General features: G+C 47.6%; 50 protein-coding genes and 1 pseudogene (1 of these 51 only partly in view). 22 read left to right on the top strand and 29 right to left on the bottom strand.

The features are described 5' to 3' along the window. The first annotated feature begins 136 nt into the window (after positions 1 to 136). Positions 137 to 718 carry a hypothetical protein gene (locus GWI56_RS14380; protein ID WP_198573262.1) on the top strand — a complete coding sequence of 194 codons (582 nt, stop codon included), beginning with the start codon at positions 137 to 139 and terminating at the stop codon, positions 716 to 718. Positions 719 to 888: 170 nt separating this feature from the next. On the opposite strand, the gene GWI56_RS14375 is transcribed toward GWI56_RS14380, so the two are convergent. From GWI56_RS14375 to ilvC, 7 genes are all read right to left on the bottom strand, one after another. Beyond that, positions 889 to 1149, bottom strand: coding sequence for a hypothetical protein (locus GWI56_RS14375; RefSeq protein WP_198573261.1), 261 nt, complete (start codon positions 1147 to 1149; stop codon positions 889 to 891). Position 1150: 1 nt separating this feature from the next. Then, positions 1151 to 2284 (bottom strand): alanine--glyoxylate aminotransferase family protein, encoded by a 1134-nt coding sequence (locus GWI56_RS14370; RefSeq protein ID WP_198573270.1) that lies wholly within the window; start codon positions 2282 to 2284, stop codon positions 1151 to 1153. Positions 2285 to 2491: 207 nt separating this feature from the next. Further along, positions 2492 to 4108, bottom strand: a complete 1617-nt coding sequence (gene ilvA / locus GWI56_RS14365) for a threonine ammonia-lyase, biosynthetic (RefSeq protein WP_198573260.1) — start codon at positions 4106 to 4108, stop codon at positions 2492 to 2494. A 2-nt stretch (positions 4109 to 4110) separates the two neighbouring features. Next, positions 4111 to 5970 (bottom strand): dihydroxy-acid dehydratase, encoded by a 1860-nt coding sequence (gene ilvD, locus GWI56_RS14360; protein ID WP_113941678.1) that lies wholly within the window; start codon positions 5968 to 5970, stop codon positions 4111 to 4113. 57 nt (positions 5971 to 6027) lie between these two features. Further along, positions 6028 to 6285 carry an acetolactate synthase 2 small subunit gene (gene ilvM / locus GWI56_RS14355; protein WP_006083459.1) on the bottom strand — a complete coding sequence of 86 codons (258 nt, stop codon included), beginning with the start codon at positions 6283 to 6285 and terminating at the stop codon, positions 6028 to 6030. Next, positions 6282 to 7955, bottom strand: a complete 1674-nt coding sequence (ilvG, locus tag GWI56_RS14350) for an acetolactate synthase 2 catalytic subunit (RefSeq protein WP_198573259.1) — start codon at positions 7953 to 7955, stop codon at positions 6282 to 6284. Before ilvG ends, ilvM begins: the two co-directional genes overlap by 4 nt. A gap of 673 nt (positions 7956 to 8628) precedes the next feature. Next, positions 8629 to 10107: a ketol-acid reductoisomerase gene (ilvC, locus tag GWI56_RS14345; protein ID WP_198573258.1), complete on the bottom strand. Its 1479-nt coding sequence runs from the start codon at positions 10105 to 10107 to the stop codon at positions 8629 to 8631. A 231-nt stretch (positions 10108 to 10338) separates the two neighbouring features. Here ilvC and ilvY point away from each other — a divergent pair, with 231 nt between their 5' ends. Further along, positions 10339 to 11211, top strand: a complete 873-nt coding sequence (ilvY, locus tag GWI56_RS14340; RefSeq protein ID WP_198573257.1) for an HTH-type transcriptional activator IlvY — start codon at positions 10339 to 10341, stop codon at positions 11209 to 11211. 193 nt (positions 11212 to 11404) lie between these two features. Here ilvY and GWI56_RS14335 read toward each other — a convergent pair whose 3' ends face one another. From GWI56_RS14335 to GWI56_RS14320, 4 genes are all read right to left on the bottom strand, one after another. Then, positions 11405 to 12721 (bottom strand): hemolysin family protein, encoded by a 1317-nt coding sequence (locus GWI56_RS14335; RefSeq protein ID WP_105250472.1) that lies wholly within the window; start codon positions 12719 to 12721, stop codon positions 11405 to 11407. Between the two features lie 755 nt (positions 12722 to 13476). Further along, complete coding sequence (locus GWI56_RS14330; protein ID WP_198573269.1) at positions 13477 to 15261, bottom strand: GGDEF domain-containing protein; 1785 nt, start codon at positions 15259 to 15261, stop codon at positions 13477 to 13479. A gap of 45 nt (positions 15262 to 15306) precedes the next feature. Next, positions 15307 to 16335, bottom strand: a complete 1029-nt coding sequence (locus GWI56_RS14325) for an ABC transporter substrate-binding protein (protein WP_198573256.1) — start codon at positions 16333 to 16335, stop codon at positions 15307 to 15309. A gap of 693 nt (positions 16336 to 17028) precedes the next feature. Continuing rightward, positions 17029 to 18174, bottom strand: a complete 1146-nt coding sequence (locus tag GWI56_RS14320) for a DUF1963 domain-containing protein (protein ID WP_198573255.1) — start codon at positions 18172 to 18174, stop codon at positions 17029 to 17031. Between the two features lie 216 nt (positions 18175 to 18390). On the opposite strand from GWI56_RS14320, the gene GWI56_RS14315 reads away from it, so the two are divergent. From GWI56_RS14315 to GWI56_RS14305, 3 genes are all read left to right on the top strand, one after another. Beyond that, positions 18391 to 19917, top strand: coding sequence for a YifB family Mg chelatase-like AAA ATPase (locus tag GWI56_RS14315; RefSeq protein ID WP_198573254.1), 1527 nt, complete (start codon positions 18391 to 18393; stop codon positions 19915 to 19917). Positions 19918 to 20029: 112 nt separating this feature from the next. After that, positions 20030 to 20926 (top strand): acyltransferase, encoded by an 897-nt coding sequence (locus GWI56_RS14310; protein WP_105250476.1) that lies wholly within the window; start codon positions 20030 to 20032, stop codon positions 20924 to 20926. 13 nt (positions 20927 to 20939) lie between these two features. After that, complete coding sequence (locus GWI56_RS14305; protein ID WP_173496165.1) at positions 20940 to 21884, top strand: acyltransferase; 945 nt, start codon at positions 20940 to 20942, stop codon at positions 21882 to 21884. 7 nt (positions 21885 to 21891) lie between these two features. Here GWI56_RS14305 and GWI56_RS14300 read toward each other — a convergent pair whose 3' ends face one another. Further along, the gene (locus GWI56_RS14300) at positions 21892 to 22386 is read right to left on the bottom strand and encodes a DUF523 domain-containing protein (RefSeq protein WP_173496164.1); all 495 of its coding nucleotides are present in this window, start codon (positions 22384 to 22386) and stop codon (positions 21892 to 21894) included. 300 nt (positions 22387 to 22686) lie between these two features. Between GWI56_RS14300 and GWI56_RS14295 the strand changes: the two genes are divergently transcribed. The 6 genes from GWI56_RS14295 (at position 22687) to GWI56_RS14270 (ending at position 34557) form a co-directional block, all read left to right on the top strand. Next, positions 22687 to 23454 carry a GntR family transcriptional regulator gene (locus GWI56_RS14295; RefSeq protein WP_173496163.1) on the top strand — a complete coding sequence of 256 codons (768 nt, stop codon included), beginning with the start codon at positions 22687 to 22689 and terminating at the stop codon, positions 23452 to 23454. 52 nt (positions 23455 to 23506) lie between these two features. Further along, the gene (gene prpB / locus GWI56_RS14290; protein ID WP_006084450.1) at positions 23507 to 24385 is read left to right on the top strand and encodes a methylisocitrate lyase; all 879 of its coding nucleotides are present in this window, start codon (positions 23507 to 23509) and stop codon (positions 24383 to 24385) included. A 167-nt stretch (positions 24386 to 24552) separates the two neighbouring features. Next, on the top strand, positions 24553 to 25680 hold the full coding sequence (gene prpC / locus GWI56_RS14285; protein WP_173496162.1) for a 2-methylcitrate synthase: 1128 nt from the start codon (positions 24553 to 24555) through the stop codon (positions 25678 to 25680). Between the two features lie 80 nt (positions 25681 to 25760). Next, positions 25761 to 28364 carry a Fe/S-dependent 2-methylisocitrate dehydratase AcnD gene (gene acnD / locus GWI56_RS14280; protein WP_198573253.1) on the top strand — a complete coding sequence of 868 codons (2604 nt, stop codon included), beginning with the start codon at positions 25761 to 25763 and terminating at the stop codon, positions 28362 to 28364. A gap of 93 nt (positions 28365 to 28457) precedes the next feature. Next, a complete protein-coding gene (gene prpF, locus GWI56_RS14275) occupies positions 28458 to 29660 on the top strand; it encodes a 2-methylaconitate cis-trans isomerase PrpF (protein WP_198573252.1) in 1203 nt (400 codons plus the stop codon). Between the two features lie 370 nt (positions 29661 to 30030). After that, positions 30031 to 34557: an EAL domain-containing protein gene (locus tag GWI56_RS14270; protein ID WP_198573267.1), complete on the top strand. Its 4527-nt coding sequence runs from the start codon at positions 30031 to 30033 to the stop codon at positions 34555 to 34557. Between the two features lie 72 nt (positions 34558 to 34629). Here the strand turns inward: GWI56_RS14270 and GWI56_RS14265 are convergent, their stop codons facing one another. Further along, entirely contained in the window at positions 34630 to 35721 is a 1092-nt protein-coding gene (locus GWI56_RS14265) for a branched-chain amino acid aminotransferase (RefSeq protein ID WP_131524942.1), read from the bottom strand. 218 nt (positions 35722 to 35939) lie between these two features. Here GWI56_RS14265 and GWI56_RS14260 point away from each other — a divergent pair, with 218 nt between their 5' ends. Together GWI56_RS14260 and GWI56_RS14255 are read left to right on the top strand one after the other, a co-directional pair. After that, entirely contained in the window at positions 35940 to 36206 is a 267-nt protein-coding gene (locus GWI56_RS14260) for a Rho-binding antiterminator (RefSeq protein ID WP_198573251.1), read from the top strand. Positions 36207 to 36225: 19 nt separating this feature from the next. Beyond that, positions 36226 to 36573 (top strand): hypothetical protein, encoded by a 348-nt coding sequence (locus GWI56_RS14255; RefSeq protein ID WP_198573250.1) that lies wholly within the window; start codon positions 36226 to 36228, stop codon positions 36571 to 36573. Positions 36574 to 36729: 156 nt separating this feature from the next. Here the strand turns inward: GWI56_RS14255 and GWI56_RS14250 are convergent, their stop codons facing one another. Together GWI56_RS14250 and GWI56_RS14245 are read right to left on the bottom strand one after the other, a co-directional pair. Continuing rightward, positions 36730 to 37083 carry a RidA family protein gene (locus GWI56_RS14250; protein WP_173248029.1) on the bottom strand — a complete coding sequence of 118 codons (354 nt, stop codon included), beginning with the start codon at positions 37081 to 37083 and terminating at the stop codon, positions 36730 to 36732. Between the two features lie 81 nt (positions 37084 to 37164). Next, positions 37165 to 38658: a Na+/H+ antiporter NhaC family protein gene (locus GWI56_RS14245; RefSeq protein ID WP_198573249.1), complete on the bottom strand. Its 1494-nt coding sequence runs from the start codon at positions 38656 to 38658 to the stop codon at positions 37165 to 37167. Between the two features lie 179 nt (positions 38659 to 38837). Here GWI56_RS14245 and GWI56_RS14240 point away from each other — a divergent pair, with 179 nt between their 5' ends. Continuing rightward, positions 38838 to 39059, top strand: a complete 222-nt coding sequence (locus GWI56_RS14240) for a cell division protein ZapB (RefSeq protein WP_006083484.1) — start codon at positions 38838 to 38840, stop codon at positions 39057 to 39059. Here the strand turns inward: GWI56_RS14240 and GWI56_RS14235 are convergent. The 7 genes from GWI56_RS14235 to GWI56_RS14205 form a co-directional block, all read right to left on the bottom strand. Continuing rightward, positions 39056 to 39268 (bottom strand): DUF1107 domain-containing protein, encoded by a 213-nt coding sequence (locus tag GWI56_RS14235; protein ID WP_006083486.1) that lies wholly within the window; start codon positions 39266 to 39268, stop codon positions 39056 to 39058. The genes GWI56_RS14240 and GWI56_RS14235 overlap by 4 nt on opposite strands. A 505-nt stretch (positions 39269 to 39773) precedes the next feature. Beyond that, positions 39774 to 40382, bottom strand: a complete 609-nt coding sequence (locus GWI56_RS14230; protein ID WP_173496156.1) for a thiol:disulfide interchange protein DsbA/DsbL — start codon at positions 40380 to 40382, stop codon at positions 39774 to 39776. 129 nt (positions 40383 to 40511) lie between these two features. After that, positions 40512 to 41534, bottom strand: a complete 1023-nt coding sequence (locus GWI56_RS14225; protein WP_198573248.1) for a serine/threonine protein kinase — start codon at positions 41532 to 41534, stop codon at positions 40512 to 40514. Between the two features lie 2 nt (positions 41535 to 41536). Then, positions 41537 to 41869: a DUF3630 family protein gene (locus GWI56_RS14220; protein ID WP_173913160.1), complete on the bottom strand. Its 333-nt coding sequence runs from the start codon at positions 41867 to 41869 to the stop codon at positions 41537 to 41539. 13 nt (positions 41870 to 41882) lie between these two features. Continuing rightward, on the bottom strand, positions 41883 to 43337 hold the full coding sequence (locus tag GWI56_RS14215) for a protein adenylyltransferase SelO (RefSeq protein ID WP_198573247.1): 1455 nt from the start codon (positions 43335 to 43337) through the stop codon (positions 41883 to 41885). A 9-nt stretch (positions 43338 to 43346) separates the two neighbouring features. Next, positions 43347 to 43658, bottom strand: a complete 312-nt coding sequence (locus GWI56_RS14210) for a hypothetical protein (RefSeq protein WP_113941607.1) — start codon at positions 43656 to 43658, stop codon at positions 43347 to 43349. A 143-nt stretch (positions 43659 to 43801) separates the two neighbouring features. Beyond that, the gene (locus tag GWI56_RS14205) at positions 43802 to 44638 is read right to left on the bottom strand and encodes a hypothetical protein (protein ID WP_198573246.1); all 837 of its coding nucleotides are present in this window, start codon (positions 44636 to 44638) and stop codon (positions 43802 to 43804) included. Positions 44639 to 44911: 273 nt separating this feature from the next. Here GWI56_RS14205 and GWI56_RS14200 point away from each other — a divergent pair, with 273 nt between their 5' ends. The 4 genes from GWI56_RS14200 (at position 44912) to GWI56_RS14185 (ending at position 47526) form a co-directional block, all read left to right on the top strand. Beyond that, complete coding sequence (locus GWI56_RS14200; RefSeq protein WP_006083495.1) at positions 44912 to 45271, top strand: DsrE family protein; 360 nt, start codon at positions 44912 to 44914, stop codon at positions 45269 to 45271. 147 nt (positions 45272 to 45418) lie between these two features. Next, a complete protein-coding gene (locus GWI56_RS14195; protein ID WP_071940633.1) occupies positions 45419 to 45817 on the top strand; it encodes a nitrous oxide-stimulated promoter family protein in 399 nt (132 codons plus the stop codon). A gap of 57 nt (positions 45818 to 45874) precedes the next feature. Next, positions 45875 to 46789: a hypothetical protein gene (locus GWI56_RS14190; protein WP_198573245.1), complete on the top strand. Its 915-nt coding sequence runs from the start codon at positions 45875 to 45877 to the stop codon at positions 46787 to 46789. A gap of 152 nt (positions 46790 to 46941) precedes the next feature. After that, entirely contained in the window at positions 46942 to 47526 is a 585-nt protein-coding gene (locus GWI56_RS14185; protein WP_105250489.1) for a YSC84-related protein, read from the top strand. A 147-nt stretch (positions 47527 to 47673) separates the two neighbouring features. Here GWI56_RS14185 and GWI56_RS14180 read toward each other — a convergent pair whose 3' ends face one another. The 7 genes from GWI56_RS14180 to GWI56_RS14150 all read right to left on the bottom strand — a co-directional run bounded on the left by GWI56_RS14180 (position 47674) and on the right by GWI56_RS14150 (position 54399). After that, on the bottom strand, positions 47674 to 48528 hold the full coding sequence (locus tag GWI56_RS14180; protein WP_198573244.1) for a universal stress protein: 855 nt from the start codon (positions 48526 to 48528) through the stop codon (positions 47674 to 47676). 32 nt (positions 48529 to 48560) lie between these two features. Beyond that, positions 48561 to 50051 carry a SulP family inorganic anion transporter gene (locus GWI56_RS14175; protein ID WP_198573243.1) on the bottom strand — a complete coding sequence of 497 codons (1491 nt, stop codon included), beginning with the start codon at positions 50049 to 50051 and terminating at the stop codon, positions 48561 to 48563. A gap of 455 nt (positions 50052 to 50506) precedes the next feature. Further along, positions 50507 to 51757: an organoarsenical effux MFS transporter ArsJ gene (gene arsJ, locus GWI56_RS14170; RefSeq protein WP_198573242.1), complete on the bottom strand. Its 1251-nt coding sequence runs from the start codon at positions 51755 to 51757 to the stop codon at positions 50507 to 50509. A gap of 5 nt (positions 51758 to 51762) precedes the next feature. Then, positions 51763 to 52773, bottom strand: a complete 1011-nt coding sequence (locus GWI56_RS14165) for an ArsJ-associated glyceraldehyde-3-phosphate dehydrogenase (RefSeq protein ID WP_198573241.1) — start codon at positions 52771 to 52773, stop codon at positions 51763 to 51765. Positions 52774 to 52837: 64 nt separating this feature from the next. Next, positions 52838 to 52951, bottom strand: a complete 114-nt coding sequence (locus GWI56_RS14160; RefSeq protein WP_242068408.1) for a thioredoxin family protein — start codon at positions 52949 to 52951, stop codon at positions 52838 to 52840. 11 nt (positions 52952 to 52962) lie between these two features. Then, the gene (locus tag GWI56_RS14155; protein ID WP_198573240.1) at positions 52963 to 53961 is read right to left on the bottom strand and encodes a permease; all 999 of its coding nucleotides are present in this window, start codon (positions 53959 to 53961) and stop codon (positions 52963 to 52965) included. 90 nt (positions 53962 to 54051) lie between these two features. Further along, a complete protein-coding gene (locus GWI56_RS14150) occupies positions 54052 to 54399 on the bottom strand; it encodes a metalloregulator ArsR/SmtB family transcription factor (protein ID WP_105250495.1) in 348 nt (115 codons plus the stop codon). A 348-nt stretch (positions 54400 to 54747) separates the two neighbouring features. Here GWI56_RS14150 and GWI56_RS14145 point away from each other — a divergent pair, with 348 nt between their 5' ends. The 4 genes and pseudogenes from GWI56_RS14145 to GWI56_RS14130 all read left to right on the top strand — a co-directional run. Continuing rightward, positions 54748 to 56031 (top strand): arsenic transporter, encoded by a 1284-nt coding sequence (locus tag GWI56_RS14145; RefSeq protein WP_198573239.1) that lies wholly within the window; start codon positions 54748 to 54750, stop codon positions 56029 to 56031. Between the two features lie 77 nt (positions 56032 to 56108). After that, complete coding sequence (gene arsC / locus GWI56_RS14140) at positions 56109 to 56543, top strand: glutaredoxin-dependent arsenate reductase (protein WP_198573266.1); 435 nt, start codon at positions 56109 to 56111, stop codon at positions 56541 to 56543. After that, entirely contained in the window at positions 56540 to 57262 is a 723-nt protein-coding gene (gene arsH / locus GWI56_RS14135; protein WP_347339139.1) for an arsenical resistance protein ArsH, read from the top strand. The genes arsC and arsH overlap by 4 nt, the downstream gene beginning before the upstream one ends. A 152-nt stretch (positions 57263 to 57414) precedes the next feature. Further along, positions 57415 to 57671: pseudogene (locus tag GWI56_RS14130) on the top strand (transposase) (it continues 284 nt past the right edge of the window).

Genomic DNA, 57671 nt, shown 5'->3' with positions numbered 1-57671 from the left:
GTAAAGCTCAGCACTGACACGCCATGAGATGGCTCCACCGGGATACATCGGATACAATTGTTAACAATACAGGGCGGCAGACGTTACCTAGCCCTTTAAACGGACGTTATTTTAACATTTACTATGGAGTATATACGTGAAAAAAGTGCTTTTATTAAGTGGTATTGTTGCGCTATCCGGTTGCGCCTCAAATCAATACTTACACCCCATGAAAGAAGGACCAAGCGCCAAATTGCGACTAGCCTCTGTGCCTAGCAATAATAATTTTATTAACGTCCCAAGCAGAAAAGATTGCATATCTACTGAATTCGACGCTAAAAGCGGGATTGCTACACTTGGTGTAAAAGCGAACTTAATTAGAAGCCTAAGTAGGCTTGATATGCCCGCGTATGATAAAACGCTGGGTGACTCCCATCAAAATGAAGTCTATATCCCCGCAGAAAAGCCTTTTGCCTTCCAATTTAATGGCGTTGGAATTTCGGGATTTGCCCCAGGGCAAACCGATTCAGGGGGAGCCTTGTATTCTTGGTGCCGCAAAATTATCAGCTTTGAACCCAAAATTAATGGCAATTATGAAGCCCTTTACGATTACGTAAAGCTAGCGAGCGGAAAGGAGACCTGTGGAGTAAAACTCTTTGAGATGGTGAAAACTTCAAGAAATGAATACACAAAAGTTGAAGTCGAAAAATATCAAGTAATTGAAAATTATTGTAAATAAACTTTAGTCATTCAAACTGCCCAGTGGAGAGATTAACACAGCGTATGTATGCAAACAGACTGTCAATTTACCGATAGTGTCATCCCTATTCGTGCAGCCCACCTTACCGCGGCTTTGATCATCATCCCCTCACAGCGGGGATGATGAACACTCAAAGATAACTCACAGCGTTACACGCATTTTCCATCCGATGAATCATCGGAAGAAAGTGCTCGACTGATGCCGCCGAAGATGACACTCAAGAAGCCGATACCGACATCTTTTTGTCGCTCATCGGCGCTGCCCATATCGTGGCCACTCGCCTCACGCATACTTTGATTATTGTTTGTTCCGCGCACAAAATCGCAGGACGCATTGCTGGTATTGTTCACCGAACAAGCACTGAGCAAAGCGATCATTAGGCCGCAAAGAGCAAGGCGTAATTTTGGCATATTAGTTCAACACTTCTTCTAATGCCTTGAGGCATAAAGAAACATTCTCACGGCGGGCACCAAAGCCCATTAGACCGATACGCCATGCTTTACCCGCAAGGGCGCCAAGGCCTGCACCGATTTCGAGGTTGTAATCCTTCAGCAAACGAGTGCGCACTGCGGCATCATCCACACCTGCGGGGATATAAACCGTATTCAGCTGCGGTAGGCGATAATCTTCGGCAACCACAAAATTAAGCCCTAACTTTTCCAGCCCAGCACGCAGCACTAAATGCATTTCGTGGTGGCGTTGCCATGCATTCTCTAAGCCTTCGGCCGCTAAAATACGCAGGGATTCATGCAGTGCATAAAGCGCATTCACTGGCGCAGTGTGATGGTAACTACGTTTGCCACCCGCGCTGGTCCAATAGGCCATCACTAAGCTTTGATCGAGGAACCAACTTTGCACTGGGGTCTTGCGATTCTTGAGTTTTTCGACGGCAGCAGGTGAGAAAGACACAGGTGATAAACCCGGTACACAGGAAAGGCACTTTTGACTGCCGGAATAAATAGCATCTATGCCCCATTCATCGACCCTTAACTCGACACCGCCAAGGGAAGTCACCGCATCAACTATGCTCAAGCAACCATAGGTTTTGGCTAATGCACACAGGGTTTTGGCATCGGACAAGGCGCCAGTTGAGGTTTCGGCGTGCACAAAGGCTAAAAATTTGGCATCGGGATTAGCTTTCAGCGCCGCTTCAACCGCAGCAGGGTCAACAGGTGTGCCCCACTCATTGTCCACCAGCACGGCAATAGCGCCCATACGCTCGACGTTTTGGCGCATACGCTCACCAAACACACCGTTACGACAGACAATTACCTTCTCACCCGGCTCGACTAAGTTAACGAAACAGGTTTCCATGCCCGCACTGCCCGGCGCTGATACCGCCATGGTCATTTCGTTTTTAGTTTGGAAGGCGTATTGGATCAGACTCTTAAGCTCATCCATCATGCCCACAAACAGCGGATCTAAGTGGCCAACCGTAGGTCTGGACTGCGCCGCAAGCACTTCGGGATAAACATCCGACGGGCCAGGGCCCATTAAAATACGGCGAGGAGGATTAAAAGCGGTAAAACGCGGTGCTGGTAACATCATGTCTCCTTAATGCGTGTAGGTGTAGGTCGAAGTCTAGTTATTATTCGTTAGCCAATCGTCAGCGGATTAAGTCAGCGACTTAACTGTGGCGCGCTAATCGGCGGCTAGAGTATTAAGTCTACAAAACTACCACAAAAAGGAGCGCCTGTGCGCTCCTCCTTTAGCCTTAGTTATGACTAACATAACTATCACGCGCATGGTGCGCTAAGGTTGTAACGCCTTGTTGCCGTTACCCGCATTTAAAAACAGCTGATAAGCAGGGCTTTGGGTTTCCTCTTGATAGACAAAACCCAACTCAGTTAAAAACTGTTGGAACGGCAAGGCATCACTCGCGGGCACTTCAAACCCCGCCAGCACTCGGCCAAAGGCCGCGCCGTGGTTGCGATAATGGAACAAGCTAATGTTCCATTTACTCTGCAATGTGGTCAAAAACTTCAGCAGCGCACCGGGATGCTCGGGGAACTCGAAGCTAAACAAACGCTCCTCTAAAGGCTCTGGTGGATGACCGCCGACCATATAACGCACATGCAATTTCGCAGTTTCATCGCCAGATAAATCCTGCACTTCAAAACCATTGGCCTCTAAGGTAGCAATGATTTGTTCTAGCTCACCTTGGCCTCGGCTTAAGCGAATGCCGGCAAACACGACGGCAAGATCGCGACTGCTGAAACGATAGTTGAACTCTGTCATCACCCGCTTATCGAGTAACTCACAGAATTTTAAGAAACTTCCCGGACGCTCAGGGACTTTCACCGCCAGTACCGCTTCTTTTTGCTCACCGAGTTCGCAGCGCTCCGACACATAACGCAGACTGTGAAAATTCACATTGGCACCACTTAAAATCGCGGCGACTTTCTCACCATTGCCGCAATCACCATTGGCATTAGCGCTGATATATTTTTTAAGCCCAGCTAAGGACAAAGCCCCTGCGGGTTCGGCGATCGCACGGGTGTCTTCGAAGATATCTTTCACCGCAGCGCAGATTTCATCTGAGGTGACAGTCACTACTTCATCGACATAAAGTTTCGCGACTCGAAACGGCTCAGTGCCGATACGCTTCACCGCCACACCGTCGGCAAATAAACCGACTTGCGCCAGCGTCACCGGCTCGCCCGCTTCCATCGCAGCCTTTAAACAGGCCGCATCTTCTGGCTCGACACCGACAATTTTCACCTGCGGCATCACCGCCTTGTAATAGGCAGCGATACCCGCAATGAGCCCGCCACCGCCTACGGGCACAAATACCACTTCGAGATCACGCTGCTGCTGCAACATCTCTTGGGCGATAGTGCCTTGGCCTGCGATCACCGCTTCATCATCGAAGGGCGCGATATAGACTCGGCCCTCTTCTTTAGCCATCGCCATCGCAAAGCCATTGGCTTGATCGAAGGCTTGGCCGTGCAATACCACGTTGCCACCTAAACGGCGCACCGCATCGACTTTAATATCGGGCGTCGTCTCAGGCATCACAATCACAGCATCCACACCGCGACTCGCCGCCGACATGGCTACACCCTGAGCATGATTGCCTGCCGAAGCACACACCACGCCGCGCTGGCATTCTTCTTTCGTCAGTTGGGCGATACGGTTATAGGCACCGCGTAACTTGAAGGAATGCACTGGCTGCATATCTTCGCGCTTCAAAAATACCTGACAACCTAAACGCGCCGATAACTTATTCATGCTGGAAAGCGGCGTCACTTTCGCTATGTCATACACAGATGACAACAGGATTTTTTGCAGATAGCTTTGTGCCAACTGAAAATGGGCTAAATCCGCCTGAGTTTGCGATGAGAGTGGCAATATAGATGCAGTAAACATAATTAGTCCTCCAGTTTACTGCGATCGCGCACCGCGCCCTTGTCGGCACTGGTGGCGAGCATGGCGTAGGCCTTAAGTGCGAGTGACACATAACGCTGGCGACCAATAGGTTTCCACGCCATTGGGCCAAGACTGTGCATTTTTTCACGGCGAGCATTGAGTTCGGCATCGCTTAACGCCAGCTTGATACTGCGCTTGGGGATATCAATTTCGATGCGATCGCCATTTTCAATCAAGGCGATTGTGCCGCCAGCGGCCGCTTCGGGTGAGACGTGGCCGATAGATAAACCTGAAGTACCACCGGAGAAACGACCATCGGTGATCAGCGCGCAGGCCTTGCCTAAACCACGTGATTTTAAGTAACTGGTTGGATACAACATTTCTTGCATACCTGGGCCACCTTTCGGGCCTTCGTAACGGATAACAACCACGTCGCCCGCCACCACTTCACCGCCTAAAATGCCCGCCACTGCATCATCTTGGCTTTCATAAACGCGCGCCGAGCCGATGAAGGTCAGATTAGATTCATCTACGCCCGCCGTTTTAACGATACAGCCGTTTTCGGCCACATTACCCGACAATACGGCAAGACCGCCCTCTTGGCTGAAGGCAAACTCGCGGCTACGGATACAGCCTTCTTGTCTGTCATTATCCAGTGACGGCCAGCGACAATCTTGGCTAAAGGCTTTAGTGGTCGGAATCCCCGCAGGTCCCGCCATAAAGAAATGTTTTACTTTTTCATCTTGCGTCTGCATCACATCGTATTTCGCCAATACAGACTTCAAATTGCCACCTTCATCGGCCGCCACATGGAACACATCGGTATGCAGTAATCCGGCTCTGTCTAGCTCACCTAAAATCCCCATCACGCCGCCCGCACGGTGCACGTCTTCCATATGGTATTTAGGCGTCGATGGCGCAACCTTACAAAGGTGCGGCACAAGGCGCGACATACGGTCAATATCCGCCATGGTAAAATCAACATCGGCTTCCTGCGCGGCGGCCAATAAATGCAATACAGTATTAGATGAACCGCCCATGGCGATATCTAAGGTCATGGCATTTTCGAAGGCTTTAAAGTTTGCGATATTACGTGGCAATGCTGATTCATCATCTTGATGATAATAACGTTTTGCCAGCGCCATCACGCGGCGACCCGCTTCTAAAAACAGCTCGCGACGATCGGCGTGGGTTGCCAACATAGAACCGTTACCCGGCAGCGATAATCCTAGAGCTTCGGTTAAACAGTTCATTGAGTTCGCGGTAAACATGCCAGAGCAAGAGCCACAAGTTGGGCACGCACTACGCTCGATTTTGGCACTGTCTTCATCGCTCACGTTCGAATCGGCGCCCGCCACCATAGCATCGACTAAGTCGAGCTTGATGAGTTTATCCGACAGCTTAGTTTTACCCGCTTCCATCGGTCCGCCAGACACAAACACGACGGGAATATTGAGGCGCAGCGCCGCCATCAACATGCCAGGTGTGATCTTGTCGCAGTTGGAGATACACACTAAAGCATCGGCGCAGTGGGCATTAACCATGTATTCCACACTGTCGGCGATAAGCTCGCGCGATGGCAGACTGTAAAGCATGCCGCCGTGGCCCATGGCGATACCGTCATCGACTGCGATCGTATTGAATTCTTTGGCGATACCGCCCGCTTCTTCGATGGCGCTCGCCACCAGTGAGCCCATGTCTTTTAAGTGCACATGACCCGGAACAAACTGAGTAAAGGAGTTAGCAATGGCGATAATTGGCTTACCAAAATCATTGTCTTTCACCCCTGTGGCGCGCCATAGCGCACGGGCACCCGCCATATTGCGGCCTTCGGTACTGGTAGCTGAACGTAACTTTGGCATTGACTGTATCCTTTATCTCAAATCGAAAATGGTATTCTTAATTCACATGGCGAATGCTTAAGCATTAGCCGTTTGTTGCAAGCTCAGCGGTAACAATACCTTACACTGGGTCACATCAATCAGTTTATTCAGCTGATTACTTAACAGTTCGATGGCACGTTCGCTATCGACCTCCATATCCAGCGACAGACTCGCATCGTCGTTCATACGCATCTGCATTTGGGTAATCGTAAAGCCACGGTGGCGAGTCACGCGCAAAACACGCTCAAGCACTTCGGGGCGTTGTTGAACCGTTAATTCCAGAGAGTGGATCATGTTTGTTTCTCCATTTCGTCCATCATATCGCTGTTTGATGCGCCGGGGGGCACCAGTGGCCAAACGTTAAAAGCATCGTCGATTGCAACGTGTAACAAATACGGGCCCTTAGCCGCTAACATTTCGGTTAAGGCTTCTTCCACTTCGTCGGAAGAAAAAATAGTGCGGCCGGGAATATCAAAGGCGGAGGCCAATAAGACAAAATCAGGGTTATCGGATAAATCCGTTTCGCTGTAGCGCTCTTCAAAAAATAGCTGCTGCCACTGCTTCACCATGCCAAGCTTTTGGTTATCAACCAGCACGATTTTCACCGGCAGCTTACGGCGTTTGATGGTGGTCAGCTCCTGCACATTCATCATAAAAGAACCATCGCCAGAGACAGTCACCACTGTCGCATCGGGACGGGCCACTTGCGCACCAATCGCGGCGGGCAAACCAAAGCCCATAGTGCCTAAACCCGCGCTGGACAGGTGATCCTCTGGGCGGCGGAACCACATATGTTGGGCCACCCACATTTGGTGCTGGCCCACATCGCAACAAACAACATTGTCTTCGGGTAACTTATTGGCTAAGCGACGCAGCAACGCAGGCGCATAGATCAAACTGCCGGGGTGTTGATAATCCCATTGATGCTTACGACATAAATGCTCCACCTCGGCCTGCCAAGGCGTGATGTTCATCGACATGGCTAAGGCAGGCAGGATTTGACGTAAGTCACCGGCTATCGCCACCTCTGGCATACGTAACTTGCCCAGCTCAGCGGCGTCTATGTCTAAATGGATCACTTTGGCCTTGTCGGCGAAGCTCGCTAAACGGCCGGTGACTCTGTCGTCGAAACGGGCGCCAACCACGATCAGCAAATCACAATCCTGTACCGCTAAGTTAGCCGCCTTGCCACCATGCATACCTAACATGCCTAAGTAGCCGGGTGTGCCATGGGCGATACTGCCCAGCCCTTTCAAGGTTGCGACCGAAGGTATGCCCGTCACTTTGATAAACTCACGCAGTTGATCGACCGCGCCCGCCATGCCCACACCGCCGCCGACATACAACATAGGTTGTTTAGCCTCAGCCAACAGCGCACGGGCGGCCTCGATATCACTCATCTCGGCTTGGGGTTCGTTGGTGACGGCCAGTAAAGGTGTACGGTATTCGAGGTAAGCGAGTTGGATATCCTTCGGGATATCGACCAACACAGGGCCAGGGCGGCCGGATGCGGCGATTTCGAAGGCTTGATACAAGGTTGGGATCAGGTCGTTGATATTTGTCACCATAAAGCTGTGCTTAGTACAGCTCAGTGACATGCCCAGCACATCGATTTCTTGAAACGCATCAGTGCCGATAACGGCGGTAGAGACTTGGCCCGTAATGGCCACGATAGGCACTGAATCTAACAGCGCGTCGGCTAAGGAAGTGATCAGGTTAGTCGCGCCTGGGCCTGAGGTCGCAAAGCACACGCCGGTTTTACCGCTGGCTCTTGCGTATCCTACGGCGGCAAAGGCGGCGCCTTGTTCGTGACGGCTTAAGAGATGTTCAACAGGGCTTCCATAGAGGGCATCGTATATTGGCATAATGGCACCACCTGGGTAACCAAACACTGTGGTGACTCCATGTGCTGCTAACACCTTGATTACCGCGTCTGCGCCTCTGATCATCTGCCCTGGTTCCATATTCTCTCTCGCTACGTTAGTCCTGAATTGCCGAAAATCGACGCTAATTTTTACTCTTTCGAAGCTTAGAACCTTACTCTAGGCCCTGAAACGAAGAACCCCCCGGTCCTTTCGGAGCGGGGGGTTCTTTCGAAACTTTTAACCTTTTAGGTCTATCAGTTCGCCATGCGCCGCCCCCGCTGTGATTTAATAATCACGACGGTAATAATCACGAGAATGAGCTTGGCAGCTTGGTTAAACATCAATATGGATTCCTAATCGGTGTTTCTAAAATTGGGATATTGCATGAAAGTTAGTATCGCTTTGGGCTTTGCCCTAGCGCGAGCTATTAGCTTTACCATAAAGCAACGGCCAAACACAATAAAAAATATCTTTTGTCAAAAAAATTCAGCTTCCCTGCCGAGACAATGCAAAACAACAAAGTAAAACGTTAACTGTTGAGCCTCAGTCGGCGCGATTCACCTACTGAACGATAGACTCACTAACTGTGTCGTTTTTGCCCGCTCGACAACCCACTGAACAGGAAAAAATTTGTTTCTCACTAACTGATTTATCACTAAGCAAGCTCAAGATGCGCGTTTCACTATCTTGAGCTTGCTTGGGAACTGAGCTGAGACCCAAGTCCTTTGAGTCTCAACCCTCTCCCCCAATGCTGGGCTTAACTAACGATCACTTAAGCCTCAACAATGCTCTTCATATCTGTCATGTAACCGCGAAGCTCAGCACCAACATATTCCACTGCCGTTTCACGAATCGCTTCGTTAACAGCGATGAGCGTTAGGTTGTCGACACCGGTTGCGCTGTCTTTCAGGCCAGCACCTAAATACTCAGATGACATGGCATTAACGTAGTCGCGCAGCATAGGTACGGCGGCGTGATTAAACAGGTAGCAACCGTATTCGGCTGTGTCTGAAATCACTACGTTCATTTCGTACAAACGCTTACGGGCAATCGTGTTAGCGATAAGTGGGGTTTCGTGCAGTGACTCGTAATAGGCCGACTCTTCCACAATACCTGCAGATACCATGGTATCGAACGCCAGTTCCACACCCGCTTTGATCATAGCGACAAGGAAAATACCTTTGTCGAAATAGGTTTGTTCGTCGATATGCTCGCTCGATACGGGCGCATTTTCGAAACCTGTTTCGCCAGTTTCGGCTCTCCAACGCAGTAAGTTCGCATCATCGTTTGCCCAGTCTTCCATCATAGTGCGTGAGAATTCGCCGCTGATGATGTCATCCATGTGCTTTTCAAATAATGGTTGCAGAATTTCTTTTAAATCTTCTGCAATTTCAAATGCTTTAATCTTGGCTGGATTAGACAAACGGTCCATCATGTTAGTGATGCCGCCGTGTTTCAGCGCTTCAGTGACCGTTTCCCAACCTTGCTGGATAAGCTTGGCCGCGTAGCCTGGCTCAACGCCATCGGCGATCATTTTCTCGTAACCTAAGATGGCACCCGTCTGCAACATACCGCACAGAATGGTCTGCTCGCCCATCAGATCCGACTTCACTTCTGCGATGAAAGACGACAGTAAAACACCGGCCCTGTCTCCACCCGTTGCGCTAGCGTAGGCTTTAGCAATCTCTAAGCCATCACCGTTTGGATCGTTTTCTGGGTGAACTGCGATAAGGGTAGGCACACCAAAACCACGTTTGTATTCTTCACGCACTTCAGTACCTGGGCACTTAGGAGCAACCATCACCACAGTGATGTCGGAACGAACTTGCATACCCTCTTCAACAATGTTGAAGCCGTGTGAGTAAGACAAGGTAGAGCCTTGCTTCATCAGTGGCATAACTGCGTTAACCACGTTTGAATGCTGTTTGTCCGGCGTCAGGTTAAGCACCAGATCCGCCGCAGGGATTAATTCTTCAAAGGTACCGACACGGAAACCGTTATCGGTTGCTTTTTGCCATGAGGCACGTTTCTGTTCAATCGCTTCAGGACGCAGGGCAAAAGAGATATTCAGACCCGAGTCACGCATGTTCAAGCCTTGGTTAAGACCTTGAGCACCACAACCTAAAATAACAATATTCCAATCTTTGATGTAGTTACAGCCGTCGCTAAACTCAGAACGTTCCATGAAACGACATTGGCCAAGCTGTGCTAATTGTTGACGTAAATTCAGAGAGTTAAAATAGTTAGCCATCTGATATACCACCTATAAGTCAGAAATTTTGGACGCAACCAAACTAACATAATGTTACGACTTGGTTGTGATTGAAATCACTATAACCCATGCTTATCATTGCTTAAAATGATATATTCGGAACTTCATATTGCATTATGCGCAACGTCAGCCGCAATAACGCTCAGTAACACTGGCAGCAACATCGGCGGCAATATGCAGCACTCAAGCTCAGGCTAAACAGGATAAGTTATGGATATTCGTACCCTCAAATTGTACCTGCACTTATGTGACAGTTTGCACTTCGCCAAGACCGCGGAGCAGATGCATGTGAGCCCATCGACCTTAAGCCGAGCACTGCAAAGATTAGAAGAAGAAGTGAACGCTAAACTGTTAGAGCGGGATAATCGCAGCGTGACCTTAACCCACGCGGGACACGAGTTTAAGCGATTCGCCGAGCAGACCTTGAACCATTGGAGCACACTCAAGCACAGTATCGATCTCAAGCAGGACGTACTGCGCGGTCGGTTAAATCTATATTGCTCGGTCACTGCTGCCTACAGTCATTTACCGGGTTTATTGGATCTATTCCGCCAAGAGCATCCCTTCGTCGAAATCGCCTTAACCACGGGAGATGCAGCCAACGCGCTAGCAGAAGTGCAGCAGAATCGCGCCGATATCGCCATCGCCGCCCTGCCCGATCCTTTCCCCAGCAGCTTACATTTTGCCAAAATCGACGATGTGCCACTGTCGATTATCGCACCGACGATCCGCTGTGCAGTACAGCAACAAGTGAGTCAAACGCCCATAGATTGGTCGAGCGTGCCCTTTATCATCCCAGATCACGGCCCAGGACGGCGCCGCGCCGATAACTGGTTCAAACAAATGGGCATCAGCCCTAATATTTACGCCCAAGTCTCGGGACAGGAAGCGATCGCCTCTATGGTAGCGTTAGGTTGCGGCGTGAGCATGAGCCCCGAAGTGGTGATCAATAATAGCCCAGTGCGAGATCGCATTCAGCTACTCTCGTCGCCGGTTGCTATTCCATCGTTCGAGTTAGGTTGCTGCTGCAAAGTGAAACGACTTGATGATCCCATCGTTAATGCGTTTTTGGATGTAATTTAAACGGGGAAAGTAATACAAAATAAAAGTGCGAGTGAAGAGTTTCAACGAGATAGAAAACCGAAACGGCTCTCAAAAAGCTAAAAACTTAGCTAAAAAGAACCGCTTCACTATCGAACAGTTGCTATCAAATTGGTGCTAACGAACTATTGCCACAGGATTTCTATCGCAAGGCAATCAACACAAGATGACAGGATTACACATCCGGCGAGTTGAGCTTATCAATAGGATCGATACGGGTCACCAATAGCTGATCGACCTTGTACGAATCGATATCGACCACCTCAAATTTATAGCCTGCATAGTTCACGAAATCCGTACGCTTAGGGATTTTACGCAGCATATACATCATAAAACCAGCAATGGTTTCGTAGTTCTGATTATGCGGAAACTCCTCAATACCAAAGGCGCGCATTACGTCGGTAATAGGCGTCACACCGTCGACTAACCAAGAGTTGCTATCACGGGCGATGATCTGCTCTTCGCTCTCGTGCAATGACCAAGCCCCCATTACGGCGCGCTGTAGATCGTTAGTCGTGACAATCCCCACCACTAAGGCGTATTCGTTCATTACCACGGCAAAATCGGCGCGACTATTTTTAAAGTATTCCATCGCTTCTGACAGGCTCAGCGTATCGGGAATGATCAGCGAAGTATGGATTAAGTTACTGCCTTTTAAGATGATATTCTCACCGTTGATCACACGGATCAGCAATTCTTTCGCATCCACGAAGCCTTTGATCATATCCAACTGACCATCGCAGACGAGGAACTTAGTATGGGGATCTTCAGAAATTTTACGCTTGATATCTTCTTCACTGTCTTGCAGTAAAAAGTACACTAAGCTTTCACGGGCCGTCATGGCCGAAGTCACAGAAACGGTTTGCATTTCAAACACATTTTCCATCATCTGTTGCTCACCGCGATCTAGCACCCCAGCTTCGGCGCCCGCATTCATGACGGCATAAATATCGTCGGAGGTGATGGCATCGTTACGCACGGTTGGGATCTGCAGCAGTTTAAAGATACCACTCGCCATGCCATTGAAAAACCACACTAATGGGCGTAATAGCACAATACAGAAAGACATAGGCCCGACAACAGCTAAAGCGACAGGCTCAGGCATCGCCATGGCAATGCGTTTTGGCATTAAATCGGCGACTAAAATAAAGGCGCTGGTTACCGTTATGAAGGATAAAACAAAGCTCAATTGGCTCAGCCAAGGCTCGGCAACTAAAGGGGAAAGCAACTGATAGAAGTAAGGCCGAAATGCCGACTCACCCACAATACCGCCCATGATGGCAACGGCATTAAGACCAATTTGTACTACCGTAAAAAAGCTACCGGGAACAGCTTGTAACTGCAGCACTTTTTCTGCCCGTGCATCGCCCTCATCGGCTAACTGACGTAAACGAATTTTACGTGAAGCGGCAAGTGCAATTTCTGACATAGAGAAAAAACAACTCGCGCCGATTAGACACAATATAATCATCACGTTATCAAAGAGACTCATGTAACACCTTTCATTTAACACTGGACTAACTAGGACCAACTCGCGCTTTATTGCTCGCGAGTCAGTTGAATTCATTGTATTTGAGCAAAGTTTGCTTTGTCTGGTCGCTGCACAACAAGATTGTATTGACCACTTTCACCCCTGAGATAAATGAGCGCTTAGATGACAATCCTTAGGGTGCACTCAGTATATCTGCAAATTCACGAGTTATGCGTGACTCCGCTCTCGCAGCCCACGCATAGCGCTAATGCACTTGCATCATTTAAGTAATTTTTTATGTCGAAACGACTGAATATACAGCATTTAATTATTTTACTCGACTCGATGGCATTAGACATCCGAGCGCGATGGCTTTGATATTGAGCTGCTAGAACGTACATTTAAACCAACAGAATTGACTATGCAGTCGTGGCTTTGCTTAATTGCGTTACGTAAAATACGTCCAGAATGGCAGCATGGATGTCACTCAGAGTGCATCGCTAAATCGACAATAGGCGACAGATTATATCTCATCTGCCGCCTAATATTACCTCACCTTGAGTAATTTTTATCTTAGCGACTTATCTACAGCTGTGTTTCACATAAATGTTATCAATTAGTTAGCATGATTGAGGACGTCTGTGGCGTGGTGATGCTAACCGAATATGTCTCCAATTTTGCAGCATAGAGCCTAGACACTTGAAGCTCAGTAGCCAATCCAGCAACGCGTTGGGATATCTTGGCGAAAGAGTAACGTCACCTGCAACCGGCTCCCATTAAATCACTTCAACCTCGACTCTATTGCGACCTTTATCCTTAGCGCGATAGAGGCAAACATCGGCGCGGCGTAATACGTCGGCCATCTTAAACCCCGAGATCTTATCTAATGGCAAAAACACGCTGCCAATACTGATCGTCACCACAGCCAACGGAGATACTTGATGGGGAATATTGAGTTGCTCAACGAGATAACACAGTTGCGTAGCAATAGCCGTTAACTGTGCTGGCGTGACCTGCTCGACGACCAAAGCAAACTCTTCACCACCAATGCGAGCCAATAGAGCATTGTGCGGCAGGATATCGCACTGTGCTAAGGCATCAGCCACCTGCTTGAGCACAGTATCGCCTTCAAGATGACCATAAGTATCGTTGTAGGATTTGAAATAATCGATATCCAACATTAACAATCCCGCTGGAGTGTTAGCTTGTAGCACAGTAGCTAATCTTTCGGTAAAGGGTCGTCTATTAGCTAAGCCAGTTAACTCATCGGTTTCAGCCATCACCTTTAATTGGCTATTCGCGGCAACCAGCGCTTGTTGTAGCACTATCATCTGACGCTCTTTCTGTTCGCGTAGCAGTAACTCGTTCAATGCGGAGGCGAATTGGGTCAACATATTCTTTTTCTGGGCGTTCCAATTTAATGGCCGCGACACAGTCGACAGCGAGAGCAATCCCAATAACTCCCCAGCATTTTTAATCGCAAAGGCGGCAATCGAACATATCCCCACGGATTTCATTACCTCATATTCCTGTGGTGAAAAAGCCTTTAACGCCTCAAGATCCTCAATCACTAAGGTCGATTCCGTCTCGAATTTTTTAGCCAGTTGAGCAATATTATCTACCGAAATCACTTGGACCTTATTTGCGTGTAAGTCACTGGTCCAAAAGCTGCGGTAATAGGCATGCTGCTGATTGAATTCGAGAAGACTCACCCTTTCAACATCAAATAACTGACCTATTTTGTGGCATACCTCAGTTAAGGTTTTATCCACATTGCAGGTATCTATGCTCAAAAATTGCAATGAAATCTCGGCCAACAATTGATTCGACTGCGACTGCCAATCTAATTCTTTAGTTCGTTCTTTGACTAAGTCAGACAATAAATGCTGCTGTTGTTGCAGTGCACGTTGCTGACGTTTATTGATGGCTAAATCATTACGTATCCTTTGATACATACCTTTAAGTGACAATGCCACATGGGCTATTTCATCGGGTCTTGCGGTTACCGTCTCGGGCACAGATAACTTTTTTAACGAGTTAAGATTGATTTTATTAGTGAAATCTTCCAGTGCCGACAATCTATCTGTCACCATGAGTCGCACTAAGGTCAAAATCAAATAAATCATCAATAAGGTCTTTAACCCATTACCAAGCACGATAAAAATCAACTGCCGCCACAGCTCGTAGTAAAGCCGATTGGTATCTAACCCTACGGTCAAAGTCGCTATCGACTGCTCTTGATAGGTCACAGGATAGTGAAATAGAGTTTGCGACTCGTCATCGGTTAACAAAGGTTTACCCAGATGCATAGTGACGCCATCGATACTGTCTAAATGTACACTCGACACTAATGGCATCATCCCCAGTCCAGAGAGCAAATCCGATAACAAGCTACGGTCGACGTCCCACAGTGACTTAGCCACGCTTGGCAAAATAGATTCTGAATACTCGCGGATATCCGAAGTCGCATTATCGATACTATCCTGATAGTTCCAAATCAACTGTACCAGCATAGTTAACACAGCAAAAAACGAGCTCACCCCAATAATAATCAGCGTCATCTTGTGGCTAATAGAATGATTACGATGCTTCATGTACACCTGTTATTACGCCTTGAGGGGCAACTTATTCAAAATCTGAGACTGGAAAATCTGTGGCCAATCTCGAGCAACTAACATTTGATAAAATGCCGAATCTGGTTGCAAAACACCGAACAAGGCAACATTGTCATAGGGGAGATATTTTTTATGCTGCTGATAATATTGCAATTCGACCAAACCTAAAGCGCCAACCAAAAAATGCCCGCCACCAATAACACTCACAGAGTGCTGGCGACAAAGCTGTAAAATCTCAGGTGAAGTATTGATCGTACCGACAAATACATCTTTACCAGACACCAAACCTGTTTCCTTCAATGCCTTAAGCACCCCAATCGCCATACGATCACTGGCGGTCCAAATCACATTCAGATCAGGATAACGATTCAGCAGGGTTAACGCTTGCCCATAAGCCACAGCCTCACTCCATTGGCCATAAACCGTTTGAGTCAGAGTGGCATTGGACTGCATAAAGAAATAGTCGCTGGCGCCTTGGGTACGTAACACTGAAGCAGGTGTCGATTTATCGCCCGAAATCAACAGAACTTTAGCCGCCTTTCCCTCTAAGTCGTCCATTAAGGCCTTAGCGGTCGCCGAACCAATAGCGTAATTATCGGGAATAATGGCGGGTAACAGATATTCTTGCCAATGGGGATCTTGCAGCAGGGCATCACGCTCGCCAGGGGAAATATCATTTAAAATCAATTGCACATAGACAGGGTGAGGATAAAGCGCCTGCAACATTTTTATCGCGGATTGTTTTTCATTAACCAGAATAACATAATTAGGTAACGCCTTTGCAGAAGCTAACAACTCATCGAGTTGGGTGATCATCTTGAAGTGATTGCGATCGGAATGAATGATATCGAGTTTAATATCGAGTGTCGTCGATGCCGCCAACATCAATTGGTCGACATCTCCCCAAAAACTGTCATCGACAGCCCCAGGATTAAAAAAAACCACATCGAGTTTTGCCCATGCTGCCCCACCAAAACCCGCAGTACAGATAAACACACACGCTAACATCCACGAACGCATAGGCGAGTTCTCCTCGACCATGTTCCCTCAAATGTCATCCTTCACAAGAGGTCACTTTATTATTATCGATTCACAACCTTGTTACCGCATCGCCGCCCAAAATGTTGCTAAAATCGGCAGCAGATGTTTCGATTAAACCACAAAATGATACAAAGTATACTTTATATGCTGACTATTTATTCCGACACCCTGTCGGTATAGGGGGTTCGAGTGGCTCAGTAGCAGAATGTTTATGGGGATGTAAGTGGCGGCCTTATGGTCAGTCTTGCGACCTAACCACGGAGAAAATGACGGGGACTTAAAAGGAATACAAGTTAGAACTCAGACGTTAATGCAGCCTAGCGGTCAAGTTGAATCAAGGTCGTGGGGAGTGGAACCATGATTTTCAGTGGAGGGTAAACCAAATGAGACTGCTCATCGATGCCCTCATATAATCGCATAGGTTGACTAAACTCTATTAACTGATTGAAATAATTAAATATAACTATCAATCACTTAATCTATTCAGTCGTAATCATTTCTCCCAGAATCAATCCTTTATAACTCATATTCATTCAAAGGCACTAAATTGTGCTTGCGACTCTTCTTCTAATCCGTCGCAACATACACCTTCAATCGTCTCGGTGTACTCCAATTGCTGTGTAGCCCGCATCGCCAAACAAAAAGGTTGGCAGTAGCCAACCTTTCAATGAACTAATAATCATATATGCAGTAAATGCGATCGAATTCTCCTAACGCTAAATCGTCCCGGTGAATAATAAAATTCAATTGCATAGAATGCTCACTGTAGACGACTTTGAACAGTACTAGATAATCTTCGGCATTGCCGCCTAATTCAGCTGCGGCGCGGAGTTCGGGTGCTTTATAGCGGCTATCACCATGGCCATTAATGCAGGCTATCCCATCGTAATAGGGCAGCGGCTGCTCGGGGACGAGCAATTCCTGCAGGTTGGATGACTGCCAGTCGGTATTAGCCCATTGCGATTGAGTGAGAATCTGACCAGGGATAAATCCGTGCTCATTCAATTGTATCAGCTCATAGCCCTTGAGCTGATCTTGCCACTCTGGTGCCAATTCATCATCCACAACCGCTAGGGCCTCCAGCACCATAGCTTGTTGCGGTTCTGGTAGCGCTTGTAAACGTGCCTTGGCTAACTTTACTAAATGCGGGTTGTCACTATTAATCATGTCAGGGGCTATCATCTTAATGCTGGCAATTCCCTGAAGTTGATAAGCCTCTTCATACTCATAGTTTGCACATACCGCATCGTCGAACTTAGGTTCGGCAATCGCTTTTCCAGAGTTCAGTTGCTGATCCTCAGCGACATAATAGACATGGCCGCGAAGCATTTCCGAGAATCGCCAGCGCTCCAAAAAGAACAACAATCGCCCTTCTCGAGGCAAATAAGATTGAAACGCCTTCAGGTCGCTGCAGTTGAGCTGTGCGATAAATTGCATGGGCACACGGAAGGCTTGCGCCGCCTCGTCCCAATCCCAATTATGCTCCTCATCAGTCTCCCAATCGTCCTGCCAGTCCTCCCGCCAATGCTCATTAATAAACTCGCGGGTATGGCCAAAGCTCTCAACATAGCCATCCAACATCTCCTCCCTTCCGACCAAAGTCACCGGATAATCCATGCCAACAGGCAAATCCGGCAATCCACCCAGCCGGCTGTTACCTAACTGAGCATAATCTTCGATTGCACAGGGATAGAGATCGACACTATTGCGAATAAATGCCGAAAGCGTATGGGCAAGATGCGGGTCTTTAAACTGCGCCAACTTTTGCTCTAGCAGCTGCTGACGAATGGGGGAATTTTCTGCTAACAACATATCCATATTTACCTCACGACTCCAATGTTTGTTTTTTATCATTTCTATCAACTATTTGCCATCTTCAAATAAGGCAAATTGCCAAGCCTATCACACGATTAGCAAAGCCGGAGTCAACGGCTTGCTAATGAGAAGAGCAACGATCTAGGCGATAGGAAACCCCTCCCATTAATTACTGCTACACTCAAATTCAGCGAAAAAGATCAACAAAAGGATTTGTTTATGGCGATAGCCTGTGTCAATACCCGAGCCAGTTGTGGGGTCGAAGCTCCACAAGTCACAGTTGAAGTGCATCTCAGCAACGGCTTACCAGCATTTAATCTTGTAGGCTTACCCGAAGCTTCGGTAAAAGAAGCCCGTGAGCGAGTACGCAGTGCCTTGATCAATGCGGGATTCGAGTTTCCGATGCGGCGGATAACCGTCAATCTCGCGCCAGCTGATTTACCTAAACAAGGTGGCCGCTACGACTTACCCATCGCCGTGGGCATATTGGCCGCTTCGGAACAGATTCCCATTAACAGTTTAAAAAATATCGAGTTTGTCGGCGAGCTGGCACTGTCAGGGCACATACGTTACTGCCAAGGATTATTGCCCGCAATTATCGCTGCAAAGCGCCAAGACCATACCTTGGTCTTACCGCTAGATAACCGCCACGATGCCGAGCTAGTCGGCTATCCCAATGTGTTGTTTGGTTCGCATCTGCAAAGTCTAGCCGCGTATTTACAAGGGCAAAATCAACTGCCCACACTGGCGCCACAGTTAGAATGGGTAAGCCAAGAGACACCCGAGTCCCATACTTGCCTGAGCGATGTGATTGGCCAATATCAGGCCAAGCAAGCACTCGAAATTGCCGCTGCGGGTAACCACAACCTCTTGATGCTAGGCCCGCCGGGTACTGGCAAGACCATGCTTGCCAGCCGCATGATGGCACTATTGCCTGCACTCAATTATGAGGAAGCGTTAGAAGTGGCGGCAATTCATTCCGTTGCTGGACTCGACATTAAACCGCAGCATTTTTTACAGCGACCATTTAGGGCGCCGCACCACACGAGTTCTTCGATTTCCCTCGTTGGTGGTGGCAGTATCCCAAAACCAGGGGAGATCTCCCTCGCCCATCGCGGTGTATTATTCTTGGATGAAGTGGCTGAATTTCCTCGTAAAGTCTTAGATTGCCTGCGTGAACCGATGGAAACCGGCGAAGTAGTGATTTCCCGCGCCGCCGCTAAGCTGACATTTTTGAGTCGATTCCAATTAATCGCAGCGATGAATCCTAGCCCTAGTGGCGACTTGGATAGCCATCATAGATCCAGCCCTGAACAAATCCAACGTTACCTTTCACGGCTTTCAGGTCCGTTTCTCGATCGTTTCGATTTAACCATTGAAGTCCCCAAACTCCCCGCGGGCACCTTGACTCAAGCCGCGCCGCAGACAGAAACCAGCCAAGATATCGCCAAACGAGTTAAGCTAGCACGTGAGCTACAACTCGCCCGTGCTGGTGTGCTCAATAGCGAACTTACAGGGAAACAATTGAAACACTTCAGTGGGCTCAGTGATGCTGATTTAGTGTTTTTGGAGCAAAGCGTGGTGAAGCTTGGCCTTTCGGTTCGCAGTTTTCATCGTATACAAAGAGTCGCCCGCACTATCGCCGATCTTGAACAAGCCCCTAACACCGAACGCCGCCATCTTGCCCAAGCACTGGGTTATCGTGCTATGGATAGGTTGCTAGCACGACTATCCCAGCAATATTGAGTCAGCCGCTTTACAGTGAAGATGAACAAATGCACCGACCAGCAGTGCCTAAGATTGAGCCAAACGCCTACACCGAGTAACATAGGCCTCCAATTTTTGTCAGGGGGCTCGGATGGGAATGCTGTTTTCACAGATAAAAGGCTGTATTGCATTTTTAGGTTACGTTATAAATACCGTCTTTTGGACTATCCCAATCGTGTTAATCAGTTTTATAAAACTGATACCTATCAGTCCATTAAGGACTGCGACTAGTCATGTGCTCGATTTTTGTGCCAGCGCTTGGATCAGCGTCAATGGCGTGATTGAGCGTTGCTTACATCCCGTTAAAATAGAACTGAGTGGTGACACCGACTTTTCCACTAAAGAGTGGTATATGGTGATTGCCAACCACCAGTCTTGGGTCGATATCCTGATCCTGCAGCGGATTTTTAACCGAAAAATCCCTTTCTTAAAGTTTTTCCTCAAGCAAGAGCTGATTTTTGTGCCTGTATTAGGCCTAGCTTGGTGGGCACTCGATTTTCCTTTTATGCGTCGTTATAGCACAGCGCAGTTGCGTAAGAATCCTAAGTTAAAGGGCAAAGACATTGAAATTACACGTAAAGCCTGTGCTAAGTTTAAGGCTAAGCCTGTGAGTGTGATGAACTTTGTCGAAGGCACGCGCTTCAGCAAGGCTAAGCATCAAAAACAAAACTCACAGTTCCAACATTTGCTAAAACCTAAAGCGGGCGGTATGGCCTTCGCGCTATCAGCCATGGGTGAACAGATCCACAAGCTAGTCGATGTCTCCATTTACTACCCAGACGCAGTACCGAGCTATTGGGACTACCTGACAGGCAAGTTGCCAAGCGTTAAAGTACACATCAAGGTCTCCGATATTGATCCTGCAATGCGCGGCGATTATATGAATGACCGCGATTTTAAAATTGGCTTCCAAGAACAACTGAATCAACTCTGGCTCACTAAGGATCAAGTGTTAAGCCAACTCGCTAGCCAAGCGAATAAAGAATAAAGGTAACGCCACTATGTTGAATTTCCTGCCTGGTTCAGTATTGTTTATTCTGAGCTTAAGCTTGCTGATCATTAATACCGCCGTTTGGGGCTCGCTTATCAGCATTGGCGGATTAGTGAAACTTGTGATGCCAGCACAAAATGCGCGCAATGCGGTGACTACGGTCATGAACCGTTTTATGTGGGCTTGGGCCTGCTGCAACGGTGGCATCTTGTATTTGATCGCTAAAATTGAGTGGGATGTCAAAGGGCTCGAAGGACTCGATAAAAACAGCTGGTATTTGCTGATCAGCAACCACCTCAGTGGATTCGATATCGCCGCGCAAACTTACGTGTTACGTAACCACATCCCTATGCTGAAGTTCTTCCTCAAAAAAGAACTCATCTATGTGCCCATCATGGGCCTAGGATGTTGGGCGCTGGATATGCCATTTATGAATAGAACCAGCCCAGCAAAACTTAAAAAGAATCCAAAGCTTAAGGGCAAAGATTTAGCGACCACACGCCGCGCCTGTGCCAAGTTTAGCAATATGCCCACGTCAATCATTAACTATGTTGAAGGCAGCCGTTTTACCCAAGATAAACATCAGCGCCAAAACTCGCCTTATCAACATTTGTTACGTCCTAAAGCGGGTGGTATCGCCTTTACCTTATCAGCCATGGGCGAACAATTTACTAACCTGCTGGATATGACAATCGTCTACCCAGATGCGCCTGAAGATATTCTGTTTGGGGTAATGAATGGTAAGGTCAGTAAGATTATTGTGCGAATTAACGCCCTGCCCGTACCTCAGGTAGATGCGGCGCGTTATTTCTCTGAGTCTGAGTACCGCGTCGAATTCCAACGCTGGTTAAACCAAGTGTGGGCGGAAAAAGATCAACAAATTCATGCTTTACTCCAAACACATCAAAGTGTGAATAATAAGGCCACCAGCCCAAATCACACTCAAGCAAGCTAGCTCGCCTCTAGCTTTGCTCTAGTTCAGCAACACATGCCGCTGCAGCGGATAACTCCAATTCATTGAATACGGTTATTCCTGCGGCACTGAGTTTTTCAGCTGTTAATCCTTGTCCCGCAATTAACTGTTTTACAAATTGACCATCGTAAATCTGCCTATTACCACAGGATGGACTACGGGCTTTTAAAATCGCCACTTTAATCCCGTGTTGCAGCGCCAGCTTAAGCGCGAGATCAGCTCCCAGACTAAAAGCGTGGGTCACATCCTCACCTTGGGCAGTTAAGATGCGCTGTCCAATCCGCTCCGCTGGCGGTCTAGGTGTTGGCAAACCGCCTGCACATTCGGGACAAATCGCCACAATCCGCCCTTGCTCGAGCCACGTTTGCACCAGCTCGCTCTCCATCAAGTTATGGCCACCGTCGTAGCGCACCGCTTGTCCGAGTAAACAACTACTCACTAACACTTTTTCCACTGTCATCCCCAAATGTCTCATTCCGCCCATAGCATAACGTGAAGGATAAACATGCCAAATGCATTTGGATGATTTTCCCCAAAACCATCAACATCCGCAACAAGGTTGGAAGGTTAAAACCACTCCATTGTTGACAATTTAATATTTAAATATTCATAACATAAAATATTAATAACGAGATAATAAAAATAAAATGATAAAAATCAACAATAAAAACAGAAATTCATTGAAATATAGACTTACGTCTAAGTAAACACATTGTTGACAATCTGCCAAGGGAGGGCTATTTTTTACCCATTGTCGACAATCCTATTAATAGTGATGCGTTCTATGTTGAAGCAAGACACGACGTTCGTTTCTGATGACACTCAAGTTCCCCACCTGCACAAGGTCAAATCGACCTCGGCAGATAAGACGTCAACCACATTAGCCGATCAAATTTTGGTGCAGATCCAAACCAGCATCATCAAGGGCGAACTGCCTGCAGGCAGCAAGATTAACGAGCAAGCACTGGCCGAAAAATACGGCATCAGCCGCGGCCCTACCCGCGAAGCACTGCAAACCTTAGAAAGACAACGTTTAGTGGTGCGTGCGCCCCATGTTGGTGCCCGCGTCGCCCAACTGACGGTGATTGAACTTAACGATTTATATCAACTACGTAGCGTACTTGAAGGCATGGCCTGCGAACTCGCCGCCAGCCGTATTACCCCAGAACAATTAGCCAAGCTAGAAGATCTGCTCGCAACGCAAGAAGCGGCGCTCGCCAAGGGCGATACTTACTTCCAAGAGGAAGGCGATGTCGACTTCCACTACCAAATTATTCAAGCCAGCGGTAACAAGCATCTGCAGGAAACCTTAGTCGGTGGTCTGTATCACTTGCTACGTATGTATCGCTACCAGTGCACTAATAAAAATCGCCCCGTGAAAGCGATTGCCGAACACAGACGCATAGTCGAAGCCATTGCCCAGCGCGATGGTGAGTTGGCCAGTTTGCTGATGCGCCGCCATATCGAACAGGGGCGTAAAAATACCGAATTACGCTTAATTGAATTGCAAGCCAATGCAGCCGCAAAAGAAACCTTAGCCAACATTAGCTAAGTTCTTACGGCTCAATATGCCCACTTCCCATAAAATGGAAAAGGATAAAACCATGACTCAAAGCGCAGGATTACGTTTTCGCCAAGCTCTTGCTAAGGCCAAACCGTTACAAATCGTTGGTACCACCAATGCCTATTTTGCCTTAATGGCAGAGCAAACTGGCTTCCAAGCCTTGTATCTTTCGGGCGCTGGCGTTGCCAATGCTTCCTACGGTTTGCCAGATTTAGGCATGACCTCAATGAACGACGTGCTGATTGATGCAGGTCGCATCACCTCCGCCACGCAGGTGCCTTTATTGGTCGATATCGATACTGGCTGGGGCGGCGCATTCAACATTGCTCGTACCATCAAAGAATTCGAAAAAATCGGCGTCGCCGCTGTGCACATGGAAGACCAAGTGTCGCAAAAGCGTTGCGGCCATAGACCCAACAAAGCAGTCGTGAGCATTGAAGAAATGGTCGATCGCATTAAAGCGGCCGTCGATGCCCGTACCGATCCTAACTTTGTGATCATGGCGCGTACCGATGCGGTCGCCGTGGAAGGTTTAGAAGCGGGTATTGAACGTGCTCAAGCGTATATCGCCGCCGGCGCCGACATGATCTTCGCCGAAGCCTTAACTGAGCTAGACCAATATCGCCATTTTAAAGCACAGGTAAAAGCACCGATTTTGGCGAACATGACTGAATTTGGTCAAACCCAATTGTTCAATAAAGAAGAACTCGCCGAGGCGGGTGCCGACATGGTGCTTTATCCACTCGGTACTTTCCGTGCAGCCAACCAAGCCGCACTGAACGTCATGCAAGCGCTGATGAATGATGGTCATCAACGCAACGTACTAGACACTATGCAGACCCGTAAAGACTTGTATAAATACTTGGGCTACCACGCCTTTGAAGACAAGTTAGATCAACTGTTCAGCCAAGATAAATAACCGAAAAGCTGCAACCCTACAGGGTTTGGCGTTAAAACAGATTTAGCGTTAAACAAATTAAATAAAAAGTGCAGCCTTAACCAATAAATGTCGGCGAATAAGTGCTCTGAAACGAGCACTGAAATCCGCCAGCAATAACCAAACAGAGTTAACGGAAGGGAAGGATTATGTCAGAAGCTAAAAAACTAAGCGGTGCAGGATTACGTGGCCAGAGCGCAGGCGAAACCGCATTGAGCACAGTGGGCGTGTCAGGCAGCGGCCTAACGTACCGCGGTTATGATGTGAAAGATCTCGGTGAAAATGCCACCTTCGAAGAAGTAGCCTACCTTATTCTTTACGGCGAGCTGCCCACTCAAGCCCAACTTGATGCCTACAAAACCAAACTCAAAGGCCTTCGCGGTCTGCCACAAGCATTAAAAGAAGTATTAGAGCGCATTCCTGCTGAAACTCATCCTATGGATGTGATGCGTACTGGCTGCTCTATGCTAGGTAACTTAGAAGCAGAGCACAGCTTTGCCGAACAGAGTGAAATCACCGACCGTTTACTCGCCGCATTCCCATCGATCATCTGTTACTGGTATCGCTTTAGCCACGATGGCGTGCGTATCGATACTGAAACCGATGACGATCAAATTGGCGCACACTTCCTCCACTTATTACATGGCAAAGCGCCGTCGGTACTGCATGCTAAAGTGATGGACGTATCGTTAATTCTTTATGCAGAACATGAATTTAACGCATCAACCTTTACCGCTCGCGTCTGTGCTTCCACCCTGTCAGATATGCATTCATGCGTCACAGGGGCGATTGGTTCACTGCGCGGTCCGCTGCATGGCGGCGCGAACGAAGCGGCGATGGAACTGATCCAAGACATGAAAGATGAAGCCGATGCGCGCGACATCTTAATGGGCAAACTCGAGCGTAAAGATAAGATCATGGGCTTCGGCCACGCAATTTACCGCGACAGCGATCCACGTAATGCCATCATCAAAGAATGGTCAGAAAAACTGGCTGCCGCCAACGGTGACGACCGTCTATACCGGGTATCGGTTGCCTGTGAAGCCCTGATGTGGGAACAGAAAAAACTCTTCTGTAATGCTGACTTCTTCCACGCCAGCGCGTACCACTACATGGATATTCCGACTAAGTTGTTTACGCCAATCTTCGTGTGTTCACGCGTCACTGGCTGGGCGGCGCACGTGATGGAGCAACGCTCTAACAACCGCATCATCCGCCCGAGTGCCGATTATGTGGGCGTGGCGCCGCGCAAAGTGGTACCAATTGCCAACCGTTAAGCAAAATTGACCACACTTGGCGCGAGATTTCACTCAATGTAAGTCTCGCGCCAACTTCATTTTCCGAAATGGATGATGTTATGAGCACTGCTATGAATACCCAATATCGCAAGCCCTTACCCGGCACTCAACTCGATTACTTCGATACCCGCGAAGCCGTAGAAGCCATTCAAGCTGGCTCGTATGCCAAGCTACCTTACACCTCGCGCGTTTTAGCTGAAAACTTAGTCCGTCGCTGCGATCCGGCCGTTTTGACCGACTCGCTAAAACAGATTATCGAATCTAAGCAAGAACTGGATTTTCCTTGGTTTCCTGCCCGCGTGGTGTGCCATGATATTTTGGGGCAAACCGCTTTAGTTGACCTTGCAGGTCTGCGTGACGCTATTGCCGCTAAAGGTGGCGATCCCGCCAAAGTGAACCCAGTTGTGCCAACCCAGCTGATTGTGGATCACTCACTCGCTGTCGAATTTGGTGGTTTTGATAAAGACGCCTTTGCCAAAAACCGCGCCATCGAAGACAGACGCAACGAAGACAGATTCCACTTTATTGATTGGACGCAAAAAGCTTTTAAAAACATTGATGTTATCCCCCAGGGTAACGGCATCATGCACCAAATTAACTTAGAGCGTATGTCGCCGGTGGTGCATTCACGCAATGGCGTGGCCTTCCCCGATACCTTAGTCGGCACCGATAGCCACACGCCGCACGTTGATGCGCTCGGCGTTATCGCCATAGGTGTCGGCGGCTTAGAAGCCGAAAGCGTGATGCTGGGCCGCGCATCCTATATGCGTCTACCGGACATTATCGGCGTGAAGCTCACGGGCAGGCCGCAAGCTGGCATCACAGCGACCGATATCGTACTGGCGCTGACCGAATTTTTACGCGCACAAAAAGTTGTGTCTTCTTACTTAGAGTTCTTCGGCGAAGGCGCCGCGGCGCTGACACTGGGCGATCGCGCCACCATTTCGAACATGACGCCTGAATTTGGTGCCACCGCCGCCATGTTCTATATCGATCAACAAACTCTGGATTATTTGACCTTAACTGGCCGCGAAGCCGAGCAAGTCAAACTGGTTGAAACCTATGCAAAAACTGCAGGTTTGTGGGCCGACAGCTTGACCGAAGTGCACTATCCACGCGTACTGCATTTTGATTTATCTTCGGTGGTGCGCACCATTGCAGGGCCATCAAACCCACATGCACGGGTGCCAACATCAGAATTGGCTGAGCGCGGAATTAGCGGCGTAGTCGAAAACGAGCCCGGCTTAATGCCCGATGGGGCTGTGATTATTGCGGCGATTACCAGCTGTACTAATACTAGTAACCCACGCAACGTGATTGCTGCAGGTCTCATTGCCCGCAACGCCAATGCTAAAGGCTTAAGCCGCAAACCTTGGGTCAAAACCTCACTGGCACCCGGTTCTAAAGCGGTGCAATTATATTTAGAAGAAGCCAAGCTATTACCTGAGCTTGAACAACTCGGTTTTGGCATTGTTGGGTTTGCCTGCACGACGTGTAACGGCATGAGCGGCGCGCTGGATCCTGTGATTCAAAAAGAAGTGATCGACCGCGACTTGTACGCCACCGCTGTGTTATCGGGTAACCGTAACTTCGATGGCCGTATTCATCCCTATGCTAAACAAGCTTTCTTAGCATCGCCGCCATTGGTCGTCGCCTACGCAATTGCCGGCACCATACGTTTCGATATCGAAAAGGATGTGTTGGGATTAGATAAAGACGGCAACCCCGTCAAACTTATCGACATTTGGCCATCGGATGAAGAAATCGATGCCGTGATTGCGACCAGTGTTAAACCTGAGCAGTTCCGTAAAGTGTACGAGCCCATGTTCGATTTAGCCGTCGATTACGGCGAAAAAATCAGCCCGCTGTACGATTGGCGTCCGCAATCTACTTATATTCGTCGCCCACCTTACTGGGAAGGCGCATTGGCCGGAGAGCGCACGTTAAAAGGCATGCGACCACTGGCGGTGCTGGGTGACAACATCACCACGGACCATTTATCGCCTTCTAACGCCATTATGATGGACAGCGCCGCAGGCGAATATCTGCACAAAATGGGCTTGCCGGAGGAAGACTTTAACTCCTACGCCACCCACAGGGGGGATCACTTAACCGCCCAACGCGCAACCTTTGCCAATCCTAAGCTTAAAAACGAAATGGCGCTGGTTGATGGCAAAGTGCAACAAGGCTCACTGACGCGTATCGAGCCAGAAGGCCAAGTGACCCGTATGTGGGAAGCGATTGAAACCTATATGGAACGTAAGCAGCCGCTGATCATCATAGCGGGCGCAGATTACGGCCAAGGTTCGTCCCGCGACTGGGCTGCCAAAGGCGTGCGTTTAGCGGGCGTTGAGGCCATTGTTGCCGAAGGTTTCGAGCGCATTCATCGCACTAACTTAGTCGGTATGGGCGTGTTGCCACTTGAATTTAAAGCGGGCGACAATCGTGCAACTTATGGAATAGATGGCACAGAAGTGTTCGATGTCCTCGGCACGCCAGCGCCAAGAGCGGATTTGACTGTCGTCATCACCCGTAAAAACGGGGAGCGCATCGAAGTGCCGGTGACGTGTCGTCTCGATACCGCCGAAGAAGTGTCTATCTACGAGGCGGGCGGCGTATTGCAGCGTTTTGCTCAGGACTTTTTAGAGTCGAATCTGAAGTAAAACTCGCTTTCAACAGGTGGCGACTCCACACGTGAATCGCCACCTTTGATAGCAACGCTAACCTGTATCGCTATTCCCCTTGGAGTTAATAGCATGAGTAAGAATTTTTTCCCGCCACAAATCAAAGTCGCCGCGACTTATATGCGCGGCGGCACCAGCAAGGGCGTGTTTTTCCGTCTGCAGGATTTACCTAAGGCCGCACAAGTTGCAGGTGCCGCCCGTGATGCCTTGTTACTGCGAGTGATAGGCAGCCCAGACGCTTACGGTAAACAAATCGATGGCATGGGCGGAGCCACCTCGAGCACCAGCAAAACCGTGATCCTCTCCCCTAGCACCCAAACCGATCACGATGTCGATTACCTCTTCGGCCAAGTGGCGATCGATAAACCTTTTGTCGATTGGAGCGGTAACTGTGGCAACTTGACCGCCGCTGTCGGTGCCTTTGCCATCAGCAATGGCTTAATTGATACGGCCCGCATTCCACAGAATGGCATCTGCACAGTCCGAATATGGCAAGCCAACATAGGCAAAACGATTATCGCCCATGTGCCAATCACCAAGGGTGAAGTGCAAGAAACCGGTGATTTTGAGCTCGATGGTGTGACCTTTCCCGCCGCCGAAGTGCAAATCGAATTTATGAATCCGGCTGCTGACGAGGATGGCGGCGGTGGCAGCATGTTCCCTACGGGTAATATTGTAGATGTGCTAGAAGTGCCTGGCATTGGCAACTTTAACGCTACTATGATCAACGCGGGCATTCCCACCATTTTTATCAACGCAGAAGACTTAGGCTACACAGGCACTGAGCTACAGGATGATATTAATAGTGACAATGCCGCCCTTGCCAAATTTGAAACCATTCGCGCCTATGGCGCCGTGCGTATGGGCTTGATTTCGCATATTGATGAAGCAGTTGCACGCCAACACACGCCTAAGATCGCCTTTGTCGCTAAGCCTAAAGCCTATGTGTCATCGAGCGGTAAAACCGTCAATGCAGATGAAATTGACCTACTGGTACGCGCCTTGTCTATGGGCAAACTGCACCACGCTATGATGGGCACGGCTGCCGTTGCGATTGGTACAGCGGCGGCAATTCCCGGCACTTTAGTCAACTTAGCCGCAGGCGGAGACACTAAGGATAAAATTGATGCGGTACGTTTTGGCCATCCCTCTGGCACCTTGCGCGTTGGCGCTGAGGCGTCAATGGTCAACGGTGAATGGACAGTCGTCAAAGCCATTATGAGCCGCAGCGCTCGCGTACTGATGGAAGGTTTTGTGCGGGTGCCCGCTGCGTAATTTTATCTAAGTAAACAGTTCAACCAAAGACCTTGCTTCTCCCCCTTCCGGCAAGGTCTTTTTTCTATTCTCACCCATCATTTTAATCTGCTTCGCCCGTATTTGTCTTAGCATGATATGTTGACATACCTGAAACAATGCTAAGATCCTTTAGCAAAAACGCCAGAATACAAACTCGTCATAAAAAGAATATTGGCAGTGAAACGGTACAGTTAATATATTGCATGATCTATTACAGAATCGCGCCCATCGATTTTGGTTATTTTTAAACCAAGTCAGCAATTTAAGTCGCATTTTTACAGCAAAATGGCATGTAAGGTCTAGGCTAAGAACTAAACTAAATAGAAACCTAATCAGGATGGGTCCGTTTTTGGTAGGGGAAAATTTGAGTCAACTAATCCACAAGCTAATATTTAGTACGCTTTTTATCCTAAGTTTGTGGGGGATCTCGTGCAATGGATTAGCTCAACCATTGAGCGCGGCTTCCACACAGCTCAAATTTGAACATATTCGCAGTGAAGATGGCCTTACCCAAAATACGATTACCAGCCTGTTTATGGACAATGCAGGTATGTTATGGATTGGCACTCAAGATGGTTTGCATGCTTATAACGGTCACAGCTTCAATATTTTCCCCCATTCACCCAATGATCCGAGGAGTATTTCTGAGAGCTATGTCTCTGACATTATTCAAGACTCAGAAGGTAATATCTGGGTTTCGACTTTCAGCCAAGGGGTAAATCGACTCGATTTGAGCACAGGGACCTTTGAACACTTTGGCCAAGAACAAGGGCTTACCGATCCACGCACAACCAAACTCAGCGTTGTAGGCAATACACTCTGGATTGGTACTAAAGCAGGACTATTTTCCCTATCGACCAAAACCAAACGCATTACCCAAGTGAACTTAGGTAATAGTGTTCAACCCCACATCACCAGCTTAGCCAATGTTGAAGACACTTATCTGCTGGCAGGAACACAAGATAGCGGCACCTTTGCTGTCAGTGCCAATACTATTACTCGCTTAAATGTCCCGCAGAATCTCACTGCACATCAAATTAGGGCACATTCCGCTAATGCGATCACTTTAGCTCTGGGTGGGCAATTATGGCATTACAACTTGGCGTCACAACAGGGCGAAATCCTCTGGCAGACAGACGATAATGTGCCTTACATTAAAGATTTTATCCAAACTGAGCAGGGTGACTTTTGGGTTGTTGGGCCAGAAGCCGGTCTTATTCAACTCGAGAGAAACGATAAGGCATTTACTGCGACCTACCACAGGTATGATCCTAAGCGTACCAACAGTATCAGTGAAAATAACATGCTGAGCTTACTGCAAGATCCCTTTGGCAATTTATGGTTAGGTGCCAGTTATTCTGGTCTAGATAAAATTAATACCCGTCGTCAGTATTTTCAGCATATTTACGAATCCACCCCTAACCTGTCGCAACAAAGTAACAACATTCGCACCTTGTTCCGCAGCCAAGATAATGCGCTATGGATAGGAACCGAAGGTGCTGGGCTTAAACGCATGTTGGCCAATGGAAAATATGAACACTACACGGAGCTCTTTGCTAACGCCTTAGGGATGCATCAACGCAACTTGAATCTTATCCTGCGAGATATAGACCAAGACAAAAATGGCGTGCTTTGGTTTGCCACTAACTATGGGCTAGGTCGACTGGCGCTAGATGGCCACTTCCAGTTACTCAAGGTGACAGAACGCACTGATCAAGGCGCAGAAACCAATTATATCCGTAGTTTAGATATTGATGAGCAAGGTCACCTCTGGGTGGCAACAACCAATGCCCTCTACCGTAAGGCGATAGATACCGATGAATTTACTTTTATCTCATTGGCACATATTGATAATTTCTATCCGGCACAAAATCAGTTTTTAATCCTCAGAACACACAAAGATACGCTATGGATAGGTACACTCGATGGCCTGCTTAAGCTGGATATGAAAACAGGCACAGGTAAATCCTACTTCCATCAATCCTCAGACAAAAACAGCCTGATCAACAACCGTGTCCGCGATATTTTAGTCACAAAATCGGGCGAGGTATGGTTTGCCACCCATGGTGGGATCAGCAAGTTACCGTCTCAAGAGACTGATGCAGGTTTTAGCCACTATACCCGCAATCAGGGATTACCAAGTGATACCATCTATGCCTTACTCGAGGATCAAGAACACAACATTTGGTTTAGTAGTAATGCGGGGATAGGAAAGCTCAATCCTAAAACCAATCGTGTCATCATATTTAATGAGCAAGAAGGGCTACAAGCACTGGAGTTTAACGGTGGCGTAAAACTTGAAGACAGCGATGGCGATCTCTGGTTTGGTGGCATTAATGGCATAAATCGTTTCAATCCAAAGTCAATTCCAGATCAACGACCCGATGTTAAAGTCGCACTCACTGGCTATAGTATTGCGGGTAAAGGGCACACTATTCTCGATTTGAGCCATCCACCTAGCATAGTAATGGACTATAGCGATCAGCTGATCAGTTTTGAGGTGACCTCATTGGATTTCAGCTATACGGGTAAAAACCGCTTCAGCTATTTTCTTGAGGGATTTGATAACGAGTGGCATGAGCTCCCCACAGGTAATGAAATCACCTTCACCAATATTAATCCTGGTCACTACCAACTGCATGTTCGCCATGGGCTGCAATACAACACTCAAGGTGACTACGCCCTTTCTGTCGATCTTCATGTACAAGCGCCCTTCTATCGAACTCAGTTCGCCTACGCCCTCTATAGCTTGCTCTCTCTATGGCTGTTGGCTTGGATCATTATCTGGCGTAAAAGAAAACGCCAGCAACAGCGCGAATTTGAAACCAGTATCCGCGCCTCAGAGGAGCGACTCAAACTTGCACTTTGGGCCTCTGGCGATGGCATGTGGGACTGGAACATACCAGAAAATCGCGTCTATCGTACCAATATGGATTCTTCAGTCCCCCATTGGAATAGCAGCAATATAGCCCATGAGAGCATGCACTCAGAGGATAGGGAAAGATTCAAATTTGAGCTTAACGAACACCTTCAAGGTCGTTCGCCTTTCTTCGAAGCAGAGTACCGAGTCGAACGCTCCCCCGGTAATTGGGTATGGATTTTAGACCGCGGTAAAGTGGTGGAAAAAGATAGCCTAGATAATCCGATCCGCATGACAGGGACCAACCGTAACATTACCTCGCGCAAACTGATTGAAAACGAGTTGGTACTGTCATCACAAGTGCTCAACAGTATGAACGAAGCCGTTGTAGTGGGAGGATTAAACTATCGAATTCGTTCGGTCAACCCTGCATTTTGTGCCATTACAGGGTACACAGAACGCCAAATAACCGACAGGCATTTCATTCACTTAGCCTTTAGTCGCCAACAGCGGGAGTTGTTCAATACGATTGAACAACAGCTACTGCGTCACAAACATTGGGTCGGAGAACTTTGGATCCGCAATAAACAACGTCAGGCCATTTTAGTCTGGCTTGAAATCAACCAAGTGATCGATATCAAAGGCGAAACCAGTCACTTCGTTGCAGTATTTACCGACATCACAGAGCGGAAAAAAGCCGAAGAAGATCTGCGTTTCCTCGCCAGCTTCGACACATTAACTGGCTTACCGAACCGAACCTTATTTCAAGACAGGCTCAATCACGCGATTACTCAAGCGCACAGAGCGAATAATATCGTTGCCTTGCTGTTCTTAGACCTCGACCGCTTTAAACATATCAACGACTCTATGGGTCATCATGTCGGAGATTTATTACTGAAAGCCGTGGCAAGACGACTGCAAAATGCAGTGCGTGATGGCGATACTGTCGCACGCTTAGGTGGCGATGAATTTACTATTATTTTAGAAGGTGTTGCGAAAACAAAAGCCGCAACCCTGATCTCAGAAAAAGTGCTCAGAGCATTCCAAACACCCTTCCTATTGGACGATAAAACGCTAACCATCTCGACCTCAATTGGTATCAGCTTATACCCTAACGATGCGGACAATGCCGACTCACTGATTAAATTTGCCGATACCGCCATGTACCACGCAAAATCATCAGGTCGAAATAACTTCCAGTTTTATACCTCTAAGTTGAATGAAATCGCCACCCGTCATGTACAACTCGAAAGTGGTTTAAAGGAAGCTATCCAACGCAAAGAACTAAGCTTGGTTTATCAACCTAAATTCTGTTTACGAGATGGTTCACTCACAGGACTGGAAGCACTTTTACGTTGGTATCACACTGAACTTGGTCCTATTTCACCTGTGGAATTTATTCCACTGGCGGAAGAAACGGGTATCATCACTCAAATTGGCCACTGGGTGATCAACCACGCCTGCCAGCAATTAGCCGAATGGAATAGCCTAGGATTTAACGGGATCACTATTGCCGTCAACCTATCGGCTCGCCAACTGAAGGCGGACATTATCTCCACCATCGAAGTCGCTTTAGCCGTATCAGGTCTCCCGGCTCAATCCCTTGAGCTTGAGCTTACTGAATCAATGATCATGGGCAATCCGCAGGAGTCGGTCAGCATCCTATCTAAACTCAAGGCCCTAGGATTGACCATAGCCGTGGATGATTTTGGTACGGGTTATTCGAGCCTAAGCTATCTCAAACGTTTCCCGATAGACACACTCAAAATCGATCGAGAATTTGTCAGAGACATCACCAACGATCCCGACGATGCCGCCATCACCAGCGCCATTATTGCCCTCGCTCACAGCTTAGAACTGAATGTCGTCGCCGAAGGCGTAGAGACCCAAGAACAGCTCAACTTCTTGGCTATGCAGGGTTGCGATCAAGTACAAGGTTTTTTACTGAGTAAACCCTTAAATGCCGAAGATTGTTTAACCTTACTCAAAAATCAATCTAAGCCACAGCCACTTTGATTTAAGGCATTATCGACAAAAACAGCCAATAAAAAAGGCTCCTAGGAGCCTTTAAACGTCACCACAAATTCCTTACTTTGCTAAACGTTCAACACGCTTAACCCAGCCTTCAGGACCTTTAATATGGCCCTTTTGGATTTCGGTATACAGTTTATAGATGCGCTGAACATGCTCGCCCACTTCACCATTACCGACAGTGACAACATGGCCATCTTCAAAAATGTAGGAGCCCACAGCAGAAACCACGGCCGCCGTCCCAAAACCACCCGCCTCGATAATTTCACCTGATTCAATATCAGCGATAAATTTATCAAGCATGACAGTCTCTTGGCGCACTTCACAACCGAGCATCTCACCCAATTCCATAATGGATTGCGAGGTGATCGACTTCAAAATAGTATCTGTGAAGGTTGGAATAATCACAGTGCCATCTTTCAGAATGTGGAAATGGTTCATCGCGCCCGCTTCTTCAATCTGTTGATTGGTCGAATCGAGATATAACACTTGCGATGCACCAAAGGCTGCCGCCGCTTTACCCGCACGCAACGAAGCCGCATAGTTACCCGCGGCTTTTGAGGCGCCAGTGCCACCCGATACTGCACGATGGAAAGTTTTGCTGATCAGTAAGCGTATGCCTTTGTTCACGCCAGCCGCGTAATAAGCGCCACTTGGGCTTAACACGACACAGAAGGTATAACGCGAACTTGGGCTCACAGAGAGGCGGTCTTCGGTCGCAAAAATAAAAGGACGAATATACAGACACGCGCCTTCTTGCATCGGGAACCACAGGCGATCGACATCGATCAACGCATTGATCGCATCCATCTGCATTTGTTCATCGATATTGGGAATACAGACGATATCGGCGGAGCGATTCATCCGCTCGGCATTCTTATTAATACGGAAAGTATAAATCTCGCCGTCTTCATGCATAAAGGCTTTAGCGCCTTCGAAGATCGACTGGCCATAATGCAACGCCATTGCACCCGGTGCCATTTCAAATGGTCCATAAGGGACGATGCGCGGATCGCACCATTGTCCATCATGATAATCCATCAAAAACATATGATCGGTTCTGAGGCTACCAAAGCCCACATTCCCCTCGGGCTTGAATTGCTCAGTACGGCGCTCGGACGCAGGTTTTAAATTGTAAGTTATTTCCATCGCATACCACCTTGATTACTGAACAAGCAGACTAGGGAGCGACAGGAATAAAGTCAAGAGGGGCGCGCATATCTAAAGGTCTAAGCAAATAAAAAACTCGCTAACACGCTTGGTTCAACTTTTCACACGGCCTCAGAGACAGGATAAAACAATCCACAATAATGCCAATGGCAAGTATTTTTGCCACAATAGGGTCGAACTCCCAATGAGATGATCCTATGTCAGATTATAAAATGATCCCCTGCGCTCACTACGACTATCTCGAACTCGCCTGCCTGCGTGGTTATCAACTCAACATTGAGCTTATTGATGGCACCCAGTGCCAAGGTAAAGCCATCACCACGCAGACAAGAGCCGACAAAACTGAGTGGCTTATCATCCAACTGCAACAAACTAAACAATCCCTTAGACTCGACCATATCGCCGCCATCACGCCCCTCGAGCCAAATGCTGAATTTAGCCGAGTACTCATTGCGGCCAAGTAACCCTAGCAAAGGATATAACATGGCAACTATGATTTTATCGGTTGAAATCGGTCACTGGATCGGTGGGCATAACGGCCAATACCCCCATCTCATTGAATTTGATATGGCACATTTAGATAGACCCTTTCAAGTCAGCGAAGGTTGGGGGCATGGTTTAGGAGGCTCCGCTTACGCACTCGCACAATTTGTCGAAACGCCTTATTTCCTCAAACTCAAAACCGAGGCTCCTTGGGCGTTTGCCATTATCGAACAAGGCTTAGCCCAACAAGATATTGAGACTATCGCCAGCGCACTCTCAGAACAATATGGGGATCATCCGCCGCTTGTCCCTGCACATTTAATGGAATACTTATTAGGTTTAAGCTAAAGGGTTTTGTTAGAAGAGAGTGGACCTGCTGAACAATACAGGTTTAGTTAACGAGGTGTATTGCGGAAAAGCTTCACCGAGTCATGACACTCGGTGACAGGATTCGAAATAGGGATCGAAACAGGCTTCTAAACGGTACGAAAAATAGCTTAGCGCTTAAACCGCAACCGCCGCAATCACAGAAACTTCAACCAAATATTCTGGCTCGGCAATAGCGGCTTGCACACAAGCGCGGGCTGGCGCATGGCCTTTAGGCACCCAAGCATCCCATACCGCATTCATCGCATCATAATCCCCCATATCTTTCAGATAAATAGTCGCTGACAGTAAATGCTCACGCGAACTTCCCGCCTGCGCTAACAAGGTATCGACCTCCTCAAGCATAGTGACAGTTTGCTCGGTGATGCCTTGATACTTGTCCTTCGCCACTTGGCCACACAGATACACAGTACCTTGGTGGATCACTATACTGCTCATACGGGTACCTACATCTAAACGGGTAATACTCATATTGATAATCTCTTAAATCAGATGCACTTAAATAAATGGCTCAGCAAGAACCGAATCGGCCATTTTAGCGATAAACTGGCTTTATGTCTGCGCCACGAATCTAGGCAAAGGTGAATAAAAACGTGCCATCAAGGCAAATAATCCTAGGCTACAGCTCACCACGGCCAGCCACACTAACGGTGTCACCACGGCTAAATTGACTAATTGAAATCCGACTAAGGCTGCGCATGCCGCGATCAAAGCAAAGGGCAACTGAGTCACCACATGGTCATGGGGAGCGCAACCAGAACTGGTCGCACTGAGCACGCTGGTATCTGAAATGGGCGAGCAGTGGTCGCCAAAAACCGACCCAGCCATCACAGCGCTCAGTACAGGTAACAACAAATGAGGATCCAAGCTATGGGCAATCTCTGCGCCAATAGGGATCATAATTGCAAATGTTCCCCAGCTTGAACCCGTCGCAAAAGCCATTATCGCGCAGAGTAAAAACATTCCCGCTACCAGCAGGTGCGGAGAAAGATAAGCCTTAGCCCAAGCAGCCAACAATTTAGCGACGCCAAGATCTTGGATCACAGCGCCAATCATCCAAGTGCAGAGTAAAATCGCAATGGCGAAGGCGATCATGCGAACTCCGTGGCTCAAATCCCCCACTAATGCCGTTAAACGTCGCCCAGACAAGCCTAACATGGCAAGAGTGACTAAGGTTGCCAACAAACAAGCATCGCGCATAGAAGCGCCAATATCAGCCTTAGCAAGCCAGAGTGACACATCCCAAGAAGAGACCTGCTGAGCCCCAGACCACAAAGTTAATCCCACTGAAGCAGACAGCAGAGTCAGCATAGGGATTGCGAGCAGCCAAGGATTTCCCTTAACCTCGACCGTATTGGAGGATTCCACAGCAGTAACAGCAACAAAAGAGTGAAAACCTACGCCATACCAAGCGACGAGTACGGACAAGCCTAAGGTCACGATGGCGTAAAAGTTAAATAAGGCCACCTCAATAAAGGCTTCCAGCGGCGACACGGGCAAAAAGCTGATCCCCGCGATAAGCGCCATCACATAGGGGCCCCAACTGGAGAAAGGCAATAGCGCGCATAAAGGCGAAGCATTGGAATCAACTAAATAGGCGAGCTGCTCATGGCGAATACCATAACGCTGGCTGAGCGGCTGACACACATGGCCGACAGCAAGACAACTGAAAATCCCATCGATAAACACTAACCAACCAAGAAATACGACCCCAAGACGCGCCTGACGTTCAGTACGAATACGGCTATACAGCCAATCACCAAACTGACCCACGGCACCACCACGTGCTAACAATTGCGTCATGCTACCGAGCAGTAACATGGCCAATAGCACATTGAGATGCCACGCTTGCCAAGCACCTTGGGCATAAAATTGTTTTACACCGGTATCAAGCAAATACAACCCCGTTTGCAGAGGATCAAATTGGGCGATTAATAGGGCACCAGAGACAATACCTACACCTAACGCCACCAGTGTGCGGCGTAAAAATAGGGCTAAGGTTAAGGTCAACAGTAGCGGGAGTATGGCGAGCAAACTAGGCGACATGGACCATTCCGATAAAAAATAAAACCAAGAATACTAACGAGTTAATAACAAATGCAAAAAAACTTAATTTAGAACCCAGTAATAGGGTGTTTTTTAACCAAACGGCAAGAATCGCTATTCCTTAAGTTCTAGGCACTGCTAGAATCACAGTCCCATCCAGAAACCATAGGACTCTCCAGATGAGCCTTGAATTACTGTCCAAACTGGAAACCAAAATCCAGGCTGCACTCGAAACTATCGAGCTTCTAAAAATGGAGCTTGAAGAAGAGAAGCAAAAAGCGTCTACGCTGAGTGAGCACAATCAACAATTGAATGCGCAAAACCAGCAACTACAAGAAGAACTCACTTCTTGGAACGAAAAAGTGACTGGCCTTGTTGGCTTGTTAAACAGCGAAATCTAAACTGCATTAGTTTGATGATGCTGCGCTTCGATCAGTTCGTTCAATTCTAAAATAGCCTGCTTCACTTTTGGCAGGCTTTTTCTTGGCAGTAAAAACCGTCCCTTCTCAAATTCCAATCGTCCTAAATCTTTAACCCAAATAACACCAGTGAGAAAAATACGCGCGTGCTTAACGATAAGCTTAGGTGCGTAGACAGGAAAAACTCTCATATGACCACCTACAAGCATTCTTGTTGTTATTGATTACAGTTGTTTGACAGAAGCTTTGCCACTTGAGTTTCATCGTTAGAGTGGTATTTTTCATCTTTTATCGCCAAAAATACTTAATCGTTTGATTTAGTTAAACTATGAATATGTCACCCTGTGAGTAAAAAAGAAGAACGCCATAATAATGTCACTTGCCAATTTTTTGACACTCTGCTAAATTATTAGCGTTACTCAGGGTAAAAATGAGTCCTCTGGCTCAAGTCCGTACTTTCTTTTACAAGAAGTACGGTTTTTTTTGCCCATTTTTTGCCTCGTCTTTATTCCATAAGTTCAAACGACTAGCCTACAGAGGCCTAACTCAGTACGTTAAACTCCCTATCAAAGCGCTATTTGCCTTGTTGTTGCCAACCGCCCCAATAAAAAAGAGCCCTTAGGCTCTCTTTAACATGCAATCGATACAGCATTATCATCCGCTCATATGACAGCAGTGCGGGTAACGCCTATCGAACTATTTTTTTGCTAGGTAGAAAGCAATTTCTAACAGCTCGTCGTAGGATTTGATTGCCCCTGTTTCAACACGGTACTTACCGTTAACAACCAGAGCAGGTACACCCGTCAGCTTAGCATTTTCAGTATCACGCTTCATCTTTGCCATTTGCGCCTTTACCATGAAAGACTCTGCAGCCGCATCGAAGGTTTTACCATCGACACCGTTAGCAATAAACACAGCACGAACATCATCGCGATTAGTAAAATGCTGTTTCTTCTCATGAATAGCAGAGAATAACGCCGCATCCATTTTCTCATCGACGTTTAACTGATGTGCGACTGCAAATGCGCGTGACATTTCAACCCCCATCTCTTTGCCGATAAAATCAACGTGTGCTTGGTTAAACGCAACGCCTTCTGGCTTCTCGGTGAGAATTTTTGGCACTACGGTTTTAGAGAAAGTAAAACAATGCGGACAATAGAAAGAGAAAAACTCAGTAATCTCAGGCTTCGCAGTTGCTGGGCCATCGTTAATCACTGTGTAATGCACACCTTCTTGGTATTCCACAGCCGATACTGCCAGTGGCGCCAGTAACAGAGCCGCGGCCATGAGTAATACTTTTTTCATGAAAATTCCTTAAATCGTTTTGATAAATTGGCTGGAGACTAACATATTCCATTTTTTGAGTGTAACTCAAGCTTAAGAGTTCAATCTAATGTCACAAGATACGTCTGTGAAATCATATTTTGCTCAATGCTAATACGGCACTAGGCTCAGTGGTGGTTCGCTAAGGGCAAATAATTGCTCTTTGAACGCCAAAATCTGCTGTTCCCAATACTTTTCATCCCCAAACCAAGGGAAGTTCATCGGGAAGGCCGGATCGTCCCAGCGACGGCCAATCCACGCGTTGTAATGCACCATACGCAGCGCCCGCAGCGGTTCAATCAAGGCTAACAGTCTTGTATCAAACTCACAAAATTCTTCATAGGCTTCGAGTAAGATCTCAAGCTGCATCAGTTGCTGCGCTCTATCCCCGGTGAGCATCATCCATAAATCTTGAATCGCCGGCCCCATGCGAGCATCGTCTAAATCGACGAATCCGGGACCGTCTGGCGTCCACAAAATATTGCCTGGGTGTAAATCGCCGTGCAAACGAATGGCCGTAAAATCTTGGCGATCCCAAATCGCATTCGCCTTAGCCAGCACCTGCTCTACTACGGTAAAGAACGGCAAGCGTAGGCTATTAGGCACCAAATTAGATTGCTTTAACCACGCGAGCGGCTCAGCGCCTAAAATCTGCGGATTCAGCGGTTCACGTTCAGCAAATACCGTTTGCGCCGCGTACTGGTGTATCCGACCGATGAACCGACCCACTAATTCCAGCTGCTCTAAATTATCGACTTCGAAGGCGCGACCACCCAAGGAAGGAAACAGGGTAAATCGATAACCTTGGTACTTGTGTAACGTATGGCCTTCGATAATTACAGGTACGGCAATCGGGATATCTTCTGCCGCGAGTGCGAGCGCATAATCATGTTCCTCTTGGATCTGCGCATCGCTCCAACGGTCTGGGCGATAGAACTTCACCACATAACGCAGCCCTTCATCGCTACGGAACTGATACACGCGGTTCTCGTAACTGTTCAGCGCGAGTAAGCCCGTTTCTGGGTACACGCCCAGACTTTCGATCGCATCTAAGATCAAATCCGGTGTTAGGGCTTGAAAATGGAACTCTGCGCCGCTAGAACTCGTGGTTGGTGGCGTCATATTCTGACTCATATTCAGTTCACTCTTAGGTGAGGTTGCAGCAAAGTGGCTAAGTATTCCAGCACCTCAAAATCGGCTTCTCGTTCGGTCGAGAGCCAGCAAATGTTGCCGTAAAACTCATAATTGAGCCATAACTGGCTGCCTTCAAATTCTAATAACCATTGATGCCTGTCGGCGCCCCACTGACGCTCGCGCACAGTGCAATCGAGCGCCGCAGCTAAAGGTTCGGCAAAGTCGGCGAAACGATCAAAATCGATATCCGCACTGACCGCTAAACTTAAGGCGCTTTTATCTAAGCTAATGGTATCTAAACTCATGGCTTTTAAATGTGTGCTTGGTAATTTCATGCTTGTTATCCCATCAACTACTACATGACATGATCAAACCTTGGCCCCAGTCCGGTGGACGCTTGGCTAAGTCTTCATGCTCTGCGTGTTCGGCAAAGGGCTGAGTTAAGATTTTTTGCAGCAAATGCAGCGGCGCAAGATTACCCTCTTCCACCGCGATTATCGCCTCTTGGGCTAAATAGTTACGCAAAATATATTTGGGATTCACACTATTGCGCTCAGTTTGCCACGCAGGGATATCCGCTACTGCGCCCAATCGCTGTTGGTAAACTTGATACCAAACATCAAACTGGCTGACATCAATAAAGTCATCCCGCAGCGCACTGTGTTTGCTGGTCGGATCTAACTTGCCTAATTGACGCCAAGTTTGAGTGTAATCGAGTTGATTTTTCTCCATCAGCACAGTAAATCGACCTATAAGTTCGAGATCCTGTTTGTCTTGCTCCACCGACGAAACATCAACTGCAGATAGACCTAGTTTTGCCCGCATCAAGCGCAAATAAGGCTGCACTAGCGCCTCTTGGTATTGATTAAGAATGGCAATTAAGTCATCGGATGGGATCACTGGTGTGAGCGCCTGCGCTAAACGTTGCAAGTTCCACAAACCGACTCCCGGCTGCTGACCAAAGGCATAGCGACCTTCGGGATCAGAATGATTACAGATAAAGTCTTCTTGGAATGTATCGAGGAACGCAAAGGGACCGAAGTCAAAACTGTCACCTAGAATCGACATATTGTCTGTGTTCATCACGCCATGGGCAAAACCGACCGCCTGCCAGTGGGCAATCATCTTAGCGGTATCTTGCACTACCTGTAAAAACCACGCTTTATAACCTGCGGCATCACAACTCAAATGGGGATAATGCTGAGTAATAGTGAAGTTGAGTAATTGAGTCAGCTTATCGGCACGACCGCGCTCACTGTGGCAGAAAAACTCGAAATGACCGAAACGAATGTGGCTGCGAGCTAAACGTACGGTAATGGCTGCGGTTTCTTGGCTCTCACGCCATACGGGCAAGTCAGAGCCAATCACAGCCAAGGCGCGGGTCGTCGGCACATGCAGATGATGCAGCGCCTCAGAGACTAAAAACTCGCGCACCGCGGAGCGCATCACAGCACGGCCATCACCACGGCGCGAATAAGGCGTCGGACCGCCGCCTTTAAGGGCGACATCCCATGCGCCATTTGGACCAATCGCTTCACCTAAAATGATCGAGCGTCCATCCCCTAAGCGCGGCGTGTAACCGCCAAATTGGTGGCCGCTATACACTTGGGCATAGTAGGTCGCGCCATCGACGGCCGCATTGCCAGATAAGCCCAATAACAACTCATCGGTGGGTTGGCTCAAGCCAATCAATTGCGCGGCGTCATTACTCCATGCCAGCCATTCAGGCTTAGTTATCCCTTGTGGATATACTTGCGAGTAAAACTCAGGCAGCTGAGTAAAAAAATCCTGTTTAAACTTCATCTTGTCCACCTATTGGCTCATGGTCTTGCAAACCAGCACCGACTTATCGTCGAACTCACATAGGTGCCCACATTGATAAGATCCAAGGCCAAAACCACTCACGCCAGAACGACTTAGACGTTGCATACCATGAGCCTTGCTCTGGCATTGCTCTAGAGTATCGTAGTAACCATTAATATCTTCGGCCTGCAAAGGTGTCACCGGAATGGCACTCACATCGGGATAATAAAATAGGGTCCATTCTGGGGTTTTAGTACAGCCACTGAGTAGCAATAATCCAAGCCCGAATAAGACATTCGGTAAGGCATAGCTTAGTTTCATTTTTCCCCTATTAAGCCCATAAAAAAAGCGAACCTTAGTTCGCCTTTTGCGCATTCAGTTAGCAGGGATTCTACACTGCTTAGACGAGGGAAATAACCGCTTTTCGACTAAGGGTTTACCCGCTAAGCGCTCCCTACAACATATCAAGCCGTGGTTGCTTTAGTCTGTGCTTTCTCAATCCGGTTGATTCGGCCCTCAAAGCCAGTGACAGTGCCATCGCTCAGCCCAAGCTCGAGTGCTTTACGACAGATGACAATGGCGGCATCGAAGGCTTGGGTATCATTTAGCAAGGTGGCTAAATGCAGGAAACCGGAAGATTTAAGCTCAGTATCTTTGCCTTGCTCGGCGCTAGCCGCTTGGAACAGTGCAATATACTCTTCCGCTAATTGAGCACCATAGTTGAGGTAATCCGCCGATTTACGCTGTTTGTAGCATTCAGCAATCATGTTTTGCAGCGCGGTATAGCGAGCACTGGCTGACGTCGCTCCTTGATACTCCTCAAAGGCCCGAACTAAAGTCACATTCGCCCAAGCCCCTGGCGCACCGACCTCAGAACGTGTGTTCGATGCTGGCTCTGCGTCATCTTGGGTGTCAGCTTGTTCATCTGTAGGCGTAGTGCCTAAAATGATCACCGCCTCTTCGTTATGGGCTGCAGGTATATCGACTTCGATAATATCTGTGTCTAGCGCCACCGAAATGCTCGCAGGGCTTTCGGTCTCACGGGGCATTAATTCGGCTTCAACTTCGATAACGGGCTCTACTTCAGCCACGCCAGTATCCTCAATCCTTTTAACTGGCTCAGGTTCTACACGCTCGGGCTCAGCAGCGGAGAAAATAGGTGCCTCTTCGGTGGGAACTACAGGTTTTACCGAGGTCGACTTGGGTTTCATCGCCTCTTGTTCTTCTTTCGCCAATCGCTGCGCGCGAAGGAATAAAAACACCCCGACAGCAATCAGTATAAATACGACTAAGATCTTCATTCTTGTTCACCTTTGATGGCCGCTTCTCATCAGAAGCCGTGTCAATGGGTTTGCCAACGTCCATCAGGACAGTGTCTATGGCAACCGAGTCTAGCTAAAAATTGAGCAGAGATTAACCGCTATTAAAGTCCATTGTGTCGGTGCAAATCAAGTATTTATGCCTTTTTATACGATCTTGCGCTCAAATAGTTATAGCCAATTGCGCTAGACTGGCACAATCGAGTTCCCTAATCCCCCCATCCACCTGCTTATAACAAACATAAGGAAAACCTGATGCAAAGTATTCTTATCGTGGCCCATGCCAGTCCCTACGGAACAGAAAAGCTATTTAATAGCTTACGCATCGCATTAGCCCTGAAGGATCAGGACGAGCAAGCGGTCGATCTTAAACTTTTTCTCATGTCAGATGCCGTGTTTGGCGCACTCAAAAATCAAACCACACCTGACTTAAGCTACAACCTGCAGCAGATGTTTGAAATTCTCTCGGCACAGCAAGTTCCTATTCTACTTTGCAAGACCTGCGCTCAAGCACGAGGCGTCACTGCGGAAATGATTATCGAAGGTGCGCATATAGGCACACTGCAAGATTTAACTCGCTGGACACTGGCCGCCGACAAAGTGATGCATATCTAAGATTTATTTTTAGGTGTGACATTGGGGATAGTTGGATTATTTAAAGCCCCATTTTGTGCGCACCTTCATAAATTGGCGCTTTCGTTTTGTCAGCGCCGATTTCACTGCCTATGATGGGATATCCGAGTGACAAGCTAAGGTATTCCAATGGGCACAGCCACACTGCTTACGGGCAAACTCCTGTACGAACACCAAACCATTGCCGCAATGGTGACAATTTATTGCAAGGCGAAACACCAAGGCCAAGACGCGACGAGCCTATGTGCAGATTGCATTGAGTTATTGGATTATGCCGCAACACGCCTAGATCGCTGCCCCTACGGACAAAACAAACCCACCTGTAATAAATGCCCAGTGCATTGCTACAAACCCGCGCAGAAACAAATCGTCAAAGAGATCATGATCTTTTCTGGTCCACGGATGTTATTACCGCATCCCGTTCGTGCAATCAAACACTTACTCGCGGAACGCATCCCTGTTCCCAGCGTTGTGCCCGAGGCGGCTTCAAATCGCCATCAGCGCATAGCAAGCCAACAGAAAAACTAACGGCGATACTTTTACCGAGCCGATTTCCCTGATATAACAGGGCTCGAGGTATCGCATATGAACGAGTTTCATAGTTTTTTCACTCAAGCTTATTGGTGGCTGTCATTATTTGGAGGCGTACATTGCCTCGCGTTAGCTATTTATATTCGCTATTTCTATCACCCAGACGCTAACCAAAAACTCCTCGCCGCTTTCTTAAGTCTTATTGCTCTATACTTCCTCACGGGTATGTTGAACCGCGATAACAGTCCAATTCCCATTCATATCCTATTCAATCTGATTAACCCTATCTATTTTTTGCTCATGCCTTTGCTCTATCTATATTGCAAACGCAGTTTAGCACCAACCAATAAACCGCTAGGATTTTCAAAGCATTACTGGCCATCTGCATTCACCTTAGTTTTCGCCATTTTAGATATTGCCTTAAGATTAACTGCGCATCCCATCAACGAGTGGCAACCCATAGCTCTGATGCTTAAAGAAATGAGTATCAGCCAATGGGGCGCTCTACTCCCAGCGCTGTTATCTGTACAAACCTGTTTTTACTTTATCGCGCTGTGGATGTTGTTTCGTCGACATAAACGCAATCAAAGAGATGTCACTCAAACCCAAGAGGCGCTCGGCACCATTCGGTTTCGTTGGCTGATAAGCTTGACCTTGGCCATGTTGTTGAATTGGTTAATCCGCGTATTTGTGGTGATTTTGCCTTTCTATCTTGGTGATAATCTATCGCTACTTTCCCACGCATTGCCAAGGCTGACCTTACTACTGAGCATGTATATGCTGGCGGTATATGGGCTAAAGCAAATCACCCGCTCTGCCTACTTAAAAGGCCGCATGGCCGAACCAGAGTTAGAGCAACGCCCACTCGTCATTGAAAATATTCTCACCCCAGAGGAGTATGAATTTTTGCATCAAGTTCAGCAGGACGATGCAGAAAAAAACCAAGGTTCTTCACCACCTAAGAACTAATTGGCGAAACCGCACTCCAATCATCACCACCAATATCACTCCAACCATTAAGTTGAACACTGAACCTAAGCTGACACATATGTCACTTTTGGCTGTCATTTGTGTCGATAAAGGCTAGTCTGGAACAACTAAAGACTTGAAGAGGCGTTACCATGAAATCATTTTTAACAGCCATTGCGGCATCAACATGCCTTATTGTGAGCCTATTTGCTGCCCCAACTGTACATGCAGATGAAAGCTACGATCAGGCTGTAGTCAATTTCCAAAAAGCGAAAGAAACCAGTAAATTTTTCGACACAGCCTATGGCTATGCTTTATTCCCAACTGTGGGTAAAGGCGGAATTGGGATCGGTGCAGCCTATGGCAAGGGCCGAGTCTACCAAGGCGGTGCCTATATGGGTGATTCGAGTCTGACTCAATTATCCATCGGTTTTCAATTAGGTGGACAAGCCTACAGCGAGATCATCTTCTTTAAAGATGCCAAAGCCTATGAAGCCTTCACGAGCGGCAGTTTCGAGTTTGACGCCCAAGCGTCGGCAGTTGCCATCAACATGGGAGCAAGCGCTCAAGCAGGAACCACAGGCAACTCAGCAGGCGCAGGCCAATCGGGTGGTAATCGCTCAGCAAGCGGCTCTTATATCAACGGTATGGCAGTATTTACCGCAGCAAAAGGCGGCTTAATGTTTGAAGCCGCTCTTGCGGGTCAAGCCTTTAGCTTCGAGCCTAAAGCTAACTAACACGAACCATTCGACTGTGATATCAAACGGCGAGCCTAAATGCTCGCCGTTTTTTCTTAAATAATTACCTCAAGCTTCTGACTCAGATGTTCTAACTAAAACCAAGTCATTAGGATTGAGCAAAATAAATTGAAATGTATATTTAACCTAACGAAGTAATAACAAGGGGATATGGCTTTTACTGATCATCCTTGTGGTGTTACTACCCACAAAAAACTCCCGAATACGCGAATGACCATAGGCGCCCATCACCATAAGATCGATTTGATGCTCAAGTTGATAGATCTCAAGGGCCGTTTGCACTTCTCCCTGACAAACGGCGGTAACCACATTGAAATCCGCCGCAATCAGAGATTCGGTCACCAACGCCAGTTCAGCTGTCGCCAGCGATTGATCATCAGACACCATCACTAAATGACATTCGAGCCCTTTCAAGAGCGGACTCGTTAGCACTTGATTAAGGGCTTTTTTCGCAGTAATGCTGCCATCATAGGCGATCATAAATCGCTTCGGTGCAGTAAACTCGTCCATCACCACTAAAATAGGCTGCTTAAGCGTGCGAATGACATTTTCTAAATGGCTGCCAATGGCCTGCGCTTGGTCTTGATGCTGCTCCCCTTGACGGCCCATCACCACCAGTCTGGCATGGGATTCTTGCTCTAACAGGGTTTCGACTAAATCGCCGTGACGCTGCAAGGTTGCAACCATTCTGCTAGGCTGCTTCTCAACAACGCGGATTTTTGCGTCTTGCAGCATATACTTACCCTGTTCAAGTGCGAGTTTGCCTCGGCGCGCTTCGAGCTCAACCATTTCATTGAGCAAGTGCTCCCGTGTACCTAGGCCAATATTTCCTGACAGATTTGACTCTATCGGATAGGCTGACTTATCCAATACATGCAATAGAGTTACTGGGGCATCCAGTTGCTGAGCGGCCCAGCTACTGGCATCACATACGGCGAGTGTCACTTTTGAACCGTCGATACAGGCAATCACATTTGTCATCGTTATTTTCCTTTTACTGTGTTGCTAAGGGCTTAGTGACCAGACATCATGTTTTCAACGTCTTCAGGCTTATCGTGCACCCCAAATTTATCGACTATGGTTGCACTGGCTTGGTTAAGGCCAATCAACTCCACTTCAGTTCCCTCGCGACGGAATTTAATCACTACCTTGTCTAGGGCCGATACCGCAGTAATATCCCAGAAATGCGCTTGAGATAAGTCGATAGTCACCTTATCAACCACTTCCCTAAAATCAAATGAATTACTGAACTTATCTGCCGAGGCAAAAAAGACTTGCCCAATAACTTGATAATGGCGACCTGCGTCGGCAGCAGCCGTTACACTCTTAACCACCATAAAACGGCCCACTTTATTAGCAAAGAACAGAGACGCGAGTAATACCCCCACAAATACTCCCATAGCTAAGTTATGGGTAGCGACCACCACAGCAACGGTCGCCACCATCACAAGGTTGGTTGATATTGGATGATGCTTAAGATTACGAATTGAATCCCAAGAGAAAGTACCGATAGACACCATGATCATCACGGCAACCAGTGCCGCCATAGGGATGAGCTTTAACCATTCGCCGAGGAATACAATCAATATGAGTAGAAATACCCCCGCTGAAAAGGTCGATAACCGTCCGCGACCACCCGATTTAACGTTGATGATCGACTGACCAATCATAGCGCAACCAGCCATACCACCCATTAAACCCGCGCCGATATTGGCAATACCTTGGCCCTTACACTCGCGATTCTTATCGCTTTGGATATCGGTTAAGTCATCGACTATGGTGGCGGTCATCATAGACTCTAGCAAACCCACCACGGCAAGGCCGGCCGAGTATGGGAAGATGATCATCAGAGTTTCAAGGGTCAATGGCACTTCAGGCCAGAGGAAAATAGGTAAAGTATCAGGCAGTTGTCCCATGTCGCCGACAGTACGAATATCTAACCCCATATAAACCGCAAAAAGCGTTAATCCGACAATACACACGAGAGGCGAAGGTACGGATTTACCAATCACAGGGATGAGTGGGAATAGGTAAATGATACCGAGGCCAGCTACCGTCATCGCATATACGTGCCAAGTCACATTGGTCAGTTCGGGCAACTGGGCCATAAAGATCAGAATCGCCAGTGCATTCACAAAGCCCGTCACCACAGAGCGGGAGACGAAACGCATCAAGCTTCCTAGCTTTAAGTAACCCGCGGCAATTTGCAGCACACCAGTTAATAGGGTCGCCGCGAGTAAATACTCGAGGCCGTGTTCTTTCACTAAGGTCACCATCAACAACGCCATAGCACCCGTTGCGGCAGAGATCATACCAGGACGGCCACCTGTAAACGCGATGACCACTGCGATACAGAATGAAGCATACAGGCCGACTTTAGGATCGACGCCTGCAATAATAGAAAAGGCAATCGCCTCAGGGACTAACGCCAGTGCAACCACAATACCGGCTAACAGATCTCCGCGTATGTTGGAGAACCACTCTTTTTTCATGGTTTGTATCATGTCACTCACTCTGATTGAAATTTAATCATATCTTCCAATAGCTAATATCAACACTTGACTCAAATGTCAGCGCATAGCCAATAAGGTACTTATGCGTCAAGGTGACGGAATGCAATTGGGATTATGGGGTACTGCAAAACAACTACCGAGTCGGTAGCTACTAAGGACGGATCTTAACGATCCAAGAAGGAAGGATTAAACTAATGCGGCTTAATGCTCATCACCGAAAAATAACCTCACTTATATGAGCCAACTCAAATTTGACTGCATTAAAAATAGTTGTGCTATTGGGAATAGCGACATAATGACGTGTATAAAACAGGCCGGAGTATAGAGAGTTGTTTGCTCAAAATCAAAAAACTTCAGTTAACATCAGAGTGATTAAAATACCCGCCATACTTTGGCGGGCATTGAATAAAAAAACCGCAACAACTCAGGGATAGCTTAGGTAAGTATTAAGCACCATCTGATATCGCTTTATGCCGAGGTAGTTTGATTGAGATAAGCGCCGCTAACGCAATAAATGCCGCCGATATCCACAGACAAGCAGCCATGCCATACACTTGATACACCCAGCCAGACAACACAGTCCCGATCAAGCGTCCCATAGCATTAGCCATGTAGTAAAAACCCACATCTAACGATACGCCATCTTCATCCGCATAACTGACGATAAGATAGCTGTGTAATGAAGAGTTGATCGCGAATAAGGCGCCAAAAAGCATCAATCCCCAAATCAGTATATTCGCGGCATGGAAGTCATAACTTATCGCCAGCGCAATGCCTGCCGGCACTATGCTCAATATCGCCGCCCAACCTAAGGCGCTACGTCCATCGGGAACCTTGTTTTGGCTCGCCGACTTTGTCCCCGTCAAGCGAGGTGCGAAGCCTTGCACTATGCCATAACCTATCACCCAGAGTGCGAGAAAACCGCCGACATACCAATGATCCCAACCAAAGGTTGAGGCCAAATAAACGGGTAAAGCCACCACAAACCACACATCCCGCGCACCAAATAAAAACATGCGTGCGGCAGAAAGCGTGTTTACCGCCGGACTCTTAGAGAAAATTTCCGTGAACTTAGGTTTGTTTTTGGCTTTACCTAAATCGCGCTGCAAACTTAACAGACTAAAAATCCACACCAGCAATAGGACAATTGCCATACCTAACACGGCCAGCTGGAATCCAAACAGGGTCAGCAAGGCACCGCCCAAGAAGAACCCCGCGCCCTTTAGCGCATTTTTGGAGCCAGTGAGCATGGCAACCCACTTATACAGCTCACCCTGAGCATCATTGGGCACCAACAACTTGATACTGCTTTTAGCGCTCATTTTATTGAGATCTTTAGCAATACCCGACAAGGCCTGCGCCGCCATCACCCAAGCAACCGTAAGCATACTGCTAGGCACAAGCAGCATGCTAAGGGCGACAATCTGCATAAATAGGCCCACATTCATGGTCTTATTTAAGCCTAAACGCGCCCCGAGCCAGCCGCCGACTAAGTTCGTTACCACCCCAAAGATTTCATAGAAAAGGAATAGCATGGCAATTTGCAGCGGGCTATAACCTAAGCCATGGAAATGGAGCACCACTAACATACGTAATGCGCCATCGGTGAGCGTGAATGCCCAATAGTTGCCTGTGACTACCAAATACTGGCGGATCTCGGGTGATATGTTAGACAAGAACCCTGTCAGCTTAGCCATAAAACTTATGCCTTATCCATCAGACCGACCATGCGGGCCAATTCGACGGTGCGATTGGCATAACCCCACTCGTTGTCATACCAAGCGTAGAGTTTGACCTGAGTGCCATTGATAATCATGGTCGATAGCGCATCGATAATGCTCGAACGCGGATCGGTTTTATAATCGACCGAGACTAATGGACGTTCCTCATAACCTAAAATGCCTTTTAGCGGTCCATCTGCCGCTTCTTTTAACAGGCGATTGACTTCAGCTTCGGTCGTTTTGCGACTCACCTCGAACACGCAATCGGTTAATGAGGCATTCGCAAGCGGCACCCGCACGGCATGGCCGTTGAGCTTACCTTTGAGTTCAGGGAAAATATGGGTAATGGCTGTCGCCGAGCCCGTCGTTGTGGGGATTAAGCTTAAACCACAGGCCCGCGCACGGCGGAGATCTTTATGCGGTGCATCTAAAATAGTTTGAGTGTTGGTAATATCGTGAATAGTCGTCATGGAACCATGCACTATGCCGAGGTTTTCGTGGATCACTTTAACGATTGGCGCCAAACAGTTAGTAGTACAGGAGGCCGCAGTCACAATAGGATGAATGGCTTTGTCATAGAGTTGATGATTCACTCCCATGACAACGTTTAACACGCCCTCTTCTTTAACGGGCGCTGTGACCACAATGCGTTTAACGCCTTGATCTAAATAAGCTTGTAGCACTTCTTTGGTTTTCATCTTACCCGAGGCTTCAATCACCACATCACAGCCGGACCAATCGGTTTCCCCGATGGTTTTATTGCGTGTACAGCGAATACGCTTGCCATCGATAATGATGTCATCGCCATCGGCATTGGCTTCGTACTGCCAGCGACCATGCACAGAGTCGAATGTCAGCAAATGGGCTAAGGTCGCCGCATCCCCTGCGGGATCATTAATCTGCACAAACTCAACCTCATCCCAGCCCCAAGCAGCGCGCAAAGCTAAACGTCCCATACGGCCAAAGCCATTTATCCCGATTTTGATTGTCATACCTGCATCCTTCACACTCAGTTTTATATTAGGTGTTTTATATTATTTGTTTAATATTAAAGCGTTATCTGTTCGATATAACCGCGCTGATGCCCTTCTCGTTGGCAATGGCGGTAATAATCTCAACGGTTTTAGTGCATTTAGCGCATCCACTACCTAATGCTTTGATATTTAACATTTTTACAATTCTCACAGAACGGGACCTATAGCGTTAAAGATCCAACCGATTAAGGTGAATGAAATCAATAAAATGGCAAAAACGATGGCCAGCAAACGCCATTGCATCACCTGCTTGAGCAAAATGAACTCGGGAAAACTGGCGGCAACCGTAGACATACAAAATGCTAATGTCGTCCCTACGGGCAAGCCATTAGTGATAAGGCTCTCCATGATAGGAATAACCCCTGTGGCATTGGAATACAGAGGAATACCAATCAATACCGCCACAGGAACCGACCACCATTGACCATCGCCTAAGTGGGCTTCGATCCAACCGTCAGGCACAAATCCATGGAGTGCGGCGCCAAGCCCAACCCCAATAATGACCCATTTCCACACTCGGCCAAAAATCTCTAGGGTCTCGCCTTTCGCAAACTCATGTCGCTCGGTTAACGTCATGGATGTTGATGTCATACCCTCGCTATTATCGTGACTTGCTTGCGCCTGACCTTGTTCGAGTGCTTTGGCGGCAAAGGACTGCAGCCAACGCTCAGCGCGAATCGAGTCCAAAAATGCCCCCGCCAACATACCCACTGACATGCCGACTAGCACGTAGATCACAGTGAACTGCCAGCCCAGCAGACTCACAAGCAACAGAACGGCGACTTCATTAATTAACGGCGAAGTGATCAGAAATGCCATAGTGATCCCAACGGGGATCCCCGCGGAAGTGAAACCTAAAAAAACCGGAATACTCGAACATGAGCAGAATGGGGTAACAGCGCCAAAACCCGATCCCATAACGTAACCGACAAAACGATTTTTACCCGCCAAGTAATCCCGAACACGCTCAACATTGAGCGAGGCCCGCACCAAAGCGATGCCATAAATCATCAGCAACAGGAGCGCAAAAATCTTAGTGGTATCTTCAATAAAAAAATGGATGGCGTCGGCGAGCTTAGTATTGAGCTCTAAACCCATCAAATCAAAAGTTAACCAGCTTGCTAAATCTGAAAATATTTGCAGCATTGTTACGCCACCTTAATATTAAACAAAACTTTAGACACGTAAACATATGAAAAAACGTATATTTGAGGTTAAATTTTTGCTGCTAGTCTTCTAGCAGCAAGCTTTAGCACGGTCAGGACGCCCGCCCATCTTGCACAAATTACGCATATTTTCTTCAAGGAATACAGTGTTTTGGTTGGTAACTTCACTCAGCACTAACTGACTCCATTCGGGTAAGTCATTATTGATACGATAGAAAATCCATTGCCCCTGACGCCGATCAACTAATAAACCGCATTTACGTAATTGGGCCAAATGTCGCGAAATCTTAGGCTGGGTCTCTTGCAATGCCTCGGTCAATTCACAGACACAGAGCTCCCCCTCTTGCTGGATCAACATCATGCAACGCAAGCGGGTTTCATCGGCTAAACATTTAAAAAACTGGGTTGGATTAATCATTGATGCCCTTAGACTGAACTAATACAAACATTTTGATCCTTTTGTTAACTTTCCTAAGGCTCATTCAAACAGCAAGCGGTAAGAAACAACACTCGTTTTTCATGGCTATGGATCTTTTGGAAAGACCTTGTACAATATATACGAATTTTCATATATGTAAATATCCGTATATAAGATCACTTAAGTTTTACGCATTAGTCAAAATGGTGCTTGAGTATAGTGTTCAATACTAAGATATATACGAAAATTCACATATAAAAAATCATTCAGACCCACCGACAATATCGTTAGGTGAGGGCATTATTTTATGATTACGGGTAGACAGTCTCTGCCCTTTTAGGAGCTTGTATGTGGTTAGCTGGGGCAATTTTTGTTCTCACCATAGTGTTAGTAATTTGGCAACCTAAGGGGTTAGGCATAGGTTGGAGTGCTACCTTGGGCGCCGTATTGGCCCTACTACTGGGTGTGGTGCACTTAGGGGATATTCCTGTGGTATGGAATATTGTCTGGAATGCGACCGCCACCTTTATTGCCGTGATCATTATCAGTTTATTATTAGATGAGTCGGGATTTTTCGAATGGGCCGCGCTGCATGTGGCCCGTTGGGGCAAAGGTCGTGGCCGTTTACTCTTTACTTACATAGTGTTACTCGGCGCGACTGTTGCCGCCTTATTCGCTAATGATGGCGCGGCGCTGATCCTCACCCCCATAGTGATTGCTATGTTACTGGCTCTGGGCTTTAGCGCCGGAGCAACCTTAGCCTTTGTGATGGCGGCGGGTTTTATTGCCGATACCGCAAGTTTGCCGTTAATTGTCTCTAACCTAGTCAATATTGTTTCGGCGGACTTCTTCAACATAGGTTTTAACGAATACGCCTCTGTGATGGTGCCCGTCGATATTGCAGCTATTAGTGCCACCTTAGTCATGCTGCATCTGTTTTTTCGCAAAGATATTCCCGCGACCTACGACTTGCAAAAACTACGCGAACCTAAGGCCGCCATTCGCGACCTCAACACCTTTAAAACCGGTTGGGGCGTATTAGTCTTACTCTTGGTGGGCTTTTTTGGCTTAGAACCCCTCGGTGTGCCCGTGAGTTTAGTGGCTGCCGTGGGTGCCCTAATCCTGTTTATTGTCGCGAAAAAAGGCCATGCCATAGATACCACTAAGGTACTTCGCGGCGCGCCCTGGCAGATAGTGATCTTTTCATTAGGCATGTATTTGGTTGTTTATGGTCTTCGCAACGCAGGCTTAACCGATTACCTATCAAGCGTATTAAATAGTTTGGCTGAACAAGGGCTTTGGGCTGCCACTATGGGCACAGGCTTCTTGGTCGCCTTTTTATCGTCCATCATGAACAACATGCCAACGGTGTTAATTGGCGCCCTGTCGATAGACGGTAGCAATGCAACTGGCGTGATTAAAGAAGCCATGATTTACGCTAACGTGATTGGTAGCGATTTAGGTCCTAAAATCACCCCCATCGGCAGTTTAGCAACCCTGCTATGGCTGCATGTGCTGGCGCAGAAAAATATTAATATTACCTGGGGTTATTATTTCCGCGTCGGCATAGTGATGACGCTACCTGTGCTATTTGTCACCCTAGCGGCACTGGCACTGCGCCTCTCCTTCTAATCTTCGTCCATGGGCACTAGAGGTGCCTATGGATAAATTTATAAGCGATTATTTTTCAGAGACATGTTATGACTAATATGATTGATGACAGCATTAAGATTTACCACAATCCAGCCTGTGGAACATCGCGCAACACTTTAGCATTGATCCGTAATAGTGGAGTCGAACCCCAAATCATCCACTACTTAGAAACGCCACCCTCCCGCGATGAATTACTTAAGCTAATTAATGAGATGAAAATCTCTGTACGTTCATTGCTACGTAACAATGTTGAACCATTTGAACGACTAGGACTTTCTGAAGACACATTTACTGATGAAGAACTGGTTAACTTTATGCTGACTTATCCCATTTTAATTAACCGTCCTATCGTCGTTACGCCGCGAGGCACAAAACTCTGTCGCCCGTCTGAGACAGTGCTTGATATTTTGACCAAAGCACAACAAGGCCCTTTCACCAAAGAAGATGGCGAAATCATCATTAATGAACAGGGACAAAGAGTTCGCACATGAAACCACTAAACCACGATATGCCAGCGCTCAAACAAGAATTAATGGTTAATAACATGGATATGAACTGTTTTAATCTAACTCCTCTAACCCATCCGCCTAGAATACTGATGCTTTATGGCTCAGTACGAGAACGCTCCTATAGCCGACTGACGACGGAAGAAGCCGCTCGACTATTAACACACATGGGCGCAGAGGTGCGTATTTTTAACCCTTCTGGACTTCCACTTCCTGATGATGCGCCTGACAGTCATCCCAAAGTCATGGAACTAAGAGAAATGGTACGTTGGTGCGAAGGTATGGTGTGGTGTTCACCAGAACGCCACGGTGCGATGACCAGTATTATGAAAGCCCAAATCGATTGGATCCCTTTGGCTGAAGGTGCTGTCCGGCCTTCACAAGGTAAGACATTAGCAATAATGCAGGTGAGTGGTGGTTCACAGTCCTTCAACACACTAAACCAAATGCGTATATTGGGTCGATGGATGCGCATGTTCACCATACCCAACCAGTCTTCAATCGCAAAAGCTTGGTTAGAGTTTGACGAGGCAGGCCGAATGAAGCCTTCGCCTTACTACGATCGTGTAGTTGATGTTATGGAGGAATTGATGAAATTCACTTTACTCCTGAGGGGCAATGTTAATTTCCTCACAAACCGATATAGCGAACGCAAAGAAAGCGCTTCAGAGCTATCAACCCGAGTAAATCAAAAAGAAATATAGATTAAACACTAAAAGTATTCTCGACTATGGAGCAAAAGATTAGCCCAGCGCCAACTTTTGCTCCAGATAAGAACCATCACGCCAAATAAGTACATTCCAAATACACGAGTGAGCACCTAAATCCTTAAAACCAGCTAAAAACTCTCTGTAACTTGCCATCAACCAAGCCGAAACCTCGCTATAAAACGACTAACTGGAAGCAATACAACCAAGCCTTAATCAACCGCAGTTCACCCACCTTCTGGATTGATAAGACGCCACAAACAAGTGGAAAGCCGAAGTTAAGTTGCGCAAGAAAGGCCGTCCACGTTTGTTTAGCGACTTAGCCATTATCACTGCCCTGCCACGAAGTTGTTCGTCGAAAACGTGCCTTATTGCTTTTCACTCCTAAGTAAGCCACAGCGTTATG

It is taken from the genome of Shewanella sp. DW31, assembly GCF_015767295.1.
GTDB classification, from domain to species: domain Bacteria; phylum Pseudomonadota; class Gammaproteobacteria; order Enterobacterales; family Shewanellaceae; genus Shewanella; species Shewanella oncorhynchi.
Note: the sequence above shows the minus strand (reverse complement) of the source record. Positions and strands in the feature narration are given on the sequence as shown.

Bases quoted from the DNA above. Each gene is read 5' to 3' on its own strand.
- GWI56_RS14375 (WP_198573261.1), bottom strand. From the start codon at position 1,149: ATGCCAAAATTACGCCTTGCTCTTTGCGGCCTAATGATCGCTTTGCTC.
- GWI56_RS14370 (WP_198573270.1), bottom strand. From the start codon at position 2,284: ATGTTACCAGCACCGCGTTTTACCGCTTTTAATCCTCCTCGCCGTATT.
- ilvA (WP_198573260.1), bottom strand. From the start codon at position 4,108: ATGTTTACTGCATCTATATTGCCACTCTCATCGCAAACTCAGGCGGAT.
- ilvD (WP_113941678.1), bottom strand. From the start codon at position 5,970: ATGCCAAAGTTACGTTCAGCTACCAGTACCGAAGGCCGCAATATGGCG.
- ilvM (WP_006083459.1), bottom strand. From the start codon at position 6,285: ATGATCCACTCTCTGGAATTAACGGTTCAACAACGCCCCGAAGTGCTT.
- ilvG (WP_198573259.1), bottom strand. From the start codon at position 7,955: ATGGAACCAGGGCAGATGATCAGAGGCGCAGACGCGGTAATCAAGGTG.
- ilvC (WP_198573258.1), bottom strand. From the start codon at position 10,107: ATGGCTAACTATTTTAACTCTCTGAATTTACGTCAACAATTAGCACAG.
- ilvY (WP_198573257.1), top strand. From the start codon at position 10,339: ATGGATATTCGTACCCTCAAATTGTACCTGCACTTATGTGACAGTTTG.
- GWI56_RS14335 (WP_105250472.1), bottom strand. From the start codon at position 12,721: ATGAGTCTCTTTGATAACGTGATGATTATATTGTGTCTAATCGGCGCG.
- GWI56_RS14330 (WP_198573269.1), bottom strand. From the start codon at position 15,261: ATGACGCTGATTATTATTGGGGTGAGCTCGTTTTTTGCTGTGTTAACT.
- GWI56_RS14325 (WP_198573256.1), bottom strand. From the start codon at position 16,335: ATGCGTTCGTGGATGTTAGCGTGTGTGTTTATCTGTACTGCGGGTTTT.
- GWI56_RS14320 (WP_198573255.1), bottom strand. From the start codon at position 18,174: ATGGATATGTTGTTAGCAGAAAATTCCCCCATTCGTCAGCAGCTGCTA.
- GWI56_RS14315 (WP_198573254.1), top strand. From the start codon at position 18,391: ATGGCGATAGCCTGTGTCAATACCCGAGCCAGTTGTGGGGTCGAAGCT.
- GWI56_RS14310 (WP_105250476.1), top strand. From the start codon at position 20,030: ATGGGAATGCTGTTTTCACAGATAAAAGGCTGTATTGCATTTTTAGGT.
- GWI56_RS14305 (WP_173496165.1), top strand. From the start codon at position 20,940: ATGTTGAATTTCCTGCCTGGTTCAGTATTGTTTATTCTGAGCTTAAGC.
- GWI56_RS14300 (WP_173496164.1), bottom strand. From the start codon at position 22,386: ATGGGCGGAATGAGACATTTGGGGATGACAGTGGAAAAAGTGTTAGTG.
- GWI56_RS14295 (WP_173496163.1), top strand. From the start codon at position 22,687: ATGTTGAAGCAAGACACGACGTTCGTTTCTGATGACACTCAAGTTCCC.
- prpB (WP_006084450.1), top strand. From the start codon at position 23,507: ATGACTCAAAGCGCAGGATTACGTTTTCGCCAAGCTCTTGCTAAGGCC.
- prpC (WP_173496162.1), top strand. From the start codon at position 24,553: ATGTCAGAAGCTAAAAAACTAAGCGGTGCAGGATTACGTGGCCAGAGC.
- acnD (WP_198573253.1), top strand. From the start codon at position 25,761: ATGAGCACTGCTATGAATACCCAATATCGCAAGCCCTTACCCGGCACT.
- prpF (WP_198573252.1), top strand. From the start codon at position 28,458: ATGAGTAAGAATTTTTTCCCGCCACAAATCAAAGTCGCCGCGACTTAT.
- GWI56_RS14265 (WP_131524942.1), bottom strand. From the start codon at position 35,721: ATGGAAATAACTTACAATTTAAAACCTGCGTCCGAGCGCCGTACTGAG.
- GWI56_RS14260 (WP_198573251.1), top strand. From the start codon at position 35,940: ATGTCAGATTATAAAATGATCCCCTGCGCTCACTACGACTATCTCGAA.
- GWI56_RS14255 (WP_198573250.1), top strand. From the start codon at position 36,226: ATGGCAACTATGATTTTATCGGTTGAAATCGGTCACTGGATCGGTGGG.
- GWI56_RS14250 (WP_173248029.1), bottom strand. From the start codon at position 37,083: ATGAGTATTACCCGTTTAGATGTAGGTACCCGTATGAGCAGTATAGTG.
- GWI56_RS14245 (WP_198573249.1), bottom strand. From the start codon at position 38,658: ATGTCGCCTAGTTTGCTCGCCATACTCCCGCTACTGTTGACCTTAACC.
- GWI56_RS14240 (WP_006083484.1), top strand. From the start codon at position 38,838: ATGAGCCTTGAATTACTGTCCAAACTGGAAACCAAAATCCAGGCTGCA.
- GWI56_RS14235 (WP_006083486.1), bottom strand. From the start codon at position 39,268: ATGAGAGTTTTTCCTGTCTACGCACCTAAGCTTATCGTTAAGCACGCG.
- GWI56_RS14230 (WP_173496156.1), bottom strand. From the start codon at position 40,382: ATGAAAAAAGTATTACTCATGGCCGCGGCTCTGTTACTGGCGCCACTG.
- GWI56_RS14225 (WP_198573248.1), bottom strand. From the start codon at position 41,534: ATGAGTCAGAATATGACGCCACCAACCACGAGTTCTAGCGGCGCAGAG.
- GWI56_RS14220 (WP_173913160.1), bottom strand. From the start codon at position 41,869: ATGAAATTACCAAGCACACATTTAAAAGCCATGAGTTTAGATACCATT.
- GWI56_RS14215 (WP_198573247.1), bottom strand. From the start codon at position 43,337: ATGAAGTTTAAACAGGATTTTTTTACTCAGCTGCCTGAGTTTTACTCG.
- GWI56_RS14210 (WP_113941607.1), bottom strand. From the start codon at position 43,658: ATGAAACTAAGCTATGCCTTACCGAATGTCTTATTCGGGCTTGGATTA.
- GWI56_RS14205 (WP_198573246.1), bottom strand. From the start codon at position 44,638: ATGAAGATCTTAGTCGTATTTATACTGATTGCTGTCGGGGTGTTTTTA.
- GWI56_RS14200 (WP_006083495.1), top strand. From the start codon at position 44,912: ATGCAAAGTATTCTTATCGTGGCCCATGCCAGTCCCTACGGAACAGAA.
- GWI56_RS14195 (WP_071940633.1), top strand. From the start codon at position 45,419: ATGGGCACAGCCACACTGCTTACGGGCAAACTCCTGTACGAACACCAA.
- GWI56_RS14190 (WP_198573245.1), top strand. From the start codon at position 45,875: ATGAACGAGTTTCATAGTTTTTTCACTCAAGCTTATTGGTGGCTGTCA.
- GWI56_RS14185 (WP_105250489.1), top strand. From the start codon at position 46,942: ATGAAATCATTTTTAACAGCCATTGCGGCATCAACATGCCTTATTGTG.
- GWI56_RS14180 (WP_198573244.1), bottom strand. From the start codon at position 48,528: ATGACAAATGTGATTGCCTGTATCGACGGTTCAAAAGTGACACTCGCC.
- GWI56_RS14175 (WP_198573243.1), bottom strand. From the start codon at position 50,051: ATGATACAAACCATGAAAAAAGAGTGGTTCTCCAACATACGCGGAGAT.
- arsJ (WP_198573242.1), bottom strand. From the start codon at position 51,757: ATGGCTAAGCTGACAGGGTTCTTGTCTAACATATCACCCGAGATCCGC.
- GWI56_RS14165 (WP_198573241.1), bottom strand. From the start codon at position 52,773: ATGACAATCAAAATCGGGATAAATGGCTTTGGCCGTATGGGACGTTTA.
- GWI56_RS14160 (WP_242068408.1), bottom strand. From the start codon at position 52,951: ATGTTAAATATCAAAGCATTAGGTAGTGGATGCGCTAAATGCACTAAA.
- GWI56_RS14155 (WP_198573240.1), bottom strand. From the start codon at position 53,961: ATGCTGCAAATATTTTCAGATTTAGCAAGCTGGTTAACTTTTGATTTG.
- GWI56_RS14150 (WP_105250495.1), bottom strand. From the start codon at position 54,399: ATGATTAATCCAACCCAGTTTTTTAAATGTTTAGCCGATGAAACCCGC.
- GWI56_RS14145 (WP_198573239.1), top strand. From the start codon at position 54,748: ATGTGGTTAGCTGGGGCAATTTTTGTTCTCACCATAGTGTTAGTAATT.
- arsC (WP_198573266.1), top strand. From the start codon at position 56,109: ATGATTGATGACAGCATTAAGATTTACCACAATCCAGCCTGTGGAACA.
- arsH (WP_347339139.1), top strand. From the start codon at position 56,540: ATGAAACCACTAAACCACGATATGCCAGCGCTCAAACAAGAATTAATG.